This window comes from Actinoplanes subtropicus (assembly GCF_000721705.1).
GTDB lineage: Bacteria > Actinomycetota > Actinomycetes > Mycobacteriales > Micromonosporaceae > Actinoplanes > Actinoplanes subtropicus.
Window position 1 is genome coordinate 1 of record NZ_JOJL01000038.1, and the last position, 57,671, is coordinate 57,671.

The window sequence follows — 57,671 nt, forward strand, 5'->3', positions numbered from 1 at the left end:
GGTGGATCACGTGGGAGCGAGGCGAGGTCCAGGTGGTGGCTGGCGTCGGCCGCGAAGCGGTCGCATCCCGGTGTTGGATGTGGCCGTTTCGCGGACGCCATCAGGCGCCGCCTGGGCCACGCCGCAGCCCCGCGTGATCCACCAGCTAGGCCCTAGCGTCGTGGGGCCAATTCCCCGTCGATCTCGCGCTGGTCGGCGTCCCGTTCGCGGAGGTCGGCCTGCCGGTCCGGTCGTCGGCATCGGCATCGCGCCGGTCCGCGTCGGCGTCCCGCCGGTCGGCGGCCGCGTCCCGGTGATCGGCGGCCGCGTCCCGGTGATCGGCGGCCGCGCCCCGCCGGTCGGCGGCCAGCTCGCGGCGATCCGCGCGGCGGTCACGGGCGTCGGCCGCCCGATCACGCTCGTCCATCAGGAACTCGCGACGATCCGCGCGCAGATCCCGGGCGCGCGCGTCGGCCGCCCGTACGTGGAGATCGACCTCCCGCTGACCGGCGTCCGCCCCCGGCCGGCCACGCGACGCTCGCGCTCCGCCAGGAGCCGGTCACGCGGCTCCCGCCGATCGCGTCCGGTCTCTCCGGCGCTCATGGCACCACCGTAGACCAGGCCGAGCCGGCCCACGCATGGATCATTGGGCGCCGTCGGGTTCGCCCAGCGTCTCGGCGTAGTCGGTGCTCGACTGGGCCACCTCCCGCCACCAGGGGGCCGCCTCTTCCCGGACGCGCCGGGCGTACCACGGCACGTGCCAGCGGCTCGGCGGCACCCGTACGAGGCTCGCCGGGCCGCGGGCACCGAGATCGGCCGCCGACCGGATGCCGTGCACGGCGGTCAGGTGCCGGCGATCGCCCGGAAGGTCGGCGAGGAAGGCCAGCTCGGCGGCGCGCAGGCCGGCGGCGGTGCGCGGGTCGAACTCGTACCCGACGAGGAATCTCGCCCGCCAGACGGCGACCACGCCGAGCGCGATCGCGGCCAGCGCGGCGACGAAGGTGAGTCCGTCCTCGGGCCGGAAGCCGCCGAGCGCGACGGCGACCGGGTAACCGACCGCGACCACCGCGCCGGCCAGGTACCAGGGGGTGTACTCGCGGCGCCAGGCCGGCAGCATCAGCCGCTGCCGGACGGCCGCGCGCCACAGCTCGGGGGTCACGGCGACCGACCGGGTCGAGAAGCGCAGCGTCGCCACGTCCGCCCTGCCGTGCCCGAGCCGGGCGACGATCTGCCGGCGGAAGTCGTCGTCGCCGGCGGCGGCCGGTCCGGTCAGAGCGAGTTTGCCGTCGTCGCCGACCGTCAGTCGCCGCTCGGCCAGCAGATCGGTGAGCACGAGGTCAACGACGCGGTCGGGGCCGCCGCACAGGAACGCCACCTCGATCGGGTCGGGGTGCGCGTCCCACCAGCGGGCCGCCAGCCGCTCGGTGCGGCGGGCCCGGCTCAGCCACCGCTGGACGACGTGCGGGCCGGCCAGCAGCCCGGCGACCACCAGCCCCAGGACCCACCACGCCACCGCCGGCGCGGACACCGCGAACGCCAGGGACGCGGCGCCGACGCCGGCCATCGCCAGCAGCCACGCCAGGCATCCCACAGCCGACCAACTCCCCCTCGTCGATCGATCATGCACGAGGCGCGCGGTCACCGGTAATCGGTCGACCGGTCGCGGCCCGTGTACCGTGAGGCCAGCAGCGCAGGTCTCGTGCGACCCGGGGGACACTCGTGGCGAAGGCAGCAACCGTCTACGACGTGGCCAGACACGCGGGCGTCTCGATCGCGACCGTCTCCATGGCGTTCCGCCGGCCCGACCGGGTCAAGGAGTCCACCCGCGACCTGGTGTTCGCCTCCGCCCGCGCGCTGCACTACGTCCCCTCGGCGAGCGCCCGCGGCCTGGCCGACGGGCGTACCGGTGTGCTGGGTCTGTTCTCGTTCGACTATTTCCTGCCGTCCGCCGCGCCGCTGGAGCCGGACGAGTCGTGCCGCGATTTCCCGCTGTATGTCGACGAGATCCAGCGCGGCATGGAGCTGGCCTGCTGGCAGCACGACTACGCGCTGATGATCGGCGGCCCGAGCCGGGCCGGTGGCACGGACACGGTCACCGACATCGCCGGCCACGTGGACGGGCTCGCCGTCTTCCCGCAGACGCTGCCGCCCGACGCGCTCGAGCGGATCGCCGGCCGGATCCCGGTGGTGGCCGTCTCCGAGCCGCCGCAGGACGACCGGCTCAGCCACATCACGGTGGACAACCGGGGCGGCATGCGGGCCGTCACCGAGCACCTGATCCGCGACCACGCGCGCCGTGACCTGCTGTTCGTCGGCGGGCTCAACCCGGCCGAGGGTCGCGCCCGGTTCGCCGGCTTCCGGGACGCGCTGCGGGCCGCCGGTCTCCGCGTGCCGCGCAAGCCGCTGGTGCCGCAGACCCGGGTCACCCCGAGCGGGCGTGCCGCGGTGGTGCTCCCCGACGACCTGCCGATGCCCGAGGCGTTCGTCTGCGCCACCGACGACGTGGCGCTGGACATCCTGGAGATCCTGGCCGCCCGGGGCGTACGGGTGCCGGCGGAGGTCGCGGTCACCGGGTTCGACGGCATCGTGGCCGGCCGGGTCGCGCGGCCCACGCTGACCACGGTCCGCCAGCCGATGGTGGAGATGGGCCGGCTCGTGGTGGAGGTGCTGCTGCGGCACATCGCCGACCCGGCCCGGCCGCCGGAGTTCTGCGAGCTCCCGGTGCAGGTCGTGGTGCGGGAAAGCTGCGGCTGCTGACCCAGGCATTGCCAACTCCGAATCTAAGCGCTTAACCTGCAATCTAAGCGCTTAGATTCAGAAGGAGATGCGATGTCACGCATACGGAACGGGCTGGTCATTGCGCTCGCCGGCGCCCTCTGCGTCACGGCATGCGGCCGCTCCACCTCGGACGACAAGCCCGCCGCCGGCGGCGCGATCGGCACCGGCGCGGCCACCGGCACCATCACGATGTGGGCCCAGGGCGCGGAGGCCGAGCGGCTGCCCACCCTGCTCAAGGACTTCGAGGCGGCCAACCCGGGCGTCAAGGTGAACGTCACCCCGATCCCCTGGGACGCCGCGCACAACAAATACCAGACCGCCATCGCCGGCGGCACCACGCCGGACATCGGCCAGCTCGGTACCACCTGGATGGGCGAGTTCGGCGCGGCCGGGGCGCTCGCCCCGGTACCCACCGACCTGGACACGGGCGCGTTCTACCCCGGCTCGGTGAAGTCCACCCAGCTGCACGGCGGCACGTACGCGATCCCCTGGTACGTCGACACCCCGGTGCTCTACTACCGCACCGACCTGGCCACCAAGGCCGGCTTCGCCAAGCCGCCGGCCACCTGGGCCGACTTCAAGGCGCTGGCCAAGGCGATGCAGACGAAGGCCGGTGCCAAGTACGGCGTCTCCCTCGGCGCCAAGGACTTCCAGGGCTTCCTGCCGTTCGCCTGGTCCAACGGGGCCAGCCTGACCTCGGACGACGGCAAGACCTGGACGATCGACGACCCGGCCATGGTCCAGGCGGTCCGCTTCTACCAGAGCTTCTTCACCGAGGGCATCGCCGACCGGGCGCCGAGCAACGACCCCGGCGCGCACGAGGCGGCCTTCGTGAACGGCACGGTGCCGATGTTCATCGGCGGCCCGTTCGAGGCCGGCGAGCTGGCCAAGGCCGGCGGCGCCGGGTTCGCCGCGAAGTACGCCACCGCGGTGCTGCCGAAGAGCAAGACCGCCACGTCCTTCGTCGGCGGCTCCAACCTGGTGGTCTTCAAGAAGTCCGCCAACTTGGCCGCCGCCTGGAAGCTGATCCGCTTCCTGGCCGACCCGAAGACCCAGGTGGCCTGGTACAAGACGACCGGTGACCTGCCCTCGGCGCAGGCCGCGTGGACCGACCCGGCGCTCTCCGGCGACCCGAAGCTGGCCGTCTTCGGCGAGCAGCTGCGCAGCGTGAACGCGCCGCCGGCCACCGCCGAGTGGACGCAGGTGCAGTCGGCCGGCGACAGTCAGATGGAGAAGGTCAACGTGTCCGGCGAGGACCCGGCGGCCGCGATGAAGTCCCTGCAGGCCACCGCCGCCTCCATCGGGACCGGCGCGTGACCACGGCCATCCGGCGGCGGCAGGCGGCGGTCGCGTACCTGTTCGTGCTGCCGTTCGTCGCCGTGTTCGGCGTCTTCATGCTGGTGCCGCTGCTCAGCTCGGTGGTCATGTCGTTCACCGACTTCCGCAGCAGCGACGTCGCGACACCGTGGGCGGTGAACTTCGTGGGCGTACGCCAGTACACCCACCTGTTCGCCGACCCGGTGTTCCGGCGGGCCCTGCTGAACACCGCGTACTTCGTGCTGGTCGGCATCCCGCTCACGATGGCGGTGGCGCTCGTGCTCGCGATGGCGCTCAACACCGGCGTCAACCGGTTCCGCACGGTGTTCCGGGTCGGCTTCTACACGCCGGTGGTGACCAGCGTCGTCGCCGTGGCCGTGGTGTGGCGGTTCATCCTGCAGCCGGACGGCCTGATCAACCGGGTGCTGGGCGGCGTGGGCATCGCCGGGCCGGACTGGCTGCACAGCTCGACCTGGGCGATGCCGTCGCTGATCGTCATGGCGGCCTGGCGGAACATGGGCACGCTGATGGTGATCTTCCTGGCCGGCCTGCAGGCGCTGCCGGCCGAGGTGAGCGAGGCGGCGACCGCCGACGGCGCCGGCGCCTGGCAGCGGTTCCGGCACGTGACGCTGCCACTGCTGCGGCCGACGCTGCTGCTCGGCGCGATCCTGATCTCGGTCGGCTACCTGCAGTTCTTCGAGGAGCCGTTCGTGATGACCGAGGGCGGGCCGCTCAACGCGACGCTGTCGGCCACGTACTTCACGTACAACCAGTTCGGTTTCGGCCGGTACGGGGCCGCCTCCGCCGCCAGCTACGTGGTCTTCGTGGCCATCGCGGCGGTGAGCATTCTGCAGTTCCGGCTGCTGCGGGCGAAGGACTGACATGACAGTGACTTTGGAACGACCCGTTGTCGAGCAGACGGTGGCCGGGTCCGTCAAAAAGCGGCGGAATCATCATTTCTGGGTCTACGCGGGCCTGATCATCGCCGGGCTGCTGACCGTGCTGCCCTTCGTCTGGATGCTGCTCGGCTCGATCAAACCGGACGGCGAGATCCTCAACGACCCGGGCGGCTGGCTGCCGCACTCCCCCACGCTCGACAACTACCGGCAGTGGTTCGTGGCGCTGCACATCGGCACGTTCTTCCGCAACAGTGCGATCGTCGCCGTCGTCACCGTACTCGGGAATCTGATCTTCTGCTCGATGGTCGGCTACGCGATGGCGAAGCTCGACTTTCCCGGCAAGCGGCCGCTGTTCGCCCTGGTGATGGTGACGCTCATGGTGCCCGGGGTGGTGACCTTCGTGCCGCTGTTCGTGGTGGTCGCGAAGATGCATCTGGTCAACACGTACGCCGGCCTGATCCTGCCGTTCCTGACCTCGCCGATCGGGGTGTTCCTGATGCGGCAGTTCATCCGTTCGATCCCCGATTCGCTGATCGAGGCGGCCCGGATCGACGGCGCCGGCGAGTTCCGCATCTTCGCCCGGATCGTGCTGCCGCTGAGCGGGCCGCCGCTGGCGACGCTGGGCATCCTGACCTTCCTGGCGTCGTGGAACAACTTCCTGTGGCCGCTGGTGGTGGCCCAGAACCAGGACCGGTACACGCTGCCGGTCGCCCTGTCGCTGTACTCCACCGGCGAGCAGGCCACCAACTACGGCCTGCTGCTCGCCGGGTCCGTCATGGTCATCGCCCCGATCGTCGCCGTGTTCATCGCGCTCCAGCGCTGGTTCGTGCAGGGCGTGGCCACCACCGGTTTGAAGTGAGGAGAGGCTTGTGCGAACCTTCCCGCCCGGATTTCTGTGGGGTGCGGCCACCTCGGGGCACCAGACCGAGGGCAACAACGTCAACAGCGACTACTGGCAGCGGGAGTACGCCGTTGACAGCGAGATCCCCGAGGTCAGCGGCGACGGGTGCGACAGCTTCCACCGGTACCCCGAGGACATCGAACTGCTGGCCGGCCTGGGCCTGACCAGTTACCGGTTCGGCATCGAGTGGTCCCGGATCGAGCCCGAGCGCGGGCACGTGTCGATCGCGATGCGCGACCACTACCGGCGGATGGTGGAGTGCTGTCTCGCCAACGGGCTCACCCCGATGGTCACGCTCAACCACTTCACCGTCCCGCGCTGGATGGACGCGCTCGGCGGCTGGCACCACAAGCACGCCGCCGAGTTGTTCGCCCGGTTCACCGAGATCGCGCTGCCGATCGTGCGGGACGGCGTCGAGTGGGTCTGCACGATCAACGAGCCGAACATCATCGCCTGTCGCGAGGGTGCAGCCGATCCATCGGCCGAGCCCGTCACGTATGGGATGGCCCGCCCCCACCTGGCGGTGTCCAAGGAGCTGGTACGTGCCCACCGGCTGGCCCGCGAGGTGCTAGGGGGCGGTGTGCGCTCCGGCTGGACGGTCGCCACCCAGGCGATCCACGCATTGCCCGGCTGCGAGCAGGAGGCGGCCGAGTACAGCTACCCGCTGGAGGAGTTCTTCCTGGAGGCCGCGCGCGGCGACGACTTCGTGGGCGTCCAGGCGTACACCCGGACCTTCGTCGGACGGGCCGGCGCGCTGCCCCCGCCGGCCGACGCGGAGACCACGCTGACCGGCTGGGAGTACTTCCCCGCCGCGCTGGCGATCGGTGTGCGCAACGCCTGGAAGGTGACCGGCGGCGTGCCCGTCGTCGTGACCGAGAACGGCATCGCGACCGCCGACGACGCGCGGCGCATCGACTACACCAGGGAAGCGCTTACCGGGCTGCACGAGACGATCGCCGAGGGCGTCGACGTGCGCGGCTACTACCACTGGAGCGCGCTGGACAACTACGAGTGGGGCCGCTGGTCGCCGACTTTCGGGCTGATCGCGGTGGACCGGACCAGCTTCGAACGGACGGTGAAACCGAGCGCCAAGTGGCTCGGCGAGGTGGCCCGGGCGAACGCGCTGTGACCACGAACGACGACCGCGTCGAGGAACTGCTGGAGCGGATGACCCTGCCGGAGAAGGCGGGGCTGATGTTCCACACGATGCTGCGCGCCGACGCGGACGGCCCGTACGAGCCGGGGCCCGATGGCGACGACATCCCGGCCGACGTGCTGTCCACGAGCCGGCTGATCCGGGACGCGCACATCAATCACTTCAATGCGGCGCCGCGGATCCCGCCCCGGCAGTACGCGGAGTGGCACAACCGGGTGCAGGAGATGGCGGCGTCGACGCGGCTCGGCATCCCCGTGACGATCTCCAGTGATCCGGTGCACGGCTTCACCGACAACCCGGCGACGTCGATGGCGAGCACGACGTTCTCCCGCTGGCCGGAGCCGCTCGGGCTGGCCGCGGCCGCCTCCTCGCCCGGCTCCTCCGCCGGAGAAAAGTTGGTGACCGAGTTCGCGGAGGTGGTGCGCCGCGAGTTCCGGGCGGTCGGCATCCGGATGAGCCTCGGGCCGCAGGCCGACCTCGCCACCGAGCCGCGGTGGTCGCGGCTGCCCGGCACGTTCGGGGCCGACGCGGACCTGGCGTCGAACCTCGTGGCGGCGTACATCCGGGGCTTGCAGGGTGCTCGGATCGGCCCGGACAGCGTCGCGTGCATGACCAAGCACTTCCCGGGGGCGGGTCCGCAGCTGCGCGGGGAGGACGCCCATTTCCCGTACGGGCGGGAACAGGTCTATCCCGGCGGCAACGCGGAGTATCACTTGCGGCCGTTCGAGGCCGCCTTCGACGCGGGCACGGCGGCCGTCATGCCGTATTACGCCATCCCGGTCGGGCTCGGCGTGGAGGAGATCGGCTTCGGCTTCAACCGGGAGGTGGTCACCGGCTGGCTGCGCGACCGGTTCGGCTACGAGGGGGTCGTCTGCTCGGACTGGGGCCTGGTGACGGACGTCCGCGTCGAGGGGGTGCGCTGGCCGGCCCGCTGTTGGGGTGCCGAGGGGCTGTCCCGGATCGAGCGGGTGCGCCGCATCCTCGATGCCGGCGTCGACCAGCTGGGTGGCGAGTCCTGCCCTTCGCTGGTGGTCGAACTGGTCTCTGCCGGCGCCGTCCCGATCTCGCGGATCGACGCCTCCGTGCGCCGCATCCTCCGGCTGAAGTTCGCCCTGGGTCTGTTCGACAACGCGTATGTGGACCCGGACGAGGCGGAGCGGGTGGTCGGCAACCCCTCGTTCGCCGCCGCCGGGCTGTCCGCCCAACAGCAGGCTGTCACGCTCCTCAAGAACGGCCCGCTGCCACTCCGCCGAGGTGCGCGCATGTACTTGGACGGCATCCAACCCGCGGTCGCCGCCCGCTACGGCGAGGTCGTCTCCCAACCGGCTGACGCGGAGGTGGCCCTGGTCCGCCTGGCCGCCCCCTACGAGCGGCGGGACACAGGTGTGGACTACGAGGCCGGTTTCCACCAGGGGCGGCTCGACCTGCCGCCCGATCGAGTAGCGGAACTCGTCCACCAGTTCGGCGAGGTGCCGACCGTGCTGGTGGTCCACCTCGATCGGGCGGCCGTCCTCCCCGAGGTCATCGCCGCGTCCGCCGCCGCGCTCGGCGAGTTCGGCGCCACCGACGCCGCGCTGCTGCCGCTACTCTTCGGCGAGGTCACACCTCAGGGCCGCCTCCCCATGGAGCTGCCGTCCTCGATGGCCGCGGTCGAGGCGTCCCGCGAGGACGTGCCGGGCGACACGGCGAACCCGCTCTTCCCGGCCGGATACGGTCTGAGCTGGTAAAACGTCAACTTCCCATACCGTACGGGTCAGCCAAGTCCCGCCTTTCTCCGGCGACCCGGGTGCCGTCCCGGCCGCGTGCCGCCACCATCCGGGCTGGGCTGCAACGCGGGCGGGCCGGCCCAGGCGCCGGGTCACCCTCGCTGCCGCCGCTCACGGCCGCGAAGTCCCCGCCCGCCCTCGCCCACGCCAATCCGGCCGCGGCCCCTGGTGCGCACCGCAGCGCACCGCCCGGCGCCGCCCCCGGGCACAGATCTTGAAGGCGTAGTGCTCGCCGCGAACGGAATTTCTTCGTCGTCACGTACGCCCCGGCGAAGGGTGGAGGTTTCCCGTTGGCTGCGAACGCCACGCCTCCAAGATCTGGCCCGGGGCGCGGAGCCGGGACTCTGCGCACCATGGCGCACCGATCTGCGCACCGTGACGCGACGCACGCTAGCGCGCCAGCGAACGTCCCCAGCCGCACGGAGGTTCTCTCGTCACGCGAGTATCTCGCCCAGCAAGTAACTCGCCCAGCAAGTAACTCGCCCAGCAAGTAACTCGCTCGATGTGAGAGCGGGGCCGCGTCTTGGTGCCCAGCCGGGGTCGGGGCGGGACAAACCCGTGGCGTGCGTTTGCCGGGATGGACAGGGACATTGTCGCGGTGGCTGGATTGCCTCCACTGGGCGGGAAGGCGATCCGGTGGTTGACGTCGTTCAGGATGACGGTCATGCTCGCGGCCTGCGAGGCGCGGTAGCGGAACGTGAGCTTGCCGCCGGCGCGGACGCCGGAGAAGACCACCGACGCGCCGACCACGTCGAACGAGGTGGCCATGGCGCCCTCGGACGCGTCCGGCTTCGGGACCGCGTGGGCGCCGTTGTAGAGGCCGCCGGACGACTCGGCCTCGTACTGGCCGTCGATCCGCAGGTAGTCCAGCAGGAGGTCACCGGCGCCGGCGTCGCGGGTGACCACCAGCGAAGTCCCCCCGGTGATCGTGGTCTCGGCGGTGACCGTGGCATAGGAGCCGCCGGTCGCCGGGAGGTCCACCGTGGTGCCGGCGAGGTGCACGCTCGTCGCCGACGTCGCGGCGTAGCGGATCTGGACCCGCGTGCCACCACGCACCGGGTCGACGGTGAAGCTGCTGGCCTGCCCGGCGGGCATGCGCAGGGCCTCGTTCCGGGACGCCCCGGCGGCGGCGACCGGCGTGGCGGCCGTGCGCGATTCGAGCTCGGCCTCGTTGTCGGCCTTGCCGCCCAGCCAGTCGACGGTGACGGCCGCCCCGGACACGGGACGCTGCAGGGTCACCGCGCCCTGCAACGGCACGTCGAGGTCGGCCGTGTACGTGCTCCAGTCGGCGGCGGCCGGCAGGTGCAGGGTGCGAGGGCTGGCGCCGTTCATCGACATCAGCAGGTCGGTGGCCTGCGCGGCGCGGTACCGCAGTTGCACCACCGACGCCGCGTCGAGGTCGTAGAAGACCAGGGCGGATCCGGCGGTGCTCAGCGTGACGGCGGCACCGCCCCACGCGGTCGAGTCGGCGACCGGCTGGGTGTCGGCGGGGCTGCCGCCGGCGTAGTACTGCACGTACGTCGTGTCCTCGGCCTGCGCCTCGGCGACCGGCGCGCCGAGCGACCAGTCCATGGTGGCCGGCGGGTTGCCCTCCGGCTTGAACAGGTTCTCGGCGAAATACAGGGTTCCGCGTACGCCGAAAGCCGGGTCCGAGTAGTAGGCCGTCGTCTCGGCGAGCGCCTTGCGTTTGGCGGCGACCGTCCGCACCAGGCCGGCGGTCTGGTCCGGCATCACCCCGTCGTTGAAGTCCAGGGTGTGGAAGCCGTACTCGATCACCTTGGGCGCGGTCCCGTACTGGCCGATCATCCGGTCCAGGGCGCTGCGCAGGCGCGGCTCGTTGAGCCGGTCGGCGGTGGAGGCGTTCTCGTCGGCGGGCGTGCCGGAGATCGGGTAGGAGTAGTTGTTCAGGAAGTAGCCGTCGGCCTTGTGCGCGATGCCGGCGTAGGAGGGCGTCGGGTAGGACTGGTCCCAGCCGTAGAAGACGCTGAGGTACAGCTTGGTCGCGCCGGTCACCGCGCGCAGGCCGGCGAGCAGGCGATCGGCGTACGGCGGCTGCGAGGTGGCCCACTGCGGGTTCTTGCGGCCGTCCGGGTACTGCGCGTTGACGAAGCGGCCGCTGACCTTCCCGTCGTCGACCGGCATGTTCACCGCGAGGTAGGCGACGTCGGCGAGCTTGTTCCGGCGTACGAGATAGGGAAGCAGGCCGGTGTAGCCGTGGACGGGGTCGTTGCAGAGGTAGTAGCTGAGCACCCGATCGGCGTCGGCGGTGCGGAACGCGAAGGTCTGCTGGTCGTACCACTCGACGCGGATCACGGCCTTCATCCGGTTGCGCTCGATCTCGGCGAAGAGGGTGTCCCGCTCGGCGTCGGTCATCTGCACCAGGTTGTAGAGGCCGACGGTGTTCACCCCGGCCTGGCGCATCTGTGCTAGGTCGAAGGCCATCCGGCGCTGCCAGTCGACGGTCGGGTTGAAGATGTAGGTCGCCCCGGTGACCGGGCCACCGGGGTCGGAGTAGAGGTCGGTGTAGTGGGCGGGGTCGTAGGGCGTTAACAAGTTGGCGGCATTCGGTGTCGCCCGGGCGGGCGTGGCCGCGGTGATGCCGAGGAGGCACAAAGTGGTCACCACAAGCGCCGACAGCACCCTCTGCATGGATCGACTCCCTTGCTCGAGGACGAACGAAGGTAAGCCGGTCGTAAATCTAAGCGCTTAGATTGACCGATGCTGAGACTCTAAGCGCTTAACAAGTTGTTCACAAGCACGTATTCAGGAGAGTGCGAAGTCGACCGTACCGGGCGGCTCCCCCTCGGTCTTGACGATGTTGAAGCCGAAGTACATCGTGCCTCGTACGTTGCCGTAGCCGGCACAGTAGAACCTGGTGGTGGCCGCGAGCGCCCGCCGCTTGGCGGCCCGGTCCGTGACCAGGCCGGCGGTCTGGCCGCCGCGATGGTCGGCGGTCTGCACGCCGTACTCGACCACCACCGGCGCGTCGCCGTACTGGTCGAGGAACCGCCGCATCACCGCGTGTCGCCGGTCGGCGTCGATGAGCGCCGCGTCGTCGTCAGGCCGGCCCGGCACGTGCGCGCCGGGATAGCTGTAGCTGGTCAGGAAGTAGCCGTCGGCGCCGGCCGGCCGATACGAGGGCGGCCGGAACCCGCCGTCCCACCCGTAGAAGACCCCCAGATAGACAGGTAGACCGGGGGCGACCTGACGCAGCCGGGCCACCACCGAGGAGGCGTACGCGACCTGGCGCGAGATCGACAGCGGGCTGTTCGCGCCGCCGAGCCGGGCCTGCACCCGCGGGTCGTCCAAGGGCATGTTCACCGCCAGATAGGTGACCAGCGACCGGTGACCTGGCGCCGCGGCCTGGGCGAGCAGTCCGGAATAGCGGGCCAGCAGCCGGTCCACATCGGCGTCGGTGAACGCGAAGCTGTCCGGGTCGTACTCCTCGAGCCGCAGCACGGCGGTCATCCCGAGCCGGCCAAGCGCGGCGAAGAACGGCTCGGGCTGGTCGAGCCGATACACCCCCACCGTGTCGATGCGGTACCGGTCCCGCATGGTCCGCAGCTGGGCGTCCAGCGAGCCCGCCTGGTCGAGGTCGAGGGTGGCGCCGCGCAGGAACCGATCGCCGCTCATCCCAGGGTACGGCGTCAGCACGTCCCCGTCGCCGGCGCTCGCCCCCTCGGGGAGGTCGGCGCAGCCCGGCACGCTCGACGGCAGGTCACCGCCCGGACCGCAGGCGGCGAGCAGGACGGCGAGCGTGATCAGCACCCGCGCGGTAATCCGGTTCACAATAAAAACCTCCGTTACTTGCTTCACACCGCTGTGCGCCGATATACCCGCGCTCTTTCATTTGATGCGAAGTGGATCGCCCTTTCCCGGGTGTACGGCAGCTTTCGCAGCCACCCCGTAACGGCGCCGCAATATCCATGTGGCGGGACGTGACGCGGACCATGCCACCGGCGTTTGCCCCACTCTGGACGGATCGATACGGTGGAGCGCGGAAACGATGGCGGCCAATCAATTCGGATGGAGCGTATTTGTCGGCAAGCCCCCTACCCCCACCTGCACGAATCGTTTTTTCTAGGAGAGGGCAGTCGTGGCCAAATCGCCTCGCGTCTACCTGTTGATCCTGACGGTCTGGATCGCCGTCCTGATTCCGGCCGTGCCGGCCATGGCACACGTCGTGTCGGCCGCCGTCCGGACCCATTGGTACCTCGGTGCGCTCACCATCGCCAGCGCGCTGTTCGTCACGTACTTCTGGCTGAACGGCACCAAGGACATCGTCTACACGCTCTACTTCCACCTCGTCCAGCGCCCCCGCCTGGCCGAGGTGCCCCGGCGGGCCGCCACCGAAGCCGCGCCCAAGGTCGTCCTGCTCTACTGCACCTGCGACGACTTCTCGGGCGAGAGCCTGCTGCGCAGCATGGCGCAGAAGTACGACAACTACGAGGTCGTCATCCTCGACGACTCCAACAAGCCGGAATCGCGGGCCGAGGTCGACGAGTTCGCCGCCCGCTACGGCGTGCCGGTCGTGCGCCGGCCGGACCGGGCGGGTTTCAAGGCCGGAAACCTCAACAACTATCTGCGTACGGCCGACTACGACTACTTCGTCATCCTGGACAGCGACGAGATCATCCCGAGCGGGTACATCGACCGCAGCCTGGACTACTTCGCCCACTACGACAACGCGGGCATCGTCCAGGCCAACCACTCGGCGACCCGCAACCGCAACAACTTCATGCGTACGTTCGCGATCGGGGTGGATTCGCACTGGATCGCCTACCAGACGGTGAAGGACCGGCACGGCTTCCTGTCGCTGCTCGGCCACGGCGCGATGGTCAGCCGGGAGTGCTACCTGGCGGCGGGCGGCTTCCCCAGCGTGGTCGCCGAGGACCTGTGCTTCTCGATCGCCGCCCGGGACGCCGGCTACTACACCGTCTTCGCCCCGGACATCCGGTGCGAGGAAGAATTCCCGGTCAGCTACTTCGCCTTCAAGAAACGGCACTCCAAGTGGACTCAGGGAAACATGGAGTTCATCAAGAGGTACACCGCCACCATTCTGAATTCGCGGATGACCTGGTTCGAGAAGCTCGACATCTTCCTCTTCACGTACAGTTTGCCGCTGACCGCGCTGTTCTCGCTGTACGTGGTCATCCACGTGGTCGCGCTGCCCGCGCTGGGCTACACGGTCACGTACCCGATGTGGATGTTGATACCGACCGTGGCGTTTCTGATCGCGCCTCTGCTCAACGACATCATCTTCCACTTCGCCCGGATGCCGAAGCGCCGGCTGGTCGCGTACCTGCTGAATTCGATCGTGCTGTACGGCTCGATGTTCTTCGTCAGCCTGCGGTCGTCGGTCACCTCGGCGTTCGGGAAGTCGGTCTTCGTGGTCACGCCCAAGACGCACGGCAAGGTCAGCGTGCGGGAGGCGCTGCACTCCACCCGCGGCGAGATCGGGTTCGGCATCGTCCTCGCGGCGATCAGCTGGTTCCTGACCCACAGCGTCCTGCCGGTGCTGCTGATCGTGGCGCCCGCGCTGCTGTGTGCCTTCCTGGCCCGCAAGCACAACGAGGACTCGCCGGAACCGGCCGCGGCGGAGTTGCCGGCGGCGGTCGTGCCGCCCGCCCGGAGCGCCGCCGAGGAGCGCCACCAGCTCGCCGCCCTGGCGAGCGAGGAGGAGGCGGAGCCGTGGCGGGAGCGGATACCCACCCTCGCCGGCAGCTGACGCCGGCGGGCTGAGGCGGGGCGCCGGGACGACCGGCGCCCCGCCCGTACGTCAGCGGCCGGTGACCGTGATGACGGCCTTCCCGCAGGTGTAGCTGCCCGGATGGTCGATGGCGAGCAGCTGGGTCTCGCCCTTCTCCAGCAGCGAGTTGTCGCGGTTGCTGCCCGGGTCGGGCGTACACCGGAAGGTCCGGTCGGCGCCGGACTTGTTGACCACGGCGAAGTTCTCGGTGGCGACGACCGACAGCCGCGCCGGGCTGGCCCCGTCGCCGTCGGTGAGGGTCAGCGCCGGCTTCGGCGTGCCGCACCCGCTCTCGCCGGTGACGGTCACCCGGAGTGCCCCGTTCACGGTGAAGGTGCCGGCCTTCGGGAACTGGATGACCTGGCGTTCCTTCACGTCCAGCACGCTCGTGACGATGCCCGCGTCGGGCGTGGTGGCCAGGGCGTGGACCTTGCCGGACCGGTTGACCACGGCCAGGAAACCGCCGCGCTTGATGGTCAGCCGCGCCGGGTTGAACGCGTTCGCGCTGGTGATGACCACCTTCTTGGCCCTGGTGCAGTCGGCCACGGCGCTGGTGGCCGCTTTTTCCTGCTTGACGGGTGCTGCGGCATTTGTCGTGGTCGTCGCCGCCGGGGAGCAGCCCGCGAGGGTCAGCAGGGCGGCGGCCACGCAGATTTTGCGATGCACGTCATCAGGTACGGCGGGCGGGGCGCCACAGATCAAAGGCTTGTTCGCCGGGCGTTGGCGATCACGCCAAGGGGTGTTAGCCGTGGCCACAGATAGTGACTTCGACATGCGTCACCTGTGGACACGAGGAGTTCCGATGGGTCACACGCACGATCACGATCATTCTCTTCCGGCGGGCGGTGAGGCCGAGCAGCCCGTGCTGGACCTGAGCATTCCGGACAGCGAACTCTCCCCGGCCGAGGTCTCCCGGCGGGGCTTCCTGCGCAGCGCCGGCCTGCTCGGCGCCGGCACCGCCGCGGCCGCCACCGGGGCGTTCGCCGCGCCCGGGGTCGCCATGGCGCACGACCACGGCCCGCTCGGCCGCTCCTGGGCCGGCCGCTCGCGGATCAACACCCTGCTCTGGCTGGCCGGCGACCACCACATCCACACCCAGCACAGCTCCGACGCCCAGTACCGGGTGATCGACCAGGTGCGGCACGCCAACGCGTACGGCCTGGACTGGATGGTCATCACCGACCACGGCAGCGTCGCGCACGCCAAGATCGGTGTCGACAAGGTGAACCCGGACATCGTCGCCGCCCGCCGGGAGATCGACGACACCCTGGTCTTCCAGGGCCTGGAGTGGAACATCCCGGCCGCCGAGCACGGCACCGTCTTCGTGCACCCGGGCCGCAACGAGGTCGCCGTCCTCAAGGAGTTCGAGAACACCTTCGACGGTACGGTCAAGGGCGCCGGCGACCCGACCCCCGCCAACGAGGCCCTCGCGATCAGCGGCATCAACTTCCTTGCCGACGCGGTCACCAAGCGCCGCGTACAGGACGCGCTGTTCCTGGCCAACCACCCGGCCCGCAAGGGCATCGACTCGCCGCACGAGATCCGCGGCTGGCGCGACGCGAACCCGCGCATCGCGGTCGGCTTCGAGGGCGCGCCCGGCCACCAGGCGAGCGGCATCGCGGCTCCGCTCGGTCCCGGCTCCGGTCGCGGCGGCTACGACAACAGCCCGTCGGCGGCGTCGTTCCCGCAGTACCCGCTGGAGAGCTACCGCACCTGGGGCGGCTTCGACTGGATGACCGCCACCGTCGGCGGCCTCTGGGACAGCCTGCTCGCCGAGGGCAAGCCGTGGTGGATCACCGCGAACTCCGACTCGCACAAGGTCTACCTGGACAACTCGAAGGCCGGCGGCGGCGACTTCGACACCAACGGCCGCTACGACGACCCGGTCTACGCCGGCTCGTTCGCGTCCGGGAACTCGGACTTCTGGCCCGGCTTCTACAGCCGTACGCACGTCGGCTCGGCCGACTTCACGTATGCGTCGGTGATGAACGGCTTGCGCGCCGGCCGGGTCTGGGTCGACCACGGCGGCCTGATCGGCGGCCTCGACGTGCGGGTCCGCTCCGCCGGCTCGTGGGTCACCCTCGGCGACACGCTGGTGGTCCGCCGCGGCGCGCCGGTCCAGCTGGCCGTCGCGATCGACCTGGCCGACGGCCCGAACTGGGCGCAGTTCGTGCCCAAGCTGGCCCGCGTCGACGTCATCCGCGGCGCGGTGACCGGCCCGGTCAAGGATCGGGACGTCTTCGCCGCGCCCGGCACCAAGGTGGCGAAGTCGTTCGAGGTGAACCAGTCGACCGGCCGGGTCACCCTGACCTACGATCTCGGCCGCGCCGACGGCCCGTTCTACCTGCGCCTGCGCGGCACCGACGGCAACCGTACGGCGCCGGGCTTCCTCGGCGCGGCGGTCGACCCCGCCGGGCCGGCCATGGACGTCCTGGGCTCCGCCGACCCGTGGACCGACCTGTGGTTCTACACCAACCCGATCTGGGTGGTCCCGAACCGATGACCGTCGCCGGCTACGACCTGGGCCACCGCGGCACGGTCGAGGCCGAGCACTGGCTGGCCTCTCTGCTGTCCGCGGCAGAGGGGTCGCCGGTGGCGTGCACGCACCTCGTGCACGGCCCCGATCCCCGAGTGGTGGTGACCATTTCCGGCGGTGCGCCGCCCGTCGCCCCGTCGTCCACCGAGGCCGCCGCGGCCGCGGTCGCGGACCACGCGGCCGGTCTCGCTGGGCGGGCGGTGCTGTTTCCGGGCGTACGGTCGCTGACGGGCATTCTGCCGGTGGCAACGCTGCTGTCGGAGAGCGCGATCGACGAGGTGGTGGTCCTCGGAGGGCCGCCGTGCGAGCCGGACAGCCGGATCGACACGCGCGACTTCGTGCGGCCGCAGTACCGCGACGGGCGGCTGGTGCTGATGGCGACGCCCGCGCCGGGCGGGCTGATCGCGCCGTTCGAGGTCCCCAACCCGACCCCCTGCTGCGCCAACCACTGAATCTCGCCGGGCTAGATACTCGCTTGGCGAGTATCTCGCTCGGCGAGTATCTCGCTCGGCTAGTATCTCGCCTGGCGAGTATCTAGCTGGGCTAGTATCTCGCCCGGCGAGAGTATCGCTTCGTCCGGGCGTGCCCGGGCCTGTGGCGCACAAGGTGTGCGAAGTGCGGGGCCGGTGGCATCTAGCATCCGTGCGATGGCGACCCTGCTTGTTGTCGACGACGACGCTCCGAGCCGGGAGCTCCTGCGGACGCTGCTGACCTACCGGGGGCACCAGGTGGAGCAGGCGTCCGACGGCGACCAGGCCCTGGCGATGGCCGCGCGGCGCCCGCCGGACGTGGTCATCACCGACGTGCTGATGCCCGGCCTGGACGGTTACGAGCTGGCCCGCGCGTTGCGCGGCGAACCGGCGACCCGGCACATCCCGATCGTGTTCAACACCGCGCACTACGACCCGCAGCAGATGCGCTCGCTCGCCGACGCCTGCGGCGTGCACGACGTGATCCTCAAGCCGGCGCAGCCGTCGGCGGTGCTGGCGACGATCGACTCGCTGCTGTTCCCGGGGCAGTTCTCGGTGCTCGCGGACGGGCAACTGGCCGAGACCCAGCGGCTGGTCCGGGCCGGCACCTGGGAGTTCGACCCGGCCGCCGGCGCCATCGTGATGTCGCCCGAGCTGCGGGACCTGCTCCGGTTGCGGTCGACCCGGATGACCGTACGGGAGTTGTCCCGGCGGCTGCATCCGGAGGACGTCGACACCCTCGCGGCGATGGCCCGGGACACCCGCGGCAACGGCATGCCGCACGTCGTGGAGCTACGGGTGGTGGACGGGGACGGCTCGGTCCACGAGGTGATCGTGTCGTGCCGGCCGGCGCCGGCCGGGCGGTCCGAGGCGGCGCGCCTGTGGGGCGTGGCCCAGGACGTCACCCGGATCCGCGCGGAGCTGCGCTCGACCCTGCGCATCCAGGGCGACTGGCACGCGATCCGCCGCACGATCGACGGTTTCCACCGGGCCCTGCTGCCCGCCACGCTGCCCGACATCGCCGGGGCCGGCCTCGCCGCGATGTATCTGGCGGCCCCGGAGCGGCTGGACGTCGGCGCCGCCTGGTACGACGTGCAAGCGGTGCCCGGCGGCCGGCTGCTGCTGTCGGTCGGCAAGGTCGCCGGCCACGATCAGCACCCGGCCGCGGTCATGAGCCGGGCGCTGGCCGCGTCGCAGGCGTACGCCCACGACGACCCCGATCCGGTCGAGGTGCTCGCCCGGCTCAACCGCTTCCTGGCCGACACCAGCCGGGACGACACGTTCGTCAGCGCGGTGGTGGCTTTGTTCGACCCGGCGACCGGGCACCTGCGGGTGGCCAACGGCGGGCACCCGCCACCCGTGGTGATCGTGCCGGACGGCGAGGGGATCGAGGCGACCCTGGTCCGGACGTCCGGCCCGGTGCTGGGCGTGGTGCGGGACGCCGCGTTCCCGTCGCGGGACCTGCGGCTTCCGGCGGGGGCCGCATTCTGCGCGTACACCGACGGGCTGACCGACCGGCATCACGACCCGTCGTCGGTCGACGGCCGGCACCTGCTGCGGGTCGCCGCCGAGGCGTTCAGCCGGCTGGACGGCGAGCCGTCCGCCCACCTGCTGGCCGAGGCCATCACCGGGGACATGCTCGAGGGCGCGGCCCCCGACGACGACGTGTGCCTCGCCGTCCTGTTCGCCGGCGGATAGGGCGGCCGGGCGCAAAACCGGGTGCGCCCTCGCCGCTCCGGGGAGCAGAGTCACTGACCATGCTGAGCTACCCGCTCCTCGACGTGCGCGTCACCACGCCGAGGCTGGAGTTGCGCGCCGCCACCGACCAGCTGCTTGATCAGCTCGCGGAGCTGGTCCGCGCCGGCCGGACCGAAGCCGACCCGCCGCCGTACGACGACCCGATGAGCTTCTACGAGACCGACCCCGACCTGCGGGTCGCCAAGTGGCTCCGGGCGATCTGGCGGCGGCGTGGCACCGTCGAGCCGGATCTCTGGCGGCTCAACTTCGTGGTCGTCGTCGATGGCCGCCCGGTCGGGGAGCAGTCGCTGATCGGCGTGCACTTCGCCGCCCTCGGCACGGTCACGACCTTCTCCTGGCTGTCGGCCGACGAACGCGGCCGCGGGCTCGGGCGGGAGATGCGCGAGGCGATCCTGCACCTGGCGTTCGACGGCCTCGGGGCGAAGGAGGCGGGCAGCGACGCCTTCGTGGACAACCAGGGCTCCAACGCGGTCTCCCGCCGCCTCGGCTATCAGCCCAACGGTTACGACTGGGGCACCCGGCGCGGCGAACCGGCCCAGCTCAACCGGTGGCGGCTGACCCGGGCGGCGTGGCAGCCGCGACGCCGGGAGGACATCGAACTCCACAACGTCGAGGCCTGCCACGCCCTCCTGCCGCTGACCTGACCGGGCCGGCCCTGGTTACTTGTCGGCGATCCAGGTCGGGTGGGCGGCCACGAACTGGGCCATGGTGTCGTTCTTGGCGTCGCGGAACATCTCGATGCTGTCCGCGTTGAGGCCCTGGGCCGACCCCACCCCGGGCGGCGCCTTCGCGTTGACGAACTGACCGTTGTTGGTCTTCAGCGTGATGATGTTGTCGGGGTTGATGCCCTTCAGCCCGAAGGCCCAGTCCTCCAGCGAGATGCCCTGCAGGAACACCGTCATCGCCTTGCCGACCGCGGTGAGAATGCCGGGCAGCTTGGTCGGCGAGTCGAGACCCTGGCTCACGGCGGTCTTCATGATGGCCTTGAGCAGCTGCTGCTGGTGCCGCTGGCGGCCGTAGTCGCCGTCGTTCTTGGAGAGCAGGTCGCGCTGCCGGGCGTAGTCGAGCGCCTCGGTCGGGGTGAAGCAGTGGTTACCGATCTTGTACTTGTTCGGGGTCACGCCCGCGACCTTGTGCTTGATGATGCCGGCGTTGTCGGTCACGTACGGCGTGGCCTGCTTGCCGTCCGCGGTGTGGCCGACGTGGATCGAGGTCACGTTCTCGTCGACGTACATGCAGACCTTGCCGAGGATCTTCATGATGTCGGTGAAGCCGGAGTAGTTGACGACCGCCTCGGCGTCCGGGGTGATGTCGAACTGCTTCTGGATCGTCTTGGTCAGCAGCGTCATGCCCTGGGTGATGGCGTCGTCGCCGTCGAGGCCCATGCTGCCGAAGGCGAACGCGGCATTGATCTTGTCGTGGTGCTCGCGGTTGTTGTACTTCCCGTTGTTGTACGCCGGGATGTCGACCAGGGTGTCGCGCGGGATGGACAGCATGTACGCCAGCTGATGATCCGCCGAGACGTGCAGGATGATGATCGAGTCGGTGTGGCTCGCCTCGTGCGTCGCCGTCCAGCTGGGCCGGGTGTCCAGGCTCGCCAGCAGGATGTTCTTCGCACCCTTGATGTCGGCGTGCTTCACCACACCGGCCGCTCCCGCCAGCTGGTGGTCCGGGATCGCCGCGTTGACCTTGTTCTCCGCGACGGTGACGAACGCCAGCGTGCCGCCGCTGATGACCATCAGGACGGCGCCGAAGGCGAGCGAGATCCTCGCCCACATCGGCGATTTGCGGCGTTTGTCACGGAGCTGCTTCGGCACTGTGGTCCTCTCCTCAAGCTGCGCGCCCAACCTTAGCCCCTCGATCAAGCCCCGGGAGGCTTCGCCGGGCTCAGCTCGCGACGCCCCGGTTCCAGCCGGGCGGGATCATCAGAAGGTCGTCGGCCTCGCGGGCGCGGCACCGCACCACGAAGTCGAGGGCGGCGGCCGGGTCGAGCAGGAAACGGTCGAAGGTCGCCCGGTCGATCGCGTAGTACTCGTTGTAGTCGACCGCCCCGCTGGTCACCGGGATGGCGACATAGTGCCGCCCGGACTCCTCCTCGAGGCCGAGCCAATACCGTTCCGCGACGTTGACCAGCAGATTGGTGAACCGCACACGCACACGGTACCGAGGCGGCACAAACGCGCGGAGGAACCGCACGCGGGATGATCGGCGGATGACCGACATGGATGTGACGGTGCGCCGGGCTTCGGACGTGGACGCGCCCGCCCTGGCCGGGCTGCGCTGGCGGCGGGCCACCCAGGACCACGGCTACCAGGGCGACAACCTGAACGAGTTCGTCGCGACGCTCGGCGACTGGATGCGCGCCCACCCCGGGCACCGGGCGTTCGTGGCGGAGGCCGGCGGCGAGGTCGTCGGGATGGCCTGGCTGGCGGTCGTCGACCGGGTGCCCACCGCCACCAGGTACGCCCGGCGCGGCGGCGACGTGCAGTCCGTCTTCGTCCTCCCCGAGCTGCGCGACCGCGGGGTCGGCGCCCGGCTGATGGCGGCCGTGCTGGACGAGGCCCGCCACCTGGGGCTGGAACACGTGACGGTGCACTCCAGCCCGCGGGCGGTGCCGTTCTACGAGCGCAACGGCTGGGACCACGACCCGGAATGGCTCAGCTGGGCGGCTCAATAGAACGGTTGCCGATATATGTCGCCTGACGTAGATCCCTCGGCGTGCAGGAGCCAACCTTTCTCATCCTCGCCGCGCTGGCGGCGCAACCACGGCACGGTTACGGCATCGTGCAAGCGGTCGGTGAGCTCTCCGCCGGCGAGGTGCGGCTGCGGCCGGGCACCCTCTACGGCGCGCTCGACCGCCTCGCCGAGCGGGGCCTCATCGAGCTGGACCACGAGGAGGCGGTCGAGGGCCGGCTGCGCCGGTACTACAAGCTCACCGAGGACGGCACGCGGGCGCTGAGCGCCGAGATCGAGCGAATGCAGCGGCACACCGACGCGGCCCGGGCCCAGTTGCGCCTCTCCCCGTTCGGCGGCGTCGCATGACCGCCGCCGACTGCCCGGCCGGCGACCCGCGGCTCGAGCGGCACTACCGGCGGCTGCTGCGCGCCTACCCCGGCCCGTACCGGCGGCTCCACGGCGCCGAGATCGTCACCACGCTGCTGGAGATGGCCGAGCCCGGCCGCTCCCGGCCCGCCCGGAGGACGAGGGTTGACGGCCGGGACCGGCGCTCACCGTCGGTCGCCGGCCAGCGAGCCGTCCACGGCGCCCAGCAGATCGGCGATCTCGTACGGCTTGACCAGGACGTACCCGGCCCCGCCCGCCAGCACCCGGCGGTGCAGGGCCGGGTCGGTGTCGCCGCTCACGACGATCACCGGGATGTCGCGGGTGGCGGCCGAGGCCCGCAGCGCGGCCAGGACCTGCTCGCCGCCCATGTCCGGCAGGTCCAGGTCGAGCAGCACGAGGTCGGGCCGGTGCCGGGCGGCCCGGTCCAGGCCGGTACGCCCGTCCGGGGCGGAGCCGAACGTCACCCCGGGCCGGGCCCGCAGGATGCGTTCCACGAGCGTCGTGTTGATCGCGTTGTCCTCGATGTAAAGCACGCTGCCCGACGTCATACGCGCGACGCCGTGCGGTCGGCCCGGCGGTCCAGCACCGACCGGATCTTCTCGGTGAGCGCCGCCGCGGTGAACGGTTTGTCGAGGAACGCCACGGTCCGGTCGTCGACGGTCTCGGTCAGCACACCGCGGGTGTACGCCGAGGTGAAGATCACCGGTAGCCCCGGCCGCAGCGCGGTGAGCCGGTCGGCCAGTTGCTGCCCGTTCATCCCCGGCATGATGACGTCGGTGACCAGCAGGTCGATCACCGGATGCGCCCGGGCCACCGCGAGGGCGTGCTCGCCGTCCACGCCGGCCAGCACGTGGTAGCCGGCCGTGGCCAGGATCCGCTCGGCCAGCCGGCGTACCGCGGGATCGTCCTCGACCAGCAGGATCGTGCCGCTGCCGGCGGTGAGCCGCTGCGGCCCGGCCGGCTCGGCGACCGCGGTGGCCGGCGCCGCCGCGACCGGGAGGCGCACCTCGAACGTGGCGCCCTCGCCGGGCCGGGAGTCGACCCGGATCCGGCCGCCGGCCCGGGTCACGATCCCGTACACGGTGGACAGCCCCAGACCCGTACCCTGGCCCTGGTCCTTGGTGGTGAAGAAGGGCTCGAAGACGCGGGCGGCCACCTCGCCGGTCATCCCGCAGCCGGTGTCGGTGACCGTGATCAACACCTCGTCCCCGGTGGAGGAAGTGACCCGCTCGGTGCCGATGGTGAGGACTCCGCCGGCCGGCATCGCGTCCCGCGCGTTGATCGCCAGGTTCACCAGCACCTGTTCGAGCTGGCCGGGGTCGACCCGCACCGGGGTCGGCGCGGCGGCCGGCGTGACCAGCAGGTCGACGTCCTCGCGGATCAGCCGGCGCAGCAGCACCTCGACCCCGGCGACCAGGTCGGCGACGTCGACCACCTGCGGCCGGGCGGTCTGGGCGCGGGAGAAGGTCAGCAGCTGCCGGGTCAGCGCGCTCGCCCGCGCCGCCGCGTCCCGGATCATCGCGAGGTCGCCCTGGGCGCTGGGGCCGGCCTCGGCGATCAGCAGCGCGGCGTACCCGTCGATGACGGTCAGCAGGTTGTTGAAGTCGTGCGCCAGCCCGCCGGCCAGCTGGCCGACCGCCTCGAGCTTCTGCGCCTGCTGCAGCTGCGCCTCGATGCTCTTGCGCTCGGTCACGTCGGCGACCATGGCGAGCGCCCCGACCGGCCGCCCGGCGTCGTCGACCCGGGCGCTCAGCGCGATCCGCGCCCACACCGCCCGCGCGCCCGGGGTCTGCAGGCCGACCTCCACGTGGGGCGCCTCGCTCTCCCCCACCGCGGCCAGCGCCTGCTCGGCCACCGGCCGGTCGGTCTCGGTGACCAGGTCCAGCACCGGCGTGCCGGGCAGGTCGTCCGGGGACCGGCCGACCAGCACCGCGAACCGGTCGTTGGTGTAGCCGATCCGGCCGTCGCCGTCGAGGACGACCACGCCCTCGCTGGTGGTCTCCACGATCTCCCGGAAGCGTTCCTCGCTGGCCCGCAGGTCCGCCTCGGCCGCCTGCCGCAGCCGCAGGTCCTCGAAGAGCGCCGCGCCCCGGACCAGCGCCGGGAACCGGCCGCGCAGCGTCCAGTACCAGACGGCCAGCACCGCGGTCACGGTGTCCCAGGTCGCGGCCTGGAAGTCCATCCCGAAGGCCATCCGCATCGCCAGGCCGCCGTGCACGTCCTTGCCGAAGTAGGGCAGCAGCAGATGGACGGTGTGCGAGCCGTGGTGCACCGCGCAGCTGAAGAAGATCGCCGCGGTGGCCAGCCCGAGCGGGTTGTTCCGCCACTGCCGGGAGCGCCACAGCCCGCGGCCGATGGCGAAGGAGATCGCCAGGTAGGCGGCCAGGATCACCGCGTTGGCCAGGGCGGTCAGCTGCCACCAGGTGTCCGTCCACCCGGTCACGGCGCGGCCTCGGCGTCCGGGTCGGACAGCGCGTTGATCCGGGACAGCAGCTCCTCGGCGCTCTCCCGTACCAGCTCGAGTTGGTGTTCCTGCTCGTCGTTGAGTGGCCCGGGCAGCCGCATCAGCAGCGTCCCGGTGAAACCGATGATGGCGTTCAGCGGCGTACGCAGATCGTGCGCGGCTCGGCGGGACAAGACACTCACGACCGGACCATAACGAGCCCCACCCGGGCTACGGAGTTCCCCGGACGAGTGACCTCAGCTCCGGCGCGGCTCGACCACCCGGGTCACCACCCAGCGATGCTTGCCGATCCGGCGATCACGAACAAAACCCAGTTTCTCGTACGTCGAGAGCGCCCCGTGGTAGAGGAATCCGGCCGCCACCGCGTCCGCGGCTTCCGGGTAGCCCTCGACCGTGCCCCCGCCGAGCCCGGCGATCAGCTCGAGCGCGCCGGCCAGCCCCGCGGTGACCACCCCCTGCCGCCGATGCCCCTTGCCCGCGTAGCAGCAGGCGATCCGCCAGTCGCGCAGGCCGGCGGTGCGGCTCCTCTCGTACTGCGCGAGGTTTTTGATCTGCGGTAGTTCGCCCGGCGTCCCGAACTGGCACCAGCCCAGGCAATCCTCACCGGCGAAGACGAGCGCCGCGTGCGCCCGCCCCGCCCGCACGCGCTCCCGTTTGGCGGCCCGGTTCGCCGCGGCGTCGGTGCGGGAGAGCCCGCCGTGGAACCCCATGCACCAGCAGCCGCCGAAGATGCCGTTGTTGCGCTCCACCAGCGCGGCGAAGGCCGGCCAGGTGGTTTCGTCAAGACCCTTCACCGTGTACGCCCGCGGCCCGGTCACCTCGACGTCCCTCGTAGCGGCGGCCAGTTGTCGTCCTCCTCGCCGGGTTTGCCGCCGGCGTTCTCCCACAGGTAGCGGATGAATTCATACCCGCTGAGCAGGGCGACCTCGCTGGCCGGCAGGGCTCCCCGCGGACCGAGCAGTTCCTCCCGGACGGCCGGTGGCAGGACGGTGTGCTGCACGCCGCGGATGTCGCCCAGTCGCCGCCACTCCCCGGCCAGCTTCACCTGGACCATGTAGTAGCCGGTTTCCCCGCGGGATGCGTTCGGGCCCGACCATTGATCGGCCGGCGCGGTCCGCACCCCCTTGATCTTCGTCCAGGGCACGAACGACGAGCGTCCGAACAGGGGACGCAGCAGCAGCCCGTCGTACCGGATACGGACCCGCGGCAGGGGGCGCCCGCGCCCGCTGAGCGCCAGCAGAATGAGCTCGATCAGCACCCCACCATCGTGCCTCCGAAACGAAAGGCCGTGGGGGCGGGACCGAGCCCCGCCCCCGGCCGGGGTCAGCCGCTTACCGCCAGCTCGTAGATGCGGGCCGCGGTGTTGCCGTCGGACGCCGGGGTGACGACGTTCAGGCGGACGTAGCGGGCGTCGGCGTTGATCGTGGTCGTGGTGGTGTCCGCGGTGTTGCCGCGGATCTGCGCCCGGGTCGTCCACGTGCTGCCGTCGGTGGAGGTCAGCAGGTCGAAGTCGCGGGTGTCCCACTGCGGGTACTCGCCGCCGGCGCCGGCGTGCCGGATGAGCACCGAGCCGACGTGCCTGGTGGCGCCCAGGTCGGACTGGAGCCACTTCGACGAGCCCTGCGAGCACCACTTGTCCGACCAGCCGCCCAGCCAGCTGCCGTTGACCGCCCGGTCCGGGCCCTCGGTGGCGCCGCACGACGAGTCGGCGGTGGCCGTGGTGCGCAGCGCGAGGTCGGTGGCGGCCGAGGACGACCCGTACACCTCGAGCTCGTAGATCCGCGCCGCGGTGTCGCCGTTGTTGGCCGGGGTGGTGGCCTCGAACCGGACGTAGCGGGCGGTGCGGGCCGGGATCGGCGAGTAGGTCCGGCTGTTGCGCATGCCGGTCGCCGTCACCGCGGTCGACCAGGTCGCGTTGTCGGTGCTGGTGGAGATGGTGAACGCGCCGGTGTTCCAGCCGGTGTTCTCGCCGCCCAGGCCGGCGTGCTTGACGACGAACGACGAGACGGTCTGCGCCGAGCCGAGGTCGACGGTCAGGGTGCGCGGGGTCCCACCCGTACACCATTTGCTGTTGTCCTTGATCTTTCCATCGACGGCCATGGCCGCAGACTCGCTGCTCGCGCAGGTGCCCGCGCCACTGGTGATCGTCTTCCCGAGAGCCAGGTCCGGGCCGAGGTCGGGCTCGGCGGCCGGCTGGGTGGCGCCGTCGCCGAAGCTCGGCGGGACGTCACCGCCGCCGGTTCCCCAGGACGAGGGCGAAGATCCCATGGTGTACGCGATGGTCCCGCCCCCGGCGATGTCCGCGTACCTCAGGTAGTTGTGCGAGGTCGGCGTGCCGTTGACCGACAGCGACTGGACGTAGGGGTTCGAGGAACTGCCGCCGCTGATCGTCAGGTTCCCGGTGGGCCGCTGGATCAGCACGCTCGGGAAGAGGCCGCCCTGCACGGCGAGGGTGTCGGCGCCCGGGGTGACCGGGTAGAGGCCCAGCGCCGCCCAGACGTACCACGCCGAGGTCGCGCCGAGGTCGTCGTTGCCGGGCAGGCCGCCCGCGCCGGCGGTGAACGACTCGGCCATCACCCGGCGGACGGCGTCGCTGGCGCCGGACGGCTTGCCGGCGAAGTTGTAGGTCCACGGCACGCCGTGCTCGGGCTCGTTGCCGACGTAGAAGTACGGCAGCGACAGGCCGCCGTTGAGCTGGGTGAAGTGGTGGTCGAGCCGCTGGGTCGCGGTGCCGGCGCCGCCCATCAGCGTGATCAGCGCGCTCAGGTTGAACGGCACCATCCAGGTGTACTGGGCGGCGTTGCCCTCGGTGTACGGCGACTCGGTCGCCGGGTTGAGCGGCCACGGGAAGCTGCCGTCGGCGTTGCGGCTGTGGATGTACGCCGACTCCCCGTTGAACAGGCTGCGCCAGTACTGCGAGTGGGTCGCGTACGTCTGGTAGGCCGAGGTGTCGCCGAGCGCCTGGGCGAACCGGCTGATCGCGAAGTCGCTGTTCGCGTACTCCAGGGTCTCCGACGGGTTGCCGGCGATGAAGTGGTTGGCCTCGTAGGTGGCCTCGTTGCCGCGCAGCACAGAGCCCTGCGTGGCGCCGCCGGTCGCGCTCTTCTTCATCAGCGCCAGCGCCGCCGCGGTGTCGAAGCCGCGGACGCCGAACTGGTACGCCTCGTCCACGATGATCGGCCCCGGGTCGCCGGGCATCACGAAGTCCTCGACGCTCTGCTGCGACCACTTGGGCAGCAGGCCGCCCTGCTGGCCGTCGAGCACCATCGACTTGACGATGTCGGTCATCACGTCCGGCGCGATCAGCGAGACCAGCGGGGTCCAGGAGCGGTAGATGTCCCAGCCGGAGTAGTTCTGGTAGATCGGCGAGGAGGAGGTGTGCACCGCGCCGTCGAAGCCGAGGTACTGCCCGTTGGTGTCGCTGGCGATGTTCGGGTTCATCAGCACGTGGTAGAGCGCGCTGTAGAACTTCCGCAGGTCGGCGGTGGCGCCGCCGGTGACCTGCACCCGGTTGAGGGCGGTGTTCCAGGCGGAGTTCGCGTTCGCCCGTACGGTGTCGAAGGAGGCCGCCTCGGCGGCGGCGTTGGCCTGCGCGTTGGCGGCACTGACGAACGAGATGCCGATCGTGGCGTTGACCGTCGCGTTCGACGAGGTGTCGAAGGTGACGTACGCGCCGGTCTGGGTCCCGCTCGCGGACGCCGAACCGGCCGTGATCGTCGAACCGCTGAACGTGCCGTAGCCGGTCGGGGTGCGGTCGAACTGGATCGAGTAGTACATGGTGAAGGTGCGGCCGCCGCAGAAGCCGCCCGCGGTGTGCGAGCCGTAGACCCGGTTTCCGCTGACCGTCGCGGTGCCGGCCCGGTCGCCGGTGGCCGAGCGGCTGTCGTTGATCAGCAGCCGGGCCGTGGTCGTGGCCGGGTAGGTCAGGCGGAGGGCGCCTGTGCGGGTCGTCGCGCTGAGTTCGGCGGTCACCCCGTACTTGTCGAGCGTGTTCTTGTAGTAACCCGGTGCGGCGCTTTCATTGCTTTTCGTGTACGCGCTGGCATAGCTCGTCCAGGCCGAACCGGGCGAGGAACCGAGCGCGCCGGTGACCGGCAGCAGCGGGATGTCCTCGTTGTTCGGGCAGCCGGCGCCGTTGAAGTGGGTGAGGCTGAACGACTCGACGGTGCGGTCGGAGTCGCGGTAGCCGGAGGGTGAGGCGTTGGGGGTGTCGGGGCTGAACTGCACCATGCCGAACGGCACGGTGGCGCCGGGGTAGGTGCTGCCGCCGGCGCCCCCGCCGACGGGGTTCGGGGAGTTGCTGTCGTCGGTGCCGACGAACGGGTTGACGTACTGGGTGAGGTCCGCGTCGGCGGCGAACGCCGGTTTCGCGACGGTCAAGGCCGCGGCGACCAGGAGGGTCACCGCGGCGAGCGCACGGATCATGGGGTGCCGTCCCTTCATCGGAACAGGGGGAGTTTGACAACGTTGTCAGGCACCATCGAGATCTGTCAATGTTCTTGGCAGTTCCTGCGCGATCGGACGCTCACCAGTGGACGGTCGGGCTCTTGTCCCGCCCGTTCCCCCTCTCCCGCCCGTGAGACGGTGGCGGGTCAGGGCAGGCGGAGGCGCACCTCGACCGGCAGGTGGTCGCTCGGGTACTGCGAATCGGAGCGATAGGTGTTCATCAGCGCGGCGAGCGCGGTGACGCCGGGCGTGGTGAGGATCCAGTCGTCCCGCTCGCCGTCGGGCACCAGCGCCTGGAAGTTGTGGATCGACGCGTACGCCAGGCCGCGCCGCGGCGCGGTGAGCCAGTCGTCGCTCAGGCCGGTCTTGCCGACCAGCAGGTGATAGACCTGGCTGCTGGGGAGCGCCGGCGAGTTGTAGTCGCCGGTCAGGACGATCGGCAGCCGGCCGAACGCGGCGAGCCGCTGGGCGATCAGCGCCGCGCCGTGCCGGCGGGCGTTCTCGCTGTGGTTGTCCAGGTGGGTGTTGACCGCGTAGAAGCGCCGCCCGGTCCGCCGATCGACGAAGAGGACCCAGGTGACCATGCGGGTCACGCTGGTGCCCCAGCTGACCGAGGCCGGCACCGACGGCGTCTCGGAGAGCCAGAAATTGCCGGACTGCTGCGGGGTCAGCCGGGCGCGGTCGAAGAAGATCGCCACGTGCTCGCCCTGGTCGCCACCCAGACGACCAAGACCGATCCGGCCGTACGCCGGACCCAGGTCGCTGTCGATGTCCCGGAGCTGGCCGGGCAGCCCCTCCTGGGTGCCGATCAGGTCCGGCCGCTCGGTGGTGAGCAGGGTGCGCATCACCGGGCGGCGCTGCGCCCAAGAGTTGGGCGGGGTGTCCGAGGCGTACCGCAGATTGAAGGTCATGACATCCAGGTCGGCCGGCCCGGGCGGCCCGGCGAGCGACTCCATCGCGCTCGGGGAGGGGCTGGCCATTATTTGCGGGCTCGCCCGGATCGACAGGCCCGCTTGAACCGACGGGCTCGCCTCGGCCGCGGGGCTGCCCTCCTCCGACGGGCTGGCCTCTGCCGACGGGCTGGCCTCTGCCGACGGGCTGGCCTCTGCCGACGGGCTGGCCTCTGCCGACGGGCTGATCGGGGCGGTGCTTGGGACAGGCAGGGCGGCCGAACTGACCGACGGCTGCCGGACCAGGCCCAGACCGGCGACGGTGAGCACGATGACGACCGCCGCCGACCCGAATCGACGCCGTCGGATGAGCACCGCGCGGACGGCCTCAGGCCGGCAGGGAGTGGGCGATCGGGTGGTGCGGCTCGTACAGGCCCAGCTCTCCCCCGCCGGGCAGCCGGATGCCGGTGCGCCGGCCCCAGCGCTCCTCGCTCACCGGCCCCGCGAACTCGACCCCGCGCCCGCCCAGCTCGGCCATGGTGGCGTCGAGGTCGTCACACATCAGGTAGAACTCCTGCGCCGGGCCGTCGCTCGGGTGCACGGCCAGTTCCCCGGGCGGGGTCTTGAAGATGAGCCAGTCGCCGCCGGCGTCGACATGCGGATACTCCAGCACGTCGCGGAAGAACGCCCGGTCGGCCGCCGCGTCGCGGCTGTACAGGATCACGTGCCCACCGTTGATCACACCTGAAGACTATAGACCCGCCTCGTCGAGGGCCCTGGTGGCCAGGTCACGGCCGAGCGCGATCATCTCGGCGGCGCGGTGGAAGTCCAGCACCCGGCCCGCGCTCACCGGGACCGCGATGTGCACGTCCGGCGGCAGGCCGGCCATCCGGTAGCGGGCGATCATGTCCTGCATCGCGTCCAGCGAGCTGGTGATGACGTCGGCGAGGCGCAGGCTGCCGGGGCGCCGGCCGTCGGCGGCGGCCCGGATCGGGGCGGCGGTCTCGTGGTCGGGACGGCGGGCCAGCAGCGAGACGGCCACGGTCAGGTCCGCCGGGGCCGAGGCGGTGGGCTCGATCGGCACCGGGTTGAGCAGGCCGCCGTCGGCCAGCACCCGGCCGTCGGCGAGCACCGGGGTGATCAGGCCGGGGATGGCGATCGACGCCCGGATCGCCGAGCGCAGCGAGCCCCTCTGGAACCACACCTCGCGGCGGGCGGTGATGTCGGTGGCCACCGCCGTGTACGGGATCGGCAGCTCCTCGATCAGCGTGTCGCCGAGGAAGCCGTCGAGGTGATCGATCAGCCGGTCGGCCGTGATCATGCCGGGCGACGACCACTTGGGGTCGAACAGCCGCAGCACGTCGCGCTGCTTGAGCCCGACCACCCACGCGGTGAACTCCTTCAGCCGACCGGCCGCCAGCACCCCGCCGGCCAAGGCCTGTCCTGCCGATCACGTGGGAGCGAGGCGAGGTCCAGGTGGTGGCTGGCGTCGGCCGCGAAGCGGTCGCATCCCGGTGTTGGATGTGGCCGTTTCGCGGCCGCCGTCAGACGCCGCCTGGGCCACGCCGCAGCCCCGCGTGATCGGCAGGACAGGCCTTGGGGCGCCCATCGACGAGCCGGCCACCGCCACGATCTCCAGGCCGCGCTCGCCGAGCACCTCGATGACGCCGATGTGCGCGAACCCTCGCGCGCCACCGGACCCCAACGCCAGGGCGACCCGCCGGGACACGCTCCGATGCTAGACGGCCCCGGCGGTCTCTCGTAGGTCTTGTTGACCGGCCGGTGGTCTGCCAACATTGACGGGTCTAAATGGGAGCGCTCCCAGGGCTCGCCGTCTCCCACCCCCGGTTCCCGTGCGAGGTCCTCATGTCCAGTCCACGTTCCCGGCGGCGCGCGCTCGCGGCCGCCACCACTGCCCTGGCCGCCGCCGTCGCGACGGTGGCCGGCACCCACCTGGCCTCGGCGGCCACCACCGGCTGCTCGGTCACCTACACGGTCAGCAGCCAGTGGCCGGGCGGCTTCGGCGCCGCCGTATCCGTCACGAATCTCGGCGACCCGGTCACCTCCTGGAAGCTCACCTGGGCCTTCGGCGCCGGGCAGACGGTCACCCAGCTGTGGAACGGGTCCTACACCCAGTCCGGCGCGCAGGTGACGGTCACCAACGCCGCCTGGAACGGGAGCGTCGCCACCGGCGGCACCGCCCAGTTCGGCTTCAACGGCTCGTGGACGGGCAGCAACCCGGTGCCGTCGTCGTTCGCGCTCAACGGCGTGACCTGCACCGGCGGGACCGTCACCTCCCCGCCCACGACCACCCCGACGACTCCACCCACCACCTCGCCGACCACGCCACCGCCGAGCACCACCGGCCCGTGCGACCTCTACGCCTCGGGCGGCACGCCCTGCGTGGCCGCGCACAGCACGACGCGGGCGCTCTTCGGCTCCTACAACGGGGCGCTCTACCAGGTGCGCCGCTCCTCGGACAACACCACCAAGGACATCGGCGTGCTGACCACCGGCGGCGTGGCCAACGCGGCCGCCCAGGACTCCTTCTGCTCCGGCACGTCCTGCGTCATCACGATCATCTACGACCAGACCAGCCGGCACAACAACCTCACCCAGGCCCCGCCCGGCGGCTTCAACGGGCCGGCCGCGGGCGGCTACGACAACCTCGCGAACGCCACCGCCGCCCCGATCACCGTCGGCGGGCAGAAGGCGTACGGCGTCTATGTCGCCGCCGGCACCGGCTACCGCAACAACCACACCAGCGGGATCGCCACCGGCGACGCCGCCGAGGGCATGTACGCCATCTTCGACGGCACCCACTACAACGGCGGCTGCTGCTTCGACTACGGCAACGCCGAGACCAGCAGCACGGACACCGGCAACGGGCACATGGAGGCGATCTACTTCGGCAACATCAAGGTCTGGGGGTACGGCACCGGGAACGGCCCATGGATCATGGCGGACCTGGAGAACGGCCTCTACTCCGGAGTCAATGCCGGATACAACGCGAACGACCCCTCGATCGGCAACCGGTTCGTCACCGCGATCATCAAGGGCCAGCCGAACCAGTGGGCGATCCGCGGCGGCAACGCGCAGTCCGGCGGCCTGTCCACCTTCTACAGCGGTACGCGGCCGAACGTCTCCGGCTACAACCCGATGCACAAGGAAGGCGCCATCATCCTGGGCATCGGCGGCGACAACAGCAACGGCTCGGCCGGCACCTTCTACGAGGGCGTGATGACCTCGGGCTACCCGAGCGACGCCACCGAGAACGCCGTCCAGGCCAACATCACCGCGGCGGCGTACAAGTCGTAGCCGCGCCACCGCCATGAACCCCTCCGCCGTCCCCTCCTCGGTCCCGTCCTCCGTCTCCGACGAGGCGCTGGTCATCGCCGCGCGGGCCGGCGGCCAGCGGGCGATGAACGAGCTGGCCCGCCGGCACCTGCCGATGGTCTACCGGCTCGTCCGGCAGGCGCTGGGCGCCGACCCGGCGGTCGACGACGTGGCGCAGGACGTGATGGTGCGCGCCCTGCGCCAGCTGCCGGCCCTGCTTACGCCGGGCGGCCTCCGGCCGTGGCTGGCCGCGATCGCGGTCCGGCAGATCGGCAGCCACCTGTCCCGGGCGGAGGACGCGGCCCGGCTCACGCCGCTGGACGAGGCCTACGGGCGGCCGGACGCCGGCGCCGAGGTGGAGGGGCCGGCGCTGCTGCGGATGCAGTTGTCTGCGCAGCGCCGGCAGGTGGGCCACGCGGTCCGGTGGCTCGCCGCGGACGAGCGGGCCGCCTTCTCACTGTGGTGGCTGGAGACGGCCGGCGAGCTCACCCGGGCCGAGGTCGCCGCCGCGCTGGGGACCAGCGTCGCGCACACCGGCGTACGGATTCAACGGATGCGCGCGCGGGTGGAGACCGGCCGGCAGATCGTGGCCGCGCTGGAGGCGATGCCGGGCTGCGACGCGCTCGGCGAGGTCGCGGCTGACTGGGACGGCGCGCCGAACGCGTACTGGCGCAAGCGGCTCGGCCGGCACGTCTCGTCCTGCCCGGCCTGCGCGCGGGTGACCGGCGCCCTGGTGCCCACCGACCGGCTGCTGGCCGGCGCGGCACTGCTGCCGGGGCCGGCGACCAAGGCGTCGGGTGTGCTCGCCTGGCTGGCGGCGCATCCGGTGGCGGCGGCGGTCACGGCGGGCGCCCTGGCGGTGGGCATCGCGGTACCGGCCACCACGGGATGGCCGGCGCCGGCCCGGCTGACCAGCTGGTCGGGGTCGCCGCCGGCCTCGTCGGACGGGGTGCTGCGGGCCGGCCCGGTGTCGCTGGAGTCGGCGTCGGCCGCCGGGCGGTACATCGCCGTGGACGGTGACTCGGGGGTGCTCGCCGCGGCGGGCCGGTCGAGCGACGCGGCGGCCCGGGAACGGGCGAGCCTGACCGTGGTCGCCGGGCTGGCCGACGCGTCGTGCTTCTCGTTGCGCGGGCCGGACGGGCGTTACCTGCGGCACTCGTCGTACCGGCTGCGGCTGAGCCCGGACGAGGGGACGGTGCTGTTCCGCCAGGACGCGACGTTCTGCGCCCGGCCCGGTTCCGTCGCCGGGTCGGTGGCACTGGAGTCGGTCAACTATCCGGGCTACGCCCTGCGGCACATCGGCGATCAGATGTGGCTCGACCAGTACGACGGCCCGGACGACTCGTTCTTCGTACGGCCGGCGCTGGGCTGAGACGCGGTGCGCGCCGGCCCGGGCGGCCGGCGCGCACCCCGGGGCTCACACCTGGCCGAGCAGGCCCTTCATCGTGGTGATCTCGGCCTGCTGAGCGGTGATGATCTTCTGGGCGAGTGCCTTGGCCTGCGGGTCGGCGCCGGCGGCCACCTCCCGCTGGGCCATGGCGATCGCCCCTTCGTGGTGGCTGATCATCATGGTGAGGAACATCTTGTCGAACGCCGCGCCGTGGGCCGCGCCGAGCTTGGACAGGTCGGCGTCGCTCATCATGCCGGGCATCGTCATCCCCATGCCCGGCATGGCCGAATGCGTGCCGGAGGCGGGCTGCCCCCAGGCGGTCAGCCACCGGCTCATGGTGTCGATCTCCGGCTGCTGAGCTTGCTCGATCTTGGCGGCGAGCTCCTTGACCTGGGCGTTGCGGGCACCGGTCTTGGCCATGGCCGCCATCCGCACGGCCTGCTGGTGGTGCGGGATCATCTGCTGGGCGAAGGCGACGTCGGCGTCGTTGAAGGCGCCGCTGGCGCTGGCGGTGGCGGTGGCGGTGGCGGTGGCGGTTGGCATCATGGTGCCGCCGTGGCCCATGCCGGTGCCGGCGGGCTGACTGTTGTCGCCTTGGTTGTTGCCGCCGCAGGCGGACAGCAGCAGGACGGCGCCGGCGAGCAGTCCGGCACGGCGCAGGGCAGGGTGAAGCATCATTACGGGTTCGACCTTTCGGAAAGAAAAAGACAACGGGTGTACGCGAGCTCCTCGACGGGGCTATATGCGCAGAACCGTTGTCGCCGTAAGGATCGAAGCGGGCAGCCGCCCGGGCGGGGCACGCGACACCAGCAGGCCCGCAACACGTTGCACGGCAGGGCCGCCGGTCGGCGCAACCAGCACCATGGCCAGCAGCACGGCAACCGCCAGCCCGGTCAGGATCGCCAGGCACACACTCCACCCGTCGGCCATGCCGTGCCCGGCCGGACAGTGATCGCCGGCGCACTCCTCCGCCGCGGTCAGCGACGGAACCCCCGAAGCGGCGGCCCCCAGCAACACAGGCGCCCCCAGCAACACAGGCGCCCCCAGCAACACAGGCGCCCCCAGCGACATGGGCGCCACGGCGGCGTGCCGCTCGGGCGTGGCCGTGCCGGCGTGCCCGAGGGTGTGCATGGCGGTCAGGCCAAGAATCGTGCACGCCAGCAACAGCCAGCGCGTCACGCGCGCACCCGTGCTCGCGGCCGTCCCGGTCACGGCACCACGGTAGCGCGGCCGATCACCGGCTCGGCACGGTGACCCGCCCAGCCTCGGCGTGCGACAGGAGACAGCCAGCTGACGGTTGCCAACCGGCAAGCAGGTAGGCAACCAGCAGACGATGGCCAACCGGCTGGCAACGGGCATGCGGCTGACAACCAGCAGCTGGCCGGCAGCTGGCGGGGGCTGACAACCGGCAGCTGGCGGGCAGGCGGCAGCAGGCGGGCAGGCGGCAGCAGGCGAGCAGGCGGCAGCAGGCGGGCAGGCGGCAGCAGGCGAGCAGGCGGCAGCAGGCGAGCAGGCGGCAGCAGGCGAGCAGGCGGCTGACGACCGGCACGCGGCACGGGGCCAGGCGCGGGCAGGCAGCTGGCGACAAGCAGGCGGCTGACGACCGGCAGCACGTGGGCAACCGACACATGGCGGGCAGGCGGCTAGCAACCGGCACGCGGCAGGTGGCCAGGCGACGGGCAGGCAGCTGGCGACGGGCAGGCAGCTGGCGACGGGCAGGCAGCTGGCGACGGCCAAGCGGTGGGCAGCCGGCACGCTGCAGGCGGTAGGCAGACGGCTGGCGGGCAGGCAGACGGCTGGCGGGCAGGCAGACCGCTGGCCGCTGGCCGGGGGCGGCGGGTATGCGCACCACATCGGCCGTAGGTCAGACTGGTGGCGTGGGAGACGCCGAATCCGCTGCCGAGGGGCGGCGCACGCCGCAGATCCGGGACGTCGCTGCGGTTGCCGGCGTGTCGCACCAGACTGTGTCGCGGGTGCTGAACAACTCGCCCAAGGTGCGCCCGGCCACCCGGCAGCTGGTGATGGAGGCGATGGAGCGGCTGCAGTACCGGCCGAACCGCGCGGCGCGGGCGCTCGGGCTGGGCCGGGCCAACGGGATCACCGTGGTCACCTCGAACACGATGCTGTACGGCTACGCCAGCGTGTTGCAGGGCGTCGAGGAGGCGGCCCGTGTCCAGGGGCTGACCGTCGGCGTCCGGGTGGTCGAGTCGGAGTCCACCGAGGAGGTACGCGCGACCGTCGAGTACCTCAGCGACCCGAGCACGGGCCGGGTCGTGGTGGTGGCGTTCGACCCGGCCGGCGCCGGCGTGCTGCGCGCCCTGCCCGGCGGGGTGCCGGTGGTGGCGGCGACCGAGGCGGGCGGCCTGGCCGGGGTGGAGCGGCCGATGATCTTCCTGGACGAGCGGGAGGCGGCCGCCGACGCGACCCGGCACCTGCTCGGCCTCGGCCACGTGACCGTGCACCACGTCGCGATCCCGTCCGAGGCGCCCGCCAGCGCCCGGCAGAGCGGCTGGCGGGACGCCCTGCTCGAGGCCGGCGCCGCGGTGCCCGAGGTGGTCTCCGCCGGCTGGGACGCCCGCTCGGCGCACGAGGCCGGCCGGCGGCTGGCGGCCGACCCGACGGTGACCGCGATCCTGTGCGGCAACGACGACACCGCCCTCGCCGTGCGCCGGGCCCTCTACGAGGCGGGCCGGGACGTGCCGGGCGACGTGAGCATCGTCGGCTTCGACGATGTGCCGGGGGCGGCCTACTGGACGCCGGCGCTGACCACTGTGCGGATGGATTTCGTGGCCCTGGGCCGGGCCTGCGTCGCCGCGCTGACCGGCGAGGCGCCGCCGCTGGACGCTCCCCGCCTGGTCGTGCGCGAGTCGACGGCCTCTGTAACAAAACCGTAACGCCCTCTTTTCATAAGTCCATGTGACCGGTAACACTGCTCTCGCAAGCCGCGATGTGACCGGTCACATCGACTCCCCGCTTGCCTCCCACCACCGATGGAGGCTCCCGGAAGATGAGAAGAAGGACGATTCCCGCCGCCCTCGCGGCGGCCGCCATCGCGGCCGTGCTCCCCGGCCTGCCCGCGCAGGCCGCCGCCTCGCAGCTGACCGTCGACCTCGCCGCCAGCACCGGCGCGCTGCGCTACGGCGCGACCGGCTTCCTGTACGGGCTCGGCGACGAGGGCATCCCCAACGAGACCATGCTGGCCGCGCTCAAGCCGCAGGTCACCGCCCAGAAGGCGCCCGACGGGCTGCAGCACCCGAACGGCGACGCCCTCAAGATCGCGCCGATGTTCAAGCGGGCCGGCGGCCGGGACATCCAGATCTACATGCAGGACATCTACCAGCAATGGCCGTACGAGAACAACGGCATCGCCGACTACCTCGCCAAGGTCGACACGATGACCCGCAAGGTGGTCGCCGACCCGTACCGCAGCTCCTACGTCTACGTCCCGTTCAACGAACCCGACCAGCAGTGGTACGCCGGGAACGTCGCCGGCCTGGAAGCGGACTGGAAGACCGTGTTCCAGAAGATCCGCTCGATCGACTCCACGGCCCGCATCGCCGGCCCGAACTTCTCCTCGTACCGCTCGGCCGACGAGCGCTCGTTCCTCACCTACGCCCGGGACAACGGCGTGCTGCCGGACGTGACCACCTGGCACGAGCTGGGCAACGACTTCTTCACCAGCTGGCAGGACCACTACAACGACTACCGCTCGATCGAGTCGAGCCTCGGGATCAGCGCCCGGCCGATCACCATCAACGAGTACGGCCGCAGCTCCGGCGACCTCGGCGTGCCCGGCAACCTCGTCCAGTTCGTGGCGAAGTTCGAGGCCAGCAAGGTCGACGGCTGTCTCGCCTACTGGACGACCGCCGGCGGGCTGAACGACCTCGTCACCCATAACAACCAGGCGACCGGCGGCTGGTGGCTCTACAAGTGGTACGGCGAGCTGACCGGCAACACCGTGGCGGTCACCCCGCCCTCGGCGAGCGGCTCGCTGCAGGGCCTGGCCGCGTACGACTCGGCCAAGCACCAGGCGCGGGTCATCTTCGGCGGCAACAACCCGGCCAGCGGCACCTACGACACCAACGTCGTGGTCAAGGGCATCGGCGCGATCGGCGGCACGGTGCACGCCACGATCTGGGGCATCGACAACACCGGACTGAACGCCTCTCCCGGGCCCTACGTCGTCAGCGAGGGCGACTACACCGCCGGCGGCGGGCAGATCACCGTCCCGCTGACCGGCCTCAAGGGGGCTTCCGCGTACGAAATAATCGTCACGCCCAACAGCGACCTGACGACGGCCTCGGCCACCCGCTACGAGGCGGAGTATGCCGCCATCGGCGGCACTGCCAAGATCACCTACGGCAGCAACACCGGCTACTCCGGGACCTACTTCGTCGAGGGGTACGGGGCGAGCACGACCGCGAGCACCAAGTTCGTCGTCACCGCGCCGAGCGACGGCTACTACAACCTGAGCCTGCGCTACTCGGCCGGCCCCTACACCGGCGCGCCCACCGACCGGTCGATCAAGCTGCGGCTCAACGGCAGCGACCTGGCCACCGTGGCGCTGCCCGGGACCGCCGACTGGAACACCTGGAACACCGTCACCACCAAGGTCTACCTGCCGGCCGGCATCAGCCGGGTCGAGTACAACGCCTATGCCACCGACGACCGGGACGCGGTGAACCTCGACTACCTGGACGTCGCCGCGAGCAGCGGGACGGTCTCGGCGTACGAAGGCGAAAGCTCGGCCAACACGCGCGGCGGAACCGCCGTGGTGGTCTCCGACAGCGCGGCGTCGGGCGGCAAGTACGTCGGCTGGGTCGGCGCCGGCGCGGCCAACACGCTGCGGTTCAACGGGGTGACCGCGGCGACGGCCGGGCGCTACCGGATGGTGGTCAGCTACGCCAACGGCGAGCTGGGCGCGGGCGCCACCAACTACAACAGCAACATCGTCGACCGGTACGCCGAGATCAGCGTCAACGGCGGGACCGTGCAGAAGGTCTTCTTCCGCAACACGCTCGGCTGGTCGAACTACTGGACCACGGTGGTCGACGTGGACCTGGCCGCCGGCGCCAACACGATCACGTTCGGCAACTCCTCCAGCGGTTACGCGCCGAACATCGACCGGATCCAGATCGCCGCACCGCTCGGCTGACCGGCTTTTCTCTCGCTCCGCAAGATACTCGCCCGGCGAGTATCTCGCCCAGCGAGCATCTAGCCCAGCGAGTATCTAGCCCGGCGAGTATCTAGCCGGGCGAGTATCTAGCTCAGCGAGTATCTCGCCCGGCGAGTATCTAGCGCAGCGTAAGAACAGGAGCATTCGTTGAACTCAGCAGGCACCGGGCTGGTGTGGGGCCACTCGGCTCTCCAGCTGGTCATCACCGCGCCGGACGACGGGCCCGCCACCCTGCGGACCTTCGCCGGCGAGGAAGCGGCCGAGGGCCGGCCGCCCGAGGGCCAGCCGCTCGTGGAGATCCTCACCGCCCAGGCGGGCCGCGGTCACGTCTCGCACCGCTTCTCGGAGACGGTGGCCGGCCGCCGCCTGCGGCTGACCGGCAGCGAGCGCTCGCTCGACGGCCGGTGGCACGAGCTGCGCGTCCGGCTGGCCGACGACAGCGGGCTGGGCGCGGAGGTGCTGTTCCGCTCCGCGGACGGCGTCCCCGCGATCCAGGCCGTGACCACCGTGACCAACCACGGCGCCGAGCCGGTCCTGCTGCTCGGCGTCACCTCGCTGGCGGTCGGCCTGGCCGGGCACCCGGTCGACGACCTCGACCTGCTCGCTGCGGACAGCGAGTGGCTCGGCGAGTCCCGCTGGAGCCGGCACCCGCTGCGCGGCCTGGTCCCCGACGTCAACCTGCGCCTGCACGGGCAGCACGGCCGGGGTCGGTACGCCCAGCGCAGCACCGGCACCTGGTCCACCGGCACCCACCTGCCGGTCGCCGGCCTGGTCGACCGGCGCGGCGGGCACGGGTGGCTGTGGCAGATCGAGCACAACGGGCCGTGGCGCTGGGAGGTGGGCGAGCGGCTCGACGACGCGTACGTCGCGCTGCTCGGCCCCACCGACATCGACCACCAGTGGAGCCACGAGCTAGCGCCGGGCGAGTCCTTCCGTACGGTGCCGGTGTCCCTCGCCGTCTCCCGGGCCGGCCTGCCCGGCGCGGCGGCCGCGCTCACCGCGCACCGGCGGGCCCTGCGCCGGCCGCACCCGGACCGCGCGAGCCTGCCGGTGGTCTTCAACGACTACATGAACACGCTGATGGGCGACCCGACCACGGCGAAGCTGCTGCCGCTGATCGACGCGGCCGCGGACGCCGGCGCCGAGGTCTTCTGCATCGACGCCGGCTGGTACGACAACGGCACCGCGTGGTGGGACAGCGTCGGCGAGTGGCAGCCGTCGCAGACCCGCTTCCCGCGCGGCCTCGAGGAGGTCCTCGCCCGGATCCGCGAGCGGAGCATGGTCGCCGGCCTGTGGCTGGAGCCGGAGGTGATCGGCGTCCGCAGCCCGATGGCCGACAAGCTGCCGGACGAGGCGTTCCTGCAGCGCGGCGGGGTCCGCCTGGTCGAGCACGGCCGATACCACCTGGACCTGCGGCACCCGGCCGCGGTCGAGCACCTGGACGACGTGGTGAACCGCCTCGTCGAGGAGCTCGGCGTCGGCTACCTGAAGCTGGACTACAACATCGACCCGGGCGCCGGCACCGACCTCTCCGCGAGAAGCGTCGGCGCCGGGTTGCTGGGGCACAACCGGGCCCACCTGGAGTGGCTCGACCGGGTACTGGACCGGCACCCGGAGCTGATCCTGGAGAACTGCGCCTCGGGCGGGATGCGCGCCGACTACGCGCTGCTCGCCCGGATGCAGCTGCAGTCGACCAGCGACCAGCAGGACCACCGGCTCTACCCGCCGATCGCGGTGGCCGCGCCGCTGTCCATCGCGCCCGAGCAGGCGGCCAGCTGGGCGTACCCGCAGCCGGACATGTCGGACGAGGAGATCGCGCACACGCTGTGCACCGGTCTGCTCGGCCGGCTCTACCTCTCCGGCCACCTCGACCGGATGCGCCCGGCGCAGCGGCACGCCGTTCGCGATGCCGTACGCGCGTATCGCGAGATCCGCTCGGAGCTGAGAACGGCCGTCCCGGAATGGCCACTCGGCCTGCCTGGCTGGGACGACGGCTGGCTGGCCCTCGCCCTGCGCACCCCGGACGTGACCTACCTCGGGCTGTGGCGGCGGCCCGGCGCGGCCCGCACGGTCACCCTGCCGATCGACACGACCAGCATCGACGTCCTTTACCCCCGGCACCTGCCGGCCTGGGAAGTGAGCGACGCCGGAGCCTTCACCAGCACCGGCAACGAGCCGTATTCCGCCCGTATTTTCCGTATTCATAACTCGAAGGGACAAAAATGAAACGTGTGATCAGCGTCGCCGTTGCCGCCCTCCTGCTGACCGCGAGCGCGGCCTGCAGCGACCCCGGCTCGACCACCACCACCGACAACAGCGCCACCACCTGGGCCGACCCGACCGCCAAGCTGGACGGCGTCAAGCTGACCATCTGGGCCGCGCAGAACAGCAACACCGTCCCGCAGAAGGTGATCGACGGCTTCCAGAAGGCCACCGGCGCCACCGTCCAGGTGGTGACCATCCCCGACCCGTACGAGCAGGGCGTGCAGACCAAGGTCGCCACCGGCGACAAGCCCGACCTCGCGTTCTGGCAGCCGACCGCGTCGATGCTGACCGCGATCAACGCCAAGACCAACCTCCAGCCGCTGACCGGCGCGCCCTGGCTGGACAAGATGGACCCGAAGCTGAAGGACCTCACCGGCCTGCTCGGCGACACCCGGTACGCCGCGCTGATCACCAGCCCGGCGGTCGAGGGCGTCTACTACAACAAGCAGGTCTTCGCGGCCAACGGGATCACCTCGACGCCGAAGAACTTCGACGACATGGTCACCCTGGCCCGGCAGCTCAAGGCCAAGGGCGTCACCCCGTTCTACGAGATGGGCGCCGACCGCTGGGCCACCCAGTGGTGGGTGCAGGTGCAGCTGGCCGACGCCGCCAAGGCCGGCCTGTGGGACCGGATCAACACCGGCAAGGAGAAGTTCACCGACCCGACCGTGCTCGGCGCGATCACCAGGTACCAGTCGCTGATCAAGGAGGGCCTGTTCAACAGCGACATCAAGACCGCCAAGTTCGAGGACCAGGGCGCCGCGCTGCTGAACGGCAAGACCGCGATGGTCGTGCAGGTCAACTCGTTCTTCGGCCAGCTGCAGGCGAAGGCGGACACCGCCACGCTGAACCAGAAGATCGGCTTCTTCCCGATCTCGCCGACCGGCAACATCGGCACCTCCATCCCCGACCAGTCGAACGCGCTGGTGGCCTTCAAGACCGGCGACGCCAAGCGGGAGGCGGCGGCGCGGCAGCTGCTCGCCTACTGGATGGGCCCGGGCTACCAGGACTTCATCACCGACCGCAACACCGTCTCGCTGGAGACCGCGGTGCCCAACCCGTCCGGCGTGCCGCAGGCGCTGCTCGACGTGCACGCGGCCGTCGGCAGCTCGGTCGGCTCGATGCAGTCGCTCGCGGTCGCCAACCCCGACCTCTACATCAACCTGGCCGACATGATCGCCGGCACGATGGACCCGCAGCAGGTCGCCAAGGCGACCCAGGATCAATTCGCCCAGCTCGCGAAGGCCGCCGGCGCCGCCGGTTTCTGACCCGATGACCTTGACAATCGATTTGCGTACGCCGGCCGGGGGACCAACCGCACAGCGGTCCGCCGGCCGGCGGCCCCGCATCGCGCGCAGCACCCATCCGATGTGGTTCCTGCTCCCCGCGTACGCCGTGCTGCTGTTGTTCTTCTTCGTGCCGACCGCGTTCAACTTCATCTACGCGTTCACCGACTGGTCGAGCTTCAAGGCCGCGATCAATCCGGTCGGCCTGGACAACTTCACCCAGCTGGCGTCCGACGGAACCCTGTTCCGCGCGCTGCGGATCACCGTGCTCTACGCCGTACTCGTCGCGATCTTTCAGAATCTCTTCGGTTTCGGTCTCGCGGTGCTGCTCGAGCGGGACACCGTGGTCAACCGGATCGCCCGGACGTTCTTCCTGATCCCGGTGCTGATGTCGGCGCTGGCCGTCGGCTACATCTTCCAGGCGCTGCTCAAGCCGTCCGGCGCGGTCGACCAGTTGTTCGGCATCCACTACGCGTGGCTGGCCGACACGCACTGGACGATCGTCGTGGTCGCGCTCATCCACGCGTGGAAGTGGATGGGCCTGTCCATGCTGATCTACCTGGCCGGGCTGAAGACCATTCCGGAGGACATCACCGAGGCGGCCCGGATCGACGGCGCCTCCCGGTGGCGGTCGTTCTGGCGGATCCGGGTGCCGATGCTGGCGCCGGCGGTCACCTTCAACGTCGCCACGGCGCTGCTCGGCTCGATGAACGGGTTCGACATCGTGCAGGCGACCACCGGGGGCGGACCTGCCCGTACCACCGAGATCTTGAACATCTTCATCTACCGGACCTTCGGCCAGGGCCTGTTCGCCCAGGCCACCACCATGAGCCTGGTGCTGTTCCTGCTGGTCGCGCTCATGGCGTTCCCGGTCATCTACGTGCTGCGCAAGAGGGAGGCCATCCTGTGAGCGACTCCCCGATCTGGCGCCGGCTGCAGCCGATCGTCACGGCCGCCCTCGTCGTCGTGCTGCTCGGGATCCCGTTGTGGCTGGTCGTGGCCACCGCCGGCAAGTCGCAGGGCGAGGCGATCCAGCCCGATCTCACCCCGCCCGGCCACTGGCAGCTGTGGGCGAACCTGCGGCAGGTGTGGACCGAGGGTCAGGTGCCGGGCGCGTTCCTCGGCAGCCTGATCATCGTGGTGCCGACCGTGGCGGGCGTGCTGATCCTCGGCTCGATGGCCGCCTGGGTGCTCGCCCGGCGCGCCTCGCGGGTCACGGCCGTCCTCTACGCCCTGGGCATCAGCGGCATCATCCTGCCGCCGGCCGTCATCACGGTGGTGCTCCTGCTGCGCCAGCTGGGCCTGGCCGGCACGGTGATCGGCATGATCGGCGTCTACATGGGCATCTACCTGTCCACGGTGATCTTCTTCGTCACCGGCTTCGTCCGCACCATCCCGGAGGCGCTCGAGGAGGCCGCCCAGATCGACGGCGCGTCCCCGTTCGCGGTGTTCCGCCGGATCGTGCTGCCGCTGCTGCGACCGGTGCTGGCCACCGCGACCATCCTGATCTGCCTGTACGTGTGGAACGACGTCTTCTACGCGTTCTTCGTCATCGGCGGGCGGGTCGACACGCTGCCGCTCAACCTGTTCCGGGTGGCCAGCGCCGGTCTCTACCTCAACAACTGGCACCTGATCTTCGCGTACGTGATCCTGATGAGCCTGCCCTTGATCGCCGTCTTCGCGGTGGCCCAGCGCCGCATCATCTCCGGCATCACCGGCGGCGCCGTGAAGTGACCGTCGGACGTCCAGGTGAGCGGCGGGGGAAGCAGTTACTGCGGTGAAACGTCGGTTCTCTAGGCTGCGCGGATGGACGAGCAGCGGACGATCGCGGTGCACGGGCACGCTCGCGCGTTCCGGATGCTGGGCACCGGCCCGACCGTCCTGCTGCTGCTGCACGGCATCGGCTCGCAGGGCGCCACCTGGGACAAGGTCGCGCCCGTGCTCGCCGAGCGGTACACCGTGATCGTGCCCGACCTGCTCGGGCACGGCCGGTCGGCGAAGCCGCGGGCGGACTACAGCATCGGCGGGTACGCCAACGGCATGCGGGATCTGCTCGGCGCGCTCGACATCGACCGGGTGACCGTGGTCGGCCACAGCTTCGGCGGCGGCGTGGCGATGCAGTTCGCCTACCAGTTCCCGGAGCGGACCGACCGGCTGGTGGTGGTCGCCGGCGGCGGGCTCGGCTCGCAGGTGAGCGTGGCGTTGCGGGCGTTGTCCCTGCCCGGCGCTTCGGTCGCTTTGGGGATCAGTCACCTGCCACCGTGCCGGCTGGCCCTCGGCGCGTTGCGTGCGGCCGCCGGCCTGGTCGCGCCGGCCGCGCTCGCCGCCGACCTCGACGAGGCGTACACCGTGCACACCGGGCTGCGTGATCCGGCCGCCCGGTCGGCGTTCCTGCATGTGCTGCGGCACGTCGTGGACTGGCGGGGACAGCTGATCACCATGCGGGACCGCGCCTACCTGGCCCAGGGCCTGCCGGCGCTGGTGGTCTGGGGCGACCGCGACCACGTGCTGCCCGCCGGCCAAGCCCGCGCCGCCGCCGAACTGATGCCCGGGGCGCGATCGGTGGTACTGCCCGGGGTCGGGCACTTCCCGCACCGGGAAGCACCCGAGGCATTCGTCCGCGCGGTGACCGACTTCGTCGAGGGAACCCGGCCGAAGCGCTGGGATGCCCGCCGCTGGCGGCACCTGCTGCAGAACCACTCCGCCATCACCCCGGCAACGTCCGTCGAGGACGAGCTTCAGAAGACCGGACAACGCGATCCGCTCGACGAGCCCGCGCGACGAACAAAACCCTGACCACGAGCCATCCCCGGCGTGTGCGGTAATCCGGATGTTCTGGCGGCCGGAGCAATTCCGTCCGGTCAAGCCGGTGGCGGAAAAGGGATTTCCGCTATCGGCTTGTGACGATGTTGTGTCGGGTTCGTCACTGCGGAGTTCTCTCCATGTCTCTTTGTCCGCCCGGCTTTCGGGATCGGTCGGCGCGTGTAAATATCTCCAGGCTTGGATAGCGCCCAAGGATGGAGTTCGCTGGTGTTCGGGAATATGTCGGGGCGGGGCCGGCCACTGGTGGCAGCCGCGGTGGCGGTAGGTCTGGGCGTATCCGGAGCGGTGGTTCTCGCACGGGCGGCGTCGGCGGACAACACAACGGTTTCGTACGACACGTTGCGCACCGGATGGGATCCCAACGAGGCAGGTCTCGCACCGTCCAATGTGTCGGCCGCCGATTTCGGGCAGCTGTATGCCACCCAGCTGGAAGGGCAGATCTACGCCCAGCCGGTGATCGCGAAGTCCACGTTGCTGGCCGTGACGGAGAACGACAAGGTGTACGGCCTCAACCCGGTGACCGGGGCGATTGTCTGGTCGCGGGATGTCGGGCCGTTCTGGCCCGCGTCGGCGATCGGGTGCGGCGACCTGGTGCCCAACATCGGGATCACCTCCACCCCGGTCTACGACCCGGGCAGCGGTACCGCCTATTTCACGGCGAAGGTCAACGACGGCGCGGACGTCGACCATCCCCATTGGTACCTGCATGCCGTGGACATCACGACCGGTGCCGAGCGCACCGGTTTCCCGACGAGTATCGCCGGCAGCCCCAGCAACGACCCGTCGCACGCGTTCAATCCGAAGACCGCGATGCAGCGCCCCGGCCTGCTGCTGCTGGGCGGGGTCGTCTACGCCGGGTTCGGCAGCCACTGTGACTCCGGCCCCTACGTCGGCTATGTGGTCGGGGTGAACGCCTCCACCGGCCATCAGACCGCGATGTGGTCCACCGAGGCCGGCTCGTCCAATTCCGAGGCGGGGATCTGGCAGTCCGGTGGCGGCCTGGTCTCCGACGGCGCCGGGCAGATCATCTTCGCGACCGGCAACGGGGTGTCGCCGGCGCCCGGGCCGGGCCGGACCCCGCCGTCGACCCTCGCGGAGTCGGTGGTGCGGCTCGCGGTGAACACCGACGGCAGCCTGTCGGCGAAGGACTTCTTCAGCCCGGTGAACAACACCAACCTGGACACCAATGACATCGACCTCGGATCCGGTGGGCCGATGGGTCTGCCCGACGGGTTCGGCACCACCGCGTACCCGCACCTGCTCGTCCAGGTGGGCAAGGACGGCCGGGTGTTCCTGCTGAACCGCGACAACCTCGGCGGCGTGGGTCAGGGCGCCGGGGGTACCGACGCGGCGCTGCAGACCGCGGGCCCCTACAACGGGGTCTGGGGACATCCCGGCTTCTGGGGCGGCGACGGCGGCTACGTGTACACGATCGGCAACGCCGGTCACCTGACCGCGTTCAAGGTCGGCGTCTCCGGCAGTGGCCTGCCCAGCCTCACCGCCACCGGGAACAGCACCTCGACGTGGGGCTACACGTCCGGTTCGCCGGTGGTCACGTCGAGCGGGACGACATCCGGGTCGGCACTCGTGTGGGCGATCTACAGCACCGGTTCCAACGGCTCCGGCGGCCAGTTGCGCGCCTACGACGCGGTGCCCAGCAGCGGCATCCTGACCCAGCGGTACTCGGCGCCGATCGGCAACGCCAGCAAGTTCGCGGTACCCGCGACCGACGGCGGCCGCGTCTTCGTCGGCACCCGCGACGGCCTGATGTACGGCTTCGGGCGACCGACGACCGCGGCGCTGTCCGGGTCGCCGACCGACTTCGGCCCGGTGCCCGTCGGCAACACCGTCAGCAAGACGATCACGGTGACGGCGACGAAAACGGTGACGGTCACGGGGGTCAGCACCGATGCGCCGTTCGGCACCGGTGCGGTGACGCTGCCGGCGACCCTGTCGGCGGGGCAGACGCTGAGCGTCCCCACCACCTTCAAGCCGGCCGCCGCGGCGGCGGTGTCCGGCGCCCTGTCGTTCACCACGAATGCCGGCACGCTCGCGTTCGACCTGCACGGCACCGGCACCCAGCCCGGGATCGCCGCCACCCCGGCCGCGCTCGCGTTCGGGGAGGTACCGACCACCGGCAAGGTGACGCTGAACGTGAACATCACCAACACCGGCACCGGTACGACGACGATCACCGGCGCGTCCGGTCCCGCGGCGCCGTTCTCCAGCGGCTCCCTGCCCGCGGCCGGGTCCACGCTCGCGCCCGGCGCGTCGGTGTCCGTACCGGTCACCTTCGCCCCGACCGCCACCGGGTCGTTCACCAGCGGGGTCACCGTGACCTCCAGCACGGGTGCGGTCACGGTACCGGTCACCGGCACGGCGGTCGCCGGCGCACCGCAGTTGACCATCACGCCCGAGGATGTCGACTTCGGCACCGTGCCGGTCGGCACGACGGTCACCAAGACCTTCGACATCGCCGACACCGGCAACCTGTTGCTCACCATCACCAAGGCCGCCCCACCTACCGCGCCGTTCGGGGTGCCGACCCCGATCGCCGAGGGCCAGCAGCTGTCCCCCGGTGACGTCATCCACCAGACGGTCACGTTCACGCCGACCACGGCGGGCACCGCGACCGGCACCTACCTGATCACCGGCAACGACAACACCGGCGCACACACCGTCACCGTGCACGGTGTCGGTACCACGCCGGCCGGGGTGGCGGTCCCCGGTCCGGACGGCGGCGGCTGGAAGGCCAACGGTGTCGCGGTACAGTCCGGCGCATCGACCGTGCTGACCCCGGCAACGTCCAATGTGGCCGGTGATGTCGTCTACCCGGCCGCGGTCGACACGGCCGGCCTGCACGCGCGGTTCACCGCCCAGATCGGCGGCGGCACCGGCGGCGCCGACGGCCTGACCTTCAGCCTGCTCGACTCGACGAAGAACACGTCGAGCTCGTTGGGCAGCATCGGCGGCGCGCTCGGCTACGGCGGGCTGTCCGGTATCGCCGTCACCCTGGACACCTACAAGAACCCCAGTGACGCGGCCGCGAACGTGGTCGGCATCGCCACCGGAGCCACCGGCGGCGGCCACGACTCGCTCACCTACGTCGCCACCACGGTCGCGCCGACCTCGCTGCGGGCCGGTACCCACGTCGTGGACGTCAGCGTCACGGCGACCACGATCACGGTGACCCTGGACGGCGGTACCCCGCTCGTCGCGGCCGTCACCGTGCCGCCCAAGGCCCTGCTGGCCTTCACCGCGGCCTGCGGTGGCGGCAACGACGTGCACACCATCAGCGGCGCGAGCATCACCGTCAACCCGTAGGAGCACCTCGGGCGCGGCGCCAGGGCCGGCAGCACACGGTCGGCTGTCACCGAGCCGCGGGCTCGAGTCGGACCACGACTCGAGCCCGCCTCATGTTGCCGTCAGGCGTCCTGCAGCGACTCCCTGCTGATCATCGACTCGTGGGTGCCGCCGCGGAGGACCACCGCGGCCAGCAGCGCGGCCACCACCGCCGCCACCCCGCAGATCACATAACCGCGGGCGTACGCCGAGCCCAGCGCGTCGAAGGCCACCTCCTTCAGCGGGTTGAACGGGATCGACTTGCCGTCGACGACGATCGAGCCGGGGACCGCGTTCGCTCCGAGCGGGCCCGAGTTGACCGCCCCGACCGCGGCCTCGAGCGCCGGCTTCTGGGCGGCCGGGGCCTGGGCCGGCGCGGCGTTGAACGCGGCCAGCGCCTTGGCCAGGGCCGGGTTCGCGGCGACCTTCGCGGAGATGTCCGCGGCCGCCTGGCTCAGCGCGATGGCGCCGATGACCGCCGGGCCCAGCGTGAAGCCGAAGTCGCGCAGCAGGCTGGTGGAGCCGCTGGCCATGCCGGCCAGGTGGTTCGGCACGGTGTTGACGGTGACCGCGGTGATCGCGGTGAGGGAGAGCGCGAACCCGATCCCGACCACGACCAGCGGTGCCACCACCGGGCCGACGGACAGGTGCGACACCGGCACCGTGGCCAGCCAGAAGTCGCCTATCCCGACCAGGGCGAAGCCGATCCCGAGGGTCCAGCGCGGGTTGTACCGCTCCAGCACCCGGGCGGTGAACGGGACCATCAGCAGGGTCATGACGTTGAGCAGGACGAAGGCGATCGACGTACGCAAGGGGGTGAAACCCTGGATGGCCGAGAGCCGGATGCTGGTCGTGTACGCCGTGCCCAGGTAGGCGAACATGCCGATCACCGTGGCGATCGAGGCCACCAGGAACGCCCGGTTCGCGAACAGGTCGAGGCGCAGCAGCGGCGCCGGTGAGCGCCGCTCGGCCAGGATGAACAGGCCCAGGAAGACCACGGCCAGCACGAAGCCGGTCAGCACCGGGGGCGCCGTCCAGCCGCTGGTCGCCGCCTGGATCGTCGCGTAGAGCAGGGCGAAGACGGCGAGCGCGATGGTGATCTGGCCGGGCCAGTCCAGCGACCTGCCCTCCGGCGAGTAGGAGGTCTTGGCGACGAGGCTGACGCCGGTCGCGATCAGCGCCAGCACCATGACCGCCAGGAAGGCCCACCGCCAGCTGGCGTACGGGTCGCTGCCGAAGTGGTACTGGGCCAGCCAGCCGCCCAGCACCGGCGAGACGAAGCCGCCGGAGGCCAGCGCGGCCGCCCAGATCGAGATGGCCCGGGACCGGTCGCGGGCGGTGTGCGTGCCGGCCGCCACCATGGCCAGGGTCGTCGGGAAGATGGCCGCCGCGCCCACGCCCGCGATGATCTGCCCGGTGAACAGCACGAGCACGCGCGTACCGGTCGATGATCCCGAACCCGGGGTGAGGAAGCCGATCAGCTGGCCGACCACCAGCAGGACGGTGCCGCCGACCAGGAGGCGCTTGCGGCCGAACAGGTCGCCGAGGACCCCGAAGGTGAGTTCGAGCAGGGCGACCGGCACCAGGAACGCGTCGGAGATCCAGGTGAGCTGGGTCGCGCTGGTGCCCAGGTCCTGCTGGAAGAGGCCGTTGAGGACGGCGGGGATGGCGAGCGCGACCTGGGCGACACAGACGGCTACGCATGCGGCTATCAGGGTCCCGCGGCTCAGCCCGTGCGGCTGTGATCCGGGCGGACCGGCGGTGACCTGCGGTTTGAGAGATGTCATCGGCGTGGCTCCTGTTCCAAAAGCCAGAGGTGATGACCGTGGAGCCTGTCACCCCGTACGCTCGATGTACAGGTTTCCTGATGATTTTTATCAGGTTTCCTGATGTTTACTCGGGAGCGTTGCCCACCGGCCGCTCCAGGGCGGCGCGGCACGACAGCAGACTCGACCGCAGGTCGGCCGCCTGCGCGGCGGTCAGATCGGAGAGCATCAGCGCCTCGAGCGCCTCGACCGGCCCCTGGAACCGGTCCAGCAGGGCCTCGCCGCCGGGCGTGAGGGCGAGCACGAGCCGCCGCCGGTCCGCCGGATCGCGGTGCCGCTCGATCAGCTCCCGGCCGAGCAGCGCGCTGACGATGTCGGCCATGGCCTGCGCCGTCACGAACGAGTTCCGGGCCAGCTGCGCCGAGGTCAGGCTGGCCGGATGCCGCTGCAGCACGGTCAGCGCCGTGTACTGGGTGGTGGTCAGCCCGCCCGGGCGGAGCAGGTCGTCGAGCCGCGACCGCACCGCGAGCTCGACCCGCTTCACGAGGTACAGCAGCGTCGTGTCGGACATGCGGTCCAGCTTCGCAGACGTCGACCCGGCAATTTTAATCGATGGCCCCCGATGCCTTGCGCGGTTCGCCGGACATCGATACCGTGCCCTTCACCGGACTGTTCGGCAAGTTAACTAACATATCCGCCCCGGGCATCCCTTTGCCCTAGGAGGCCACGTGAAACGTCAGCTCGTCACCGCATTCGCCGCGCTCGGACTGGTGCCGGCGATCCTCACCGCCTCGCCCGCGCAGGCGGCCGGCCCCTCCGCGGCCCAGCTGCTGGCGAAGGTCAGCTCCTGCACGGTCGTCTCGCACGGCAAGTACGCCACCGACGACGGCGAGTCGTCGACCGTCAACATCTGCAAGAAGGGCTCGGCGTTCTTCTGGAAGGCCGACATGGACATCGACTGCGACGGCGTACGCACCTCGAACTGCAACGAGAACACCGATCCCTGGTACCAGAACCAGACCTCGTTCGAGACGTCCGCCGGCAAGTCGTTCCAGGCCGACAAGACGCACTACTTCGTGATCCCGCTGCCCAGCTCCCGGTTCAGCTACTCGAGCAACGGCATCAAGCCCGGCAGCGTGGCGGCGATCATCTACCACAACAAGGTCGTCTACGCCGTCTTCGCCGACGAGGGCCCGAGCAACATCATCGGCGAGGCTTCGTACGCGACCGCGAAGGCGCTCGGCATCGACTCCAACCCGGAGACCGGGGGCGTCGACTCCGGCGTGACCTACATCGTCTTCCCGGGCAAGGTGCCGAGCCCGGTCGAGTCGAACAGCGCGATCGACAGCAAGGGCGCCAGCGCCGCGACGGCGTTCGTCAACAGCTGAACACCCGGGGGCCCGGGGCGCGCGCCACAAGCCGCGCCCCGGCTGGCCCCGCGGGGGCCCGGGTTCTCCGCGCCGTCCGTAGGACCAGGCGCCGGCAACGGCACAGCAAACGCGAAGGAATCTCTTGACCCTGTGGTACGACAGTCGTACGGTCTGCCCCTAGGTCTGTTAAATAGTCTTCCTATTGCGGAGTGGCCTCGTGTTCAAACTGGTCATGAGCCTGGTCCTGGTGGCGACCCCGGCGGCCGCCGCGCCCCCGGCCCACCCCGATGTGCACGGCGTCATCCGCGTCGATCAGGCCGGATACGCGCCGGGCGAGCACAAGCAGGCGTACCTGATGACCACAGCGAAGGCCGCGGGCCTGCGCTTCACGGTCGTCGACGCCAAGGGCCACCCGGTGCTCGCCGGGAAGGTGGCCGCGACCAGCCGCGGCGCCTGGAACGCCGGCTACCCCGCCATCTACCCGATCGACCTCAGCCGGCTCAACCACCCCGGCACGTACCGGATCAAGGTCGGCGACCTGGTGTCGCCCGGCTTCCCGGTGCGATCGGCCGCCGCGATCTACGGCGAGGTGGTCCGCGACGGGGCGAGCTTCTTCCACACCCAGCGCGACACCGCACACCGCAATGACAAAACCGCTTCGGTGTACGCGACGCCGCACTTCGCCGAGGAGGACGTCATCGCCGACGCCGACCTGACCCGGATCGGCGGCCCGGTCGACGTGGCCGGGGGCTGGTTCGACGCCGGCGACTACCTGAAGTTCACGCACACCACCGCGTACGGCGCGATCACCCTGCTCGCCGCCGCCCGCGCGATGGGCCCCGCCACCCCGCCCGCGCTGCGCGACGAGGCCCGGCAGGGCGTCGACTGGCTCGGCAAGGCCTGGGACCAGCGCACCCGGACGCTGCTCCTGCAGGTCGGCATCGGCTCGGGCAACGAGGCCGGCACCTTCACCGGCGACCACGACCTGTGGCGCCTGCCGGCCGCCGACGACCGCGACACCGACCACGCCGACCGGTACGCCGCCGCGCACCGCCCGGTCTTCGAGGCCGCCGCGCCGGGCGCGCTGATCAGCCCCAACCTGGCCGGCCGGGTCGCCGCCGCCTTCGCCCTCGCGGCCCAGCAGGACGCCGCCCGCTATCCCGACCGCGCCCGCGCCGAACTGCGCGCCGCTACCTCGCTCTACGCCCGCGCCGCCGTCAAGAGCCCGCCGAAACCGCTGGTCACCGCGCTGCCCAACGAGTTCTACCCGGAGAGCACCTGGCACGACGACATGGAACTCGGCGGCGCCGAGATCGCCCTGGCCCTGCACCGGCTGGGCCTGCCCGGCGCCCGCGCCTACGTCAGGGACGCCGCCGGCTACGCGAAGGGCTACCTGGCTTCGGAGACTGGCGACACCCTCAACCTGTACGACGTGAGCGCCCTCGCGCACGCCGACCTGCGCACCGCGATCCGGTGGACGGGTGGCCCGGGCGGATTGGCGGCCGGCCCCGACCGGCTGGTCGCCGACCTGCGCCGGCAGGTGCGCACCGGCGCCGATCGGGCGGCCAAGGACGTGTTCCACGCCGGCGGTGTCTACACCGACTTCGATGTGGACTCGCACACCTTCGGGCTGCTGGCCACCGAGGCGATGTACCGGACGGCGAGCGGCGACACCCGGTACGCCGGCTTCGCCACCCAGCAGCGCGACTGGCTGCTCGGCGCGAACGCCTGGGGTGCCAGCTTCATGATCGGGGTGGGCTCGACCTTCCCGCGCTGCCCACAGCACCAGATCGCCAACCTGACCGGCCGCTCCCTGATCGGCGCGGTGGTGAACGGCCCGAACGACCCGTCGCTGTTCGCCGACGGGCTCGGCGACTACCTGGACGCCATGGTGAAATGCCCGGCCGCCGGGAGCGACCGGTTCGGGGCGTTCAACGGGCACGGCAGCCGCTTCGTCGACGACGTACGCGCCTGGCAGACCGACGAGCCGGCGCTGGACATGACCGGCAGCGCGATCCTCGGCGCCGCCCTCCAGTCGGCGGCCGCCAGCAGGTAGCTGGTGTCTACGTAGATGCCATCTACGTAGACACCGGCTACCTATGCGCCGCGGCGGGCCTCGGGCACGTCGAGGTCGGTGTAGATCGCCATCGCGAGGTCGTCGTGCGCGCGGTCGCCGGTCGCGGCGGCCAGGCCGTCGTGCGAGCGGGCCTCCTCGTGCCGGTCCCCCGTCTCCCGGGCCAGTTCCAGCGCCGCCGCGTGCCGGCTCGCCGCCTCGTCGAGCCGGTCCATCGCCCGCAGCGTCTCCCCCAGGCCGTTCAACGCCTGGATCTCCAGGCTGCGGTCGCCGATCTCGCCGGCGATCGCCAGCGCCTCGGTCAGGTCCGCCAGGCTCTGGTCGTGATGGCCGAGCGCCCGGTGGATCACCCCGCGGTCGCTGAGCGTCGCCGCCTCGTCGGCCCGCTCGCCGCTGCGCCGTTGCAGCGCCAGGGCCCGGTCGCAGTGCTCGATCGCCGCGTCGTGCCGGCCCAGGCTGCTCAGCACGTTGCCGAGGCTGGTCAGGTTGTGCGCCACCCAGCCCGGGTCGCCGATCTCCTCGTGGATGACCATCGCGCGGCTCAGGTGGTCGAGCGCCTCGTCGTACCGGCCGAGCCGCCACAGCGCGTTCCCCGCGTTGCACAGCGCGCCGCCCTCGTGCCTCCGGTCGCCGTGCGCGCGGTAGATGGCCAGCGCCTCCCGGCACCGCGACAGCACCTCGCGGTACCGGCCGCGGCGCTCCTCGATCACGCCGATGTTGTTGAGCGCGGTCGCCTCCGCCACGGTGTCGCCCGCCGCCCGGTGGATCCGCACCGCCTGCCGGTAGAACGCGGTCGCGTCGTCGTACCGGCTGAGGCTGTAACAGGTCGCGCCGAGCGTCTCCAGCGCGTCGGCCTCGGCCACCGCGTCGCCGGACTCGCGGTGGATCGGCAGGGCACACCGCGAGTTCTCGTACGCGTCGTCATAGCGCCCGACCCGCCAGCACACCTTGGCGATGCTGTTGAGCGCGGTCCCCTCCCCGCGCCGGTCGCCGGCCTGCCGGGCGGCGGCCAGCGCGTGCCCGTGCACGGCGAGCGCGTCCACGTGGTGGGTGCCGGCGTCCAGGTAGTGCCGCAGCGTGACGGCCAGCCCCGTCGCGTGCTCCGACCGGCCCGACTCGGCGGCCAGCGCGACCGCGGCGACCAGGTTGACCCGCTCGGCGTCGAGCCAGCCGCGGGCCTCGGCGACGTCCGGGAACGGCGGCATCGCGGTGGGCGGGGCGGGCGGATGCGGGCGCTGGTGACTGGTCCGCGGCGAGTGCAGGTCGGCCGCGACCGAGGCGGTGTGCAGGTACTGGTCGAGCATCCGGCCGACCGCGTCGTGCCGGTCGGCGGGCGAGTCGGTGGCCAGCGCCATGGTGTGCGCATGGACGTGCAGCAGGTCGTGGAAGCGGTAGCGGCCGGGCGCCGGCTCCTGCACGAGGTGCGCGTTGAGCAGGTCGCCGAGCAGGGCCTCGGCGACGGCGGGCGGCAGGCCGGCCGCGGCGGCCGCCAGGTGCGCGTCGAAGTCCGCGCCGGGGGCGAGCCCGAGCAGCCGGAACAGTCGCTGCTGCGGGCCGGTGAGCTGGGCGTACGAGAGGGCCAGCGAGGCCGCGACGCTGCGGTCGCCGACGGCCAGCTCGGTGAGCGCGCGCCGCCGGTCGCGCAGCCGGTGGGCCAGGTGCCGGACCGTCCACGCGGGACGGGCGCGCAGCCGGGCGGCGGCGATCCGGATCGCCAGCGGCAGCCGGTCGCACAGCGCGACGACCTCGGCGACGTCGTCGCCGGCGGACAAGGCCCCGAGGATGCGGGCGAAGAGCGCCTCCGCCTCGGACGGGCCGAGCACGTCGAGCGAGACGACGCCGGTGCAGTCCAGGTCGGCGAGGCGGCGCCGGCTGGTGACCAGGGTCAGGCAGCCGGGGGCGCCGGGCAGCAGCGGGCGTACCTGGGCGGCGCTGGCGGCGTTGTCGAGCACCAGCAGCACCCGGCGCCCGGCCAGCTCGGCGCGCCAGCGGGCGGCCCGCTCGTCGAGGCCGGCCGGGATCTCGTCGCCGGCCCGGCCGAGGGCGCGCAGCAGCACGTCGAGGGCGGCGGCCGGGTCGTCCGGCGGCCGGCCCTCGCTGTGCGCGTGCAGGTCGAGGAAGAGCCGCCCGTCCGGGTAGCGGGCGGCGAGCCGGTGCGCGAGGTGCACGGCGAGCGTGGACTTGCCGACCCCGGCCATCCCGTCGACGGCCAGCACCACGGCGGCGGTGGGCGGCGCCGCGTCGAGGGCGGCCAGCAGGCGCCGCAGCTCGGGCTCGCGGCCGGTGAAGTCGGCGATGTCGCCGGGCAGGTCGTTGCGGCTGGTCCGCCGGCCGGGGCTGAGCGACGGGTCGCCGGCCAGGATCCGCTGGTGCATCGTGGCGAGGCCGGGGCCGGGCTCGACGCCCAGCTCCTCGACGAGCAGGGCGCGGGCCGTGGCGTACGTCCGCAAGGCCTCCGCCTGTCGATCGGCGCGGTAGAGAGCCAGCATGAGCAGCGCCCACAGCCGTTCCCGCAGCGGGTACTCCTTGACCAGCCGGCCGAGATCGGCGATCGCCTCGGTGTGCCGGCCGGCGTCGAGGTCGAGGCCGGCCCGCTGCTCGAGGGCGGCCAGGCGCTGCTCGGTGAGGCGCTGCCGGGCCACCTCGATCGCCTCGCCGGACAGGCCGCCGA

47 protein-coding genes (1 of these 47 running past the window's edge) are annotated in these 57,671 nt (G+C 71.4%); 25 read left to right on the forward strand and 22 right to left on the reverse strand.

All coding sequences use genetic code 11. The annotated features are described in order from the left end of the window. Positions 1-145: 145 nt before the first annotated feature. The gene (locus IH26_RS60460) at positions 146-406 is read right to left on the reverse strand and encodes a hypothetical protein (protein WP_157437631.1); all 261 of its coding nucleotides are present in this window, start codon (positions 404-406) and stop codon (positions 146-148) included. Positions 407-622: 216 nt separating this feature from the next. Continuing rightward, complete coding sequence (locus tag IH26_RS0141270) at positions 623-1,570, reverse strand: TIGR04222 domain-containing membrane protein (RefSeq protein ID WP_030441739.1); 948 nt, start codon at positions 1,568-1,570, stop codon at positions 623-625. A gap of 155 nt (positions 1,571-1,725) precedes the next feature. Between IH26_RS0141270 and IH26_RS0141275 the strand changes: the two genes are divergently transcribed. From IH26_RS0141275 to IH26_RS0141300, 6 genes are all read left to right on the forward strand, one after another. Further along, the gene (locus IH26_RS0141275) at positions 1,726-2,736 is read left to right on the forward strand and encodes a LacI family DNA-binding transcriptional regulator (RefSeq protein WP_211268852.1); all 1,011 of its coding nucleotides are present in this window, start codon (positions 1,726-1,728) and stop codon (positions 2,734-2,736) included. A 72-nt stretch (positions 2,737-2,808) separates the two neighbouring features. Next, the gene (locus tag IH26_RS0141280; RefSeq protein WP_030441741.1) at positions 2,809-4,074 is read left to right on the forward strand and encodes a sugar ABC transporter substrate-binding protein; all 1,266 of its coding nucleotides are present in this window, start codon (positions 2,809-2,811) and stop codon (positions 4,072-4,074) included. Further along, on the forward strand, positions 4,071-4,955 hold the full coding sequence (locus IH26_RS0141285) for a carbohydrate ABC transporter permease (RefSeq protein ID WP_030441742.1): 885 nt from the start codon (positions 4,071-4,073) through the stop codon (positions 4,953-4,955). Before IH26_RS0141280 ends, IH26_RS0141285 begins: the two co-directional genes overlap by 4 nt. Before the next feature lies 1 nt (position 4,956). Continuing rightward, a complete protein-coding gene (locus IH26_RS0141290) occupies positions 4,957-5,832 on the forward strand; it encodes a carbohydrate ABC transporter permease (RefSeq protein ID WP_030441743.1) in 876 nt (291 codons plus the stop codon). A gap of 10 nt (positions 5,833-5,842) precedes the next feature. Continuing rightward, positions 5,843-7,003: a glycoside hydrolase family 1 protein gene (locus IH26_RS0141295; RefSeq protein WP_030441744.1), complete on the forward strand. Its 1,161-nt coding sequence runs from the start codon at positions 5,843-5,845 to the stop codon at positions 7,001-7,003. Next, positions 7,000-8,757: a glycoside hydrolase family 3 protein gene (locus tag IH26_RS0141300; protein ID WP_030441745.1), complete on the forward strand. Its 1,758-nt coding sequence runs from the start codon at positions 7,000-7,002 to the stop codon at positions 8,755-8,757. Before IH26_RS0141295 ends, IH26_RS0141300 begins: the two co-directional genes overlap by 4 nt. A gap of 429 nt (positions 8,758-9,186) precedes the next feature. Here the strand turns inward: IH26_RS0141300 and IH26_RS0141305 are convergent, their stop codons facing one another. Continuing rightward, a complete protein-coding gene (locus IH26_RS0141305) occupies positions 9,187-11,445 on the reverse strand; it encodes a hypothetical protein (protein WP_157437632.1) in 2,259 nt (752 codons plus the stop codon). Between the two features lie 114 nt (positions 11,446-11,559). Further along, complete coding sequence (locus IH26_RS0141310) at positions 11,560-12,585, reverse strand: hypothetical protein (protein ID WP_030441747.1); 1,026 nt, start codon at positions 12,583-12,585, stop codon at positions 11,560-11,562. A 307-nt stretch (positions 12,586-12,892) separates the two neighbouring features. Here IH26_RS0141310 and IH26_RS54620 point away from each other — a divergent pair, with 307 nt between their 5' ends. After that, positions 12,893-14,524 carry a glycosyltransferase family 2 protein gene (locus IH26_RS54620; RefSeq protein ID WP_063763817.1) on the forward strand — a complete coding sequence of 544 codons (1,632 nt, stop codon included), beginning with the start codon at positions 12,893-12,895 and terminating at the stop codon, positions 14,522-14,524. Between the two features lie 51 nt (positions 14,525-14,575). On the opposite strand, the gene IH26_RS0141320 is transcribed toward IH26_RS54620, so the two are convergent. After that, positions 14,576-15,211: a cupredoxin domain-containing protein gene (locus IH26_RS0141320; protein WP_157437633.1), complete on the reverse strand. Its 636-nt coding sequence runs from the start codon at positions 15,209-15,211 to the stop codon at positions 14,576-14,578. Positions 15,212-15,347: 136 nt separating this feature from the next. Between IH26_RS0141320 and IH26_RS0141325 the strand changes: the two genes are divergently transcribed. The 4 genes from IH26_RS0141325 to IH26_RS0141340 all read left to right on the forward strand — a co-directional run bounded on the left by IH26_RS0141325 (position 15,348) and on the right by IH26_RS0141340 (position 19,953). Continuing rightward, the gene (locus IH26_RS0141325; RefSeq protein ID WP_211268853.1) at positions 15,348-17,048 is read left to right on the forward strand and encodes a PHP domain-containing protein; all 1,701 of its coding nucleotides are present in this window, start codon (positions 15,348-15,350) and stop codon (positions 17,046-17,048) included. After that, a complete protein-coding gene (locus IH26_RS0141330; RefSeq protein ID WP_030441751.1) occupies positions 17,045-17,533 on the forward strand; it encodes a hypothetical protein in 489 nt (162 codons plus the stop codon). Before IH26_RS0141325 ends, IH26_RS0141330 begins: the two co-directional genes overlap by 4 nt. Before the next feature lie 195 nt (positions 17,534-17,728). Beyond that, positions 17,729-19,249 carry a SpoIIE family protein phosphatase gene (locus IH26_RS0141335; RefSeq protein ID WP_030441752.1) on the forward strand — a complete coding sequence of 507 codons (1,521 nt, stop codon included), beginning with the start codon at positions 17,729-17,731 and terminating at the stop codon, positions 19,247-19,249. 59 nt (positions 19,250-19,308) lie between these two features. Beyond that, the gene (locus tag IH26_RS0141340) at positions 19,309-19,953 is read left to right on the forward strand and encodes a GNAT family N-acetyltransferase (RefSeq protein WP_030441753.1); all 645 of its coding nucleotides are present in this window, start codon (positions 19,309-19,311) and stop codon (positions 19,951-19,953) included. 15 nt (positions 19,954-19,968) lie between these two features. On the opposite strand, the gene IH26_RS0141345 is transcribed toward IH26_RS0141340, so the two are convergent. Beyond that, positions 19,969-21,126: an LCP family protein gene (locus IH26_RS0141345; RefSeq protein ID WP_030441754.1), complete on the reverse strand. Its 1,158-nt coding sequence runs from the start codon at positions 21,124-21,126 to the stop codon at positions 19,969-19,971. A 70-nt stretch (positions 21,127-21,196) separates the two neighbouring features. After that, a complete protein-coding gene (locus tag IH26_RS0141350) occupies positions 21,197-21,460 on the reverse strand; it encodes a hypothetical protein (RefSeq protein ID WP_030441755.1) in 264 nt (87 codons plus the stop codon). Positions 21,461-21,521: 61 nt separating this feature from the next. On the opposite strand from IH26_RS0141350, the gene IH26_RS0141355 reads away from it, so the two are divergent. Beyond that, positions 21,522-21,986: a GNAT family N-acetyltransferase gene (locus IH26_RS0141355; protein WP_030441756.1), complete on the forward strand. Its 465-nt coding sequence runs from the start codon at positions 21,522-21,524 to the stop codon at positions 21,984-21,986. A 41-nt stretch (positions 21,987-22,027) separates the two neighbouring features. Beyond that, complete coding sequence (locus IH26_RS0141360; protein WP_030441757.1) at positions 22,028-22,351, forward strand: PadR family transcriptional regulator; 324 nt, start codon at positions 22,028-22,030, stop codon at positions 22,349-22,351. 185 nt (positions 22,352-22,536) lie between these two features. Here the strand turns inward: IH26_RS0141360 and IH26_RS0141365 are convergent, their stop codons facing one another. The 10 genes from IH26_RS0141365 to IH26_RS64320 all read right to left on the reverse strand — a co-directional run bounded on the left by IH26_RS0141365 (position 22,537) and on the right by IH26_RS64320 (position 31,901). Then, a complete protein-coding gene (locus IH26_RS0141365) occupies positions 22,537-22,920 on the reverse strand; it encodes a response regulator (RefSeq protein WP_030441758.1) in 384 nt (127 codons plus the stop codon). After that, positions 22,917-24,815 (reverse strand): hybrid sensor histidine kinase/response regulator, encoded by a 1,899-nt coding sequence (locus IH26_RS0141370; protein WP_051809428.1) that lies wholly within the window; start codon positions 24,813-24,815, stop codon positions 22,917-22,919. Before IH26_RS0141370 ends, IH26_RS0141365 begins: the two co-directional genes overlap by 4 nt. Then, positions 24,812-25,018, reverse strand: a complete 207-nt coding sequence (locus tag IH26_RS0141375; RefSeq protein WP_084599538.1) for a histidine kinase dimerization/phospho-acceptor domain-containing protein — start codon at positions 25,016-25,018, stop codon at positions 24,812-24,814. The genes IH26_RS0141370 and IH26_RS0141375 overlap by 4 nt, the downstream gene beginning before the upstream one ends. Before the next feature lie 54 nt (positions 25,019-25,072). Then, a complete protein-coding gene (locus IH26_RS0141380) occupies positions 25,073-25,654 on the reverse strand; it encodes a hypothetical protein (RefSeq protein WP_030441761.1) in 582 nt (193 codons plus the stop codon). Then, positions 25,651-26,094 (reverse strand): PH domain-containing protein, encoded by a 444-nt coding sequence (locus IH26_RS0141385; RefSeq protein ID WP_030441762.1) that lies wholly within the window; start codon positions 26,092-26,094, stop codon positions 25,651-25,653. The genes IH26_RS0141380 and IH26_RS0141385 overlap by 4 nt, the downstream gene beginning before the upstream one ends. Before the next feature lie 65 nt (positions 26,095-26,159). Beyond that, positions 26,160-29,261, reverse strand: coding sequence for a GH92 family glycosyl hydrolase (locus IH26_RS0141390; RefSeq protein ID WP_030441763.1), 3,102 nt, complete (start codon positions 29,259-29,261; stop codon positions 26,160-26,162). A gap of 167 nt (positions 29,262-29,428) precedes the next feature. Beyond that, positions 29,429-30,547 (reverse strand): endonuclease/exonuclease/phosphatase family protein, encoded by a 1,119-nt coding sequence (locus tag IH26_RS0141395; protein ID WP_245665912.1) that lies wholly within the window; start codon positions 30,545-30,547, stop codon positions 29,429-29,431. A gap of 13 nt (positions 30,548-30,560) precedes the next feature. Continuing rightward, complete coding sequence (locus IH26_RS0141400) at positions 30,561-30,914, reverse strand: VOC family protein (protein WP_030441765.1); 354 nt, start codon at positions 30,912-30,914, stop codon at positions 30,561-30,563. 9 nt (positions 30,915-30,923) lie between these two features. Next, complete coding sequence (locus IH26_RS54625; RefSeq protein ID WP_063763819.1) at positions 30,924-31,607, reverse strand: patatin-like phospholipase family protein; 684 nt, start codon at positions 31,605-31,607, stop codon at positions 30,924-30,926. 15 nt (positions 31,608-31,622) lie between these two features. After that, complete coding sequence (locus IH26_RS64320) at positions 31,623-31,901, reverse strand: patatin-like phospholipase family protein (protein WP_342668349.1); 279 nt, start codon at positions 31,899-31,901, stop codon at positions 31,623-31,625. Between the two features lie 137 nt (positions 31,902-32,038). On the opposite strand from IH26_RS64320, the gene IH26_RS0141410 reads away from it, so the two are divergent. Together IH26_RS0141410 and IH26_RS0141415 are read left to right on the forward strand one after the other, a co-directional pair. Beyond that, positions 32,039-33,490, forward strand: coding sequence for an arabinofuranosidase catalytic domain-containing protein (locus IH26_RS0141410; RefSeq protein ID WP_030441766.1), 1,452 nt, complete (start codon positions 32,039-32,041; stop codon positions 33,488-33,490). A gap of 13 nt (positions 33,491-33,503) precedes the next feature. Continuing rightward, positions 33,504-34,880, forward strand: coding sequence for a sigma-70 family RNA polymerase sigma factor (locus tag IH26_RS0141415; protein WP_030441767.1), 1,377 nt, complete (start codon positions 33,504-33,506; stop codon positions 34,878-34,880). Positions 34,881-34,925: 45 nt separating this feature from the next. Here the strand turns inward: IH26_RS0141415 and IH26_RS0141420 are convergent, their stop codons facing one another. Further along, the gene (locus tag IH26_RS0141420; protein ID WP_051809430.1) at positions 34,926-35,576 is read right to left on the reverse strand and encodes a DUF305 domain-containing protein; all 651 of its coding nucleotides are present in this window, start codon (positions 35,574-35,576) and stop codon (positions 34,926-34,928) included. A gap of 60 nt (positions 35,577-35,636) precedes the next feature. Further along, complete coding sequence (locus IH26_RS56585) at positions 35,637-36,110, reverse strand: hypothetical protein (protein WP_030441769.1); 474 nt, start codon at positions 36,108-36,110, stop codon at positions 35,637-35,639. 665 nt (positions 36,111-36,775) lie between these two features. Between IH26_RS56585 and IH26_RS0141430 the strand changes: the two genes are divergently transcribed. From IH26_RS0141430 to IH26_RS0141465, 8 genes are all read left to right on the forward strand, one after another. Further along, entirely contained in the window at positions 36,776-37,792 is a 1,017-nt protein-coding gene (locus IH26_RS0141430; RefSeq protein ID WP_030441770.1) for a LacI family DNA-binding transcriptional regulator, read from the forward strand. Positions 37,793-37,905: 113 nt separating this feature from the next. Beyond that, entirely contained in the window at positions 37,906-40,053 is a 2,148-nt protein-coding gene (locus IH26_RS0141435) for a carbohydrate-binding protein (protein ID WP_030441771.1), read from the forward strand. 168 nt (positions 40,054-40,221) lie between these two features. Next, complete coding sequence (locus tag IH26_RS0141440) at positions 40,222-42,300, forward strand: glycoside hydrolase family 36 protein (protein WP_245665913.1); 2,079 nt, start codon at positions 40,222-40,224, stop codon at positions 42,298-42,300. Then, positions 42,297-43,607 (forward strand): ABC transporter substrate-binding protein, encoded by a 1,311-nt coding sequence (locus tag IH26_RS0141445; RefSeq protein ID WP_030441773.1) that lies wholly within the window; start codon positions 42,297-42,299, stop codon positions 43,605-43,607. Before IH26_RS0141440 ends, IH26_RS0141445 begins: the two co-directional genes overlap by 4 nt. A 4-nt stretch (positions 43,608-43,611) precedes the next feature. After that, positions 43,612-44,535, forward strand: a complete 924-nt coding sequence (locus IH26_RS0141450; protein ID WP_084599541.1) for a carbohydrate ABC transporter permease — start codon at positions 43,612-43,614, stop codon at positions 44,533-44,535. Continuing rightward, a complete protein-coding gene (locus IH26_RS0141455) occupies positions 44,532-45,359 on the forward strand; it encodes a carbohydrate ABC transporter permease (protein WP_030441775.1) in 828 nt (275 codons plus the stop codon). The genes IH26_RS0141450 and IH26_RS0141455 overlap by 4 nt, the downstream gene beginning before the upstream one ends. 72 nt (positions 45,360-45,431) lie before the next feature. Beyond that, on the forward strand, positions 45,432-46,421 hold the full coding sequence (locus IH26_RS0141460) for an alpha/beta fold hydrolase (protein ID WP_051809432.1): 990 nt from the start codon (positions 45,432-45,434) through the stop codon (positions 46,419-46,421). A gap of 312 nt (positions 46,422-46,733) precedes the next feature. Beyond that, positions 46,734-49,772: a choice-of-anchor D domain-containing protein gene (locus IH26_RS0141465; protein ID WP_211268854.1), complete on the forward strand. Its 3,039-nt coding sequence runs from the start codon at positions 46,734-46,736 to the stop codon at positions 49,770-49,772. A gap of 101 nt (positions 49,773-49,873) precedes the next feature. On the opposite strand, the gene IH26_RS0141470 is transcribed toward IH26_RS0141465, so the two are convergent. Beyond that, complete coding sequence (locus IH26_RS0141470; protein WP_084599543.1) at positions 49,874-51,577, reverse strand: MFS transporter; 1,704 nt, start codon at positions 51,575-51,577, stop codon at positions 49,874-49,876. A 106-nt stretch (positions 51,578-51,683) separates the two neighbouring features. Beyond that, positions 51,684-52,127, reverse strand: coding sequence for a MarR family winged helix-turn-helix transcriptional regulator (locus IH26_RS0141475; protein ID WP_030441779.1), 444 nt, complete (start codon positions 52,125-52,127; stop codon positions 51,684-51,686). A 157-nt stretch (positions 52,128-52,284) separates the two neighbouring features. Here IH26_RS0141475 and IH26_RS0141480 point away from each other — a divergent pair, with 157 nt between their 5' ends. Then, on the forward strand, positions 52,285-52,944 hold the full coding sequence (locus tag IH26_RS0141480) for a glycoside hydrolase family 75 protein (protein ID WP_030441780.1): 660 nt from the start codon (positions 52,285-52,287) through the stop codon (positions 52,942-52,944). A 199-nt stretch (positions 52,945-53,143) separates the two neighbouring features. Beyond that, positions 53,144-54,982 carry a glycoside hydrolase family 9 protein gene (locus tag IH26_RS0141485; RefSeq protein ID WP_245665914.1) on the forward strand — a complete coding sequence of 613 codons (1,839 nt, stop codon included), beginning with the start codon at positions 53,144-53,146 and terminating at the stop codon, positions 54,980-54,982. A 41-nt stretch (positions 54,983-55,023) separates the two neighbouring features. Here IH26_RS0141485 and IH26_RS0141490 read toward each other — a convergent pair whose 3' ends face one another. Then, positions 55,024-57,671 carry the 3' portion of an AfsR/SARP family transcriptional regulator gene (locus tag IH26_RS0141490; RefSeq protein WP_030441782.1) on the reverse strand. Its footprint extends 370 nt past the window's final position, so 2,648 of the gene's 3,018 nt are visible here — the last part of the coding sequence; its start codon lies beyond the right edge, outside the window; the stop codon is at positions 55,024-55,026.

Coding starts and splice junctions, on each gene's coding strand:
- IH26_RS60460 (WP_157437631.1), bottom strand. CDS start 406: ATGGACGAGCGTGATCGGGCGGCCGACGCCCGTGACCGCCGCGCGGAT.
- IH26_RS0141280 (WP_030441741.1), top strand. CDS start 2,809: ATGTCACGCATACGGAACGGGCTGGTCATTGCGCTCGCCGGCGCCCTC.
- IH26_RS0141290 (WP_030441743.1), top strand. CDS start 4,957: ATGACAGTGACTTTGGAACGACCCGTTGTCGAGCAGACGGTGGCCGGG.
- IH26_RS0141305 (WP_157437632.1), bottom strand. CDS start 11,445: ATGCAGAGGGTGCTGTCGGCGCTTGTGGTGACCACTTTGTGCCTCCTC.
- IH26_RS0141325 (WP_211268853.1), top strand. CDS start 15,348: ATGGGTCACACGCACGATCACGATCATTCTCTTCCGGCGGGCGGTGAG.
- IH26_RS0141330 (WP_030441751.1), top strand. CDS start 17,045: ATGACCGTCGCCGGCTACGACCTGGGCCACCGCGGCACGGTCGAGGCC.
- IH26_RS0141335 (WP_030441752.1), top strand. CDS start 17,729: ATGGCGACCCTGCTTGTTGTCGACGACGACGCTCCGAGCCGGGAGCTC.
- IH26_RS0141340 (WP_030441753.1), top strand. CDS start 19,309: ATGCTGAGCTACCCGCTCCTCGACGTGCGCGTCACCACGCCGAGGCTG.
- IH26_RS0141355 (WP_030441756.1), top strand. CDS start 21,522: ATGACCGACATGGATGTGACGGTGCGCCGGGCTTCGGACGTGGACGCG.
- IH26_RS0141365 (WP_030441758.1), bottom strand. CDS start 22,920: ATGACGTCGGGCAGCGTGCTTTACATCGAGGACAACGCGATCAACACG.
- IH26_RS0141390 (WP_030441763.1), bottom strand. CDS start 29,261: ATGATCCGTGCGCTCGCCGCGGTGACCCTCCTGGTCGCCGCGGCCTTG.
- IH26_RS0141410 (WP_030441766.1), top strand. CDS start 32,039: ATGTCCAGTCCACGTTCCCGGCGGCGCGCGCTCGCGGCCGCCACCACT.
- IH26_RS0141415 (WP_030441767.1), top strand. CDS start 33,504: ATGAACCCCTCCGCCGTCCCCTCCTCGGTCCCGTCCTCCGTCTCCGAC.
- IH26_RS0141420 (WP_051809430.1), bottom strand. CDS start 35,576: ATGATGCTTCACCCTGCCCTGCGCCGTGCCGGACTGCTCGCCGGCGCC.
- IH26_RS0141435 (WP_030441771.1), top strand. CDS start 37,906: ATGAGAAGAAGGACGATTCCCGCCGCCCTCGCGGCGGCCGCCATCGCG.
- IH26_RS0141445 (WP_030441773.1), top strand. CDS start 42,297: ATGAAACGTGTGATCAGCGTCGCCGTTGCCGCCCTCCTGCTGACCGCG.
- IH26_RS0141450 (WP_084599541.1), top strand. CDS start 43,612: ATGACCTTGACAATCGATTTGCGTACGCCGGCCGGGGGACCAACCGCA.
- IH26_RS0141460 (WP_051809432.1), top strand. CDS start 45,432: ATGGACGAGCAGCGGACGATCGCGGTGCACGGGCACGCTCGCGCGTTC.
- IH26_RS0141470 (WP_084599543.1), bottom strand. CDS start 51,577: ATGACATCTCTCAAACCGCAGGTCACCGCCGGTCCGCCCGGATCACAG.
- IH26_RS0141475 (WP_030441779.1), bottom strand. CDS start 52,127: ATGTCCGACACGACGCTGCTGTACCTCGTGAAGCGGGTCGAGCTCGCG.